The following is a 44256-nucleotide window of genomic DNA, read 5'->3' as shown; positions in this document are numbered from 1 at the left end:
CGCCAGTATCGAAAGCGCCGTGCGCCAAGACGCCCCCCAGCACAATCTACGACTGAAGGACGCCGCGGTCACCGCCACCGTCCAGCTCTTCCCCAAGGAGGGCGGCGGATTTCGCCTCGGCGTGGCGCTGGCCGCCGAGATCGAGGGCCTTGAGGAGGCGGCTGCGCGCGAACTGGTGGAGACAGCCCACCAGGTTTGCCCCTATTCCAATGCGGTGCGCGGCAATATCGACGTGCAGTTGACCACGACGGCGCGGTGACCAGAAACCAGACCCGATCCGAACAGAGTGCGACCGGCGAAGGGGTTGATCCCCTTCGCCTCGACCTGCAGCTCTGCTTCGCCCTCTATGGCGCCAGCAATCGGGTGACCCGGCTTTACCGCCCCCTGCTGGAGCCGCTTGGCCTCACCTATCCGCAGTATCTGGTCATGCTGGCCCTGTGGGAGAAGGCGCCCCGCAGCGTCGGCGACCTGGGTCAGGCCCTCGATCTGGATTCCGGCACCCTGACCCCTCTGCTCAAACGCCTGGAGACCCAGGGCCTGGTGAACCGCGCCCGCGACCCGCGCGACGAGCGCCGGGTGGTCATCTCCCTCACCGACAAGGGCGCCGACCTGCGGGGGCCGGCCGCCGCGGTGCCAGGCCAGCTGGTCTGCCGCCTGGGGGGCGAGCTGGGGGACCTTGCGGCCCTCCGCACCGCGCTCCAGGCCCTCAACAGGCGCCTGGACGACGCCGAAGACGCAGCGCCCTAGGGACGCGCTCGCCTGCCCGGTCCCATGGCGCCGTGCGCCTTTCTGTCCCCAGTCCGGGTGGCCTTTATCTCACAGACAGAATTTGCCACTAGGATGCCACATCGCCCGGGCAGGTCAGCGCCGTAGCGATGGAGACCCCGACATGGAAGCGATGCTCGAACCAGTGGCGGAGTTCATCCGCAACAACAGCGCCTGGGCTGGCCTGGTCCTGGGGCTGTTCATCATGCTGGAGTCCCTGGTCATCGTTGGAGCCCTGGTGCCGGCCACGCCGCTGCTGGTGCTGACCGGCGGGCTGCTGGCCACCGGCGTGCTGGACCCCGTGTCGGTGCTGATCGGCTGCATCGTCGGCGCCATCGTCGGCGACGCCATCTCCTTTTTCATCGGCCGCAAGCTCGGCATGCAAGTGCTGCGGCACCGCTGGCTGCGGCGCTATAGGCGGCAGTTCGCCCTGACGCGGCTCTATTGCCGGCGTTATGGGGTCATTTCGATCTATGCCGGCCGTTTTATCGGCCCCATGCGCGCCTTCGTGCCCGCCGTAGTGGGGATGCTGCGCATGCCGGTGCGCGACTTTCAGATCGCCAATGTCATTTCGGCGGTGGTCTGGGTGTTCGCGGCGCTGGCGCCTGGCTACCTGACCGCCAAGGGGCTGGAACAACTGGACATCTTCGACCAGTTCGACCCCCTGACGCTCGGCCTCATCGCCCTGGTGGTGGCCGGCGGGGTGGGAACGATCGGCTGGCGGCTCCTGCGCAAGCGGGCCAAGCGCCGGGCGCCGATCCTGGATGTGCCTGGCCTCTGAGGGATCGAGCCCCGCGGACCTGGCCAAGGCCACGCCCGCGGGATCTGGCTCTAGCGGTCCATCAGTTCGTCGAGCAGACCGGTCAGGCCATAGACCTTCTCCAGGGCCTCGGTCGCCGCGGAGGTTGCGGCGACCACCGTACGATTGACGCTCCCGTCATAGCCATAGTCGCCACCCAGCGAGTGGATGTTGCCGTCAAAGGCCGCGCCCAGCACCTCGCCCTTGGCGTTGACCACCGGCGAGCCGGAATTTCCGCCGATGATGTCGTTGGTGGTGACGAAGTTGTAAACCGTGTCCGGGTTCAGCTTGTCCTTCGCGGCGATCCAGCGGGGCGCCAGGGCGTAGGGATCGGCGCCCGTGGCCCGCTGATAGAGGCCGGCGAAGGTCGTCGTGGCGGGAATGGTCTGGCCCCGATGCGTCCAGCCCTGAACCTGGCCATAGGACAGACGCAGAGTGAAGGTGGCGTCCGGATAGACCGCGTCTCCATAGGCGGCGAACCGGGCCGCAGCGACCCGCTCAGCGGCCCTGGCGGTGGGCGCCTCGACCTCGGTCTCCCAGGCTTCGCGAACCTCCCGGGCCAGGGGATCCATCCGCAGGGCGAGCTGAATCATCGGGTCCTGGGACGCCTGGACCGCCGACAGGCCGCCCTCCCACAGGGCCTTGCGGACCGCCGGGTCATCAAGGCGCGAAGCCGCCAGGGCCTGCGCCAGCCCTTCGGGGCTCTGCTTGCCGAGCAGCTGCTGCACCGCCGGATGGTCGGTGGTCAGGTATTCCCGGGTCTTGGACAACCAGAAGCGGAGATAGAGCGCCTCCAGGTCTTTATCCACCGGCCGGGCGTCCAGCAGGCGCTTCTCCAGCAGGGAGAGGCGGGCCTCGGAGTATTCCGGCAGACGCTCGGTGCTGGGCTTGGCCCGTTCCTGGGCGGCCCGGACCAGGGTTCGGGCATAGCCGAACAGGTTCGACCCGCCGCCGGCGGCCGCCTCCATCTGGCGGTAGGGGAGGTATTGCTCGGCATAGGCGGTCTGGGCGGCTTCGATCTCGCCCCAGGGATCGCCGATCTCGCGGGCCAGGGCCGGATCGGCGGCGATCTTACCCTTCAGCTCGGCTTCCGCCGCCCGCTTGGCGTCCATGAAGGATGCATCGTTCAGGGCGAACTGACGGCCGAAGAAGACCTTGAAGCTGTTCTCGACGCCAAACAGCGGATCGGTGGCGATCCGCTTGTTCTCGGCGCTGACCTCGGAAAACGCGATCAGACGGCCGCGCAGCTCGGAGCGCTGCAGCTGGCTGACCGGGATGGACAGGTCCCGCTGGGTCTCCAGCTGGGCCAAGGTCAGAAGGCGGCCGGTGGAGCCGGGATTGCCCGACACGAAGGTGGCTTCCCCGACCTCAGGCGCCCGGGCGACCCAGGTCAGATGCTGCGGGGTCTCGACCACCTTGTCGTCCTCATAGAGGCGCAGGAAGGCCATATCGAGGTTGAAGCGGGGGAAGTTGAAATTGTCCGGGTCGCCGCCGAAGAAGGCCGTGGCGATTTCGGGTGCAAACACCAGGCGCACATCGGCGTAGCGGCGGTACTTGTAGAGCTTGTACTGGCCGCCCCGATAGAGGCTCACCACCTGGCAGCGATAGCGCTCGTCGCCGAGGCAGCCCTCCTCCTCCAGCCGGGCCACGGCGGCGTCGCGGGCCCGGTTGAAGGCCTGACCGGTCAGGCCGGCGCCGGCGGCGCGGATGGTGTCGGTGACATCGGTGATCTCGGTGAGGATCTCGGCCTGCTGGCCGGGGCACTGGCGTTCCTGTTCCCGGGCGGTCGTCAGAAACCCGTCCTGCACATAGTCGGTCTCCGCGCTCGACAGGTCCTGGACGCAGTCGACCACGCAGTGATGGTTGGTGAGCACGAGACCCTGGCCTGAGACCACCGAGGCCGAGCAGCCATTGGTCAGTCGCACCGAGGCGGCGCGCACCTTGTCCAGCCAGGGCTGATCGATCTTCACCCCATAGGCGTCCTCGACCTTGGCGGCGGGAAAGTTGTCAAAAGTCCACATGCCTTCATCGGCCCGGGCCGTCCCGGCCGAGAGACCAAACAGAAAAACGCCCGTGGCGGAGGCGGCGAGCAGGGCTGATTTCATCGATCAACACTCATGAGAAATGGGACCTGGGCCCTAAAGGGCCCAACTGTCACAGGGCGTAACAGCCGACACGACGGCTGGCTACGGCGAGGCCCTCGCCTTACCTCGAATTAACTTGGGTTGCAGCCCCGCTCCGGCCACTCCTGATGGCAGGAGGACCGGGGATGTCACTGGCTTTGGCCACACTGATCTATGAATGGCGGCGCTATCTGGCGGCGGTGATCGCCCTGGCCTTTTCAGGCCTGCTGATCCTCGCCCAGGTGGGGATGTTCACCGGCATCGTCCAGGCGGCCACGGCCACCATCGACCGCTCGCGGGCCGAGCTTATGGTCCTGCCGGCCAAGTCCGAGAGTCTGATCAATTCCGGCTCCAACGGCCTGCCCCGTCGCCTGGCGCCGGAAATGTACCTGCATCCCGAAGTGGTTCAGGTCGCCAGCCTGGATGGGTCCGGCGGCCGCTGGATGAACACGCCTGAGGCCGGCGAAAAGCAGGTCACCCAGTGGATTCAGCTCGACGTCGTCGATCCCATTCCCGGCGCCGTCACCCTGCCGGTGGACTATCCGGAGGAGGTGCGCATCGCCCTGCTGGAGCCCTTCGCCGCGGTGATCGACCGCAGCAGCCAGGCGCGCATGGGCGTGACCCTCAACGACAAGGCGACCATCAACGGCAAGACCGTCACGGTTCGCGCCTTTCTCGACGGCTATCCCTCGATCAACCAGCCTTCCGTGGTGGTGTCGCGCGACACCCTTCGCCTACTGGGCATGGCCGACGACGGCGAGAAGGTCGGCCCCCTGATGGTCCAGATCAAGGACCCGGCCCGGGCGGTCCAGGTGCGCGACGACCTGAACGCCGTGGCCGAAGGCCGCTACCGGGCCTGGACCCGCCAGGAGCTTGCCCAGGCCAATGAAGGCGCCCTGATGAAGGAGCAGATCATCGGCATCATGCTCGGCTTCTCGGTTTTCCTGGGCTTCCTGATCGGGGTCGGCATCACCTCCCAGACCCTGCGCGGGGCGATCATGGCCAATATCAAGGAGTTCGCCAGCCTGCGGGCCCTGGGCGTCTCCATGGGCGCCCTTCGCCTGATCGTCCTGGAGCTCTCCTTCTGGGTCGGCATCGTAGGCCTGGCGGCCACGGCGGTCTTCACCTTCCTCGTTTCCCTGCTGGCCAGGAGCGCGGGCCTGCCCATGGGCTTCCCCGCAGGCTGGGTCATCGGGGTGGCCATCCTGCTTCTCCTCATCTCGCTGGCCTCGGGGCTGATGTCCCTGGGCGTCCTGAAGAAGAGCCAACCGGCGGACCTGCTGCGATGACCTCTGCCCCGCACCGCGACGACGCCATCCGGGCCACCGGCCTGTCCAAGCGCTTCAAGACCGGCCGAACCTATATCGAGGTGCTGAAGTCGGTGGACTTCGACGCTCGCCACGGGGACCTGACCATGGTCATGGGGCCTTCCGGCTCGGGCAAGTCGACCCTCGTCGCCTGTCTGTCGGGGCTACTACGCCCCGACGAGGGGGAGGTGCAGGCGCTGAACCAGGACCTCTGGGGCCTGCGCACCGGACGGATCGACCGCTTCCGCCTGGACCACTGCGGCTTCATCTTCCAGGGGTTCAATCTGTTCTCGGCCCTTACCGCCCTGGAGCAGGTCACCACCGTCCTCAAACATACCGGCCTAACCAAGCGCGAGGCGCGAGACCGGGCGGTCGTCTCCCTGGAGGAGGTCGGCCTCGGCCACCGGCTCAACCAGCGACCCGCCGAGCTGTCGGGCGGCGAAAAGCAGCGGGTGGCCATCGCCCGGGCGCTGGCCAAGGACCCGAAACTGCTGTTCGCCGACGAGCCCACCTCGGCGCTCGACGGCGAGAACGGCCAGATCGTCATCAAGCTCCTGCAGCGGGCCGCCAAGGACCATGGGGCCGCGGTGATCTGCGTGACCCACGACCCGCGGCTCGAAGCCTATGCCGACCGCATCATCCACATCGAGGACGGCGCCATCCTCGACGACCGGCGCGTCACCTCCGGCGCGCACGCCGCGCCCCACTCCCATCTGATCGAGGCCTGACCCATGCAAGCCCTCCTGCGCCGCCCCGTCTTCTGGATCATCATCGTCGTCCTCGTGGCGCTGGCCGGCGGCGGCCTGGTCCTCAAAAGTCAGGCTGACGACCGCAAGGCCGAAGCGGCCAAGGCCGCCGAAAAGGGCTCCCCGGTCAGCCCCTATGTGGCCATCGCCAACGGCAAGGCCGATGTGGAAGGCGGCCTGATCCAGGTGGCCGCCCGCAGCGCCGGCATCGTCCGGGAGGTCCTGGTCCAGGAGGGCGACAGCGTGACTGAGGGCCAGATCCTCGCCCGCCTGGAGGATGATGAGCCTCGCCTGTCGGCCGCCCGCGCCAGGGCGGAGGTCGAGCAGGCCCGCGCCCAGATCGCCCTGACAGAGGTGGAGATCTCCACCGCCAGCCGTGAGTTCGACCGGCTCGACAGTCTGTCGGCCTCCAACTTCGTGGCCGGTCAGCGCCTCGACCAGGCCCGCGACGGTATCCGTCAGGCCCAGGCCCGTCTGCGCGCCCAGCGGGCGGCGGTCGCCACGGCCGAGGCCCGGCTGGCCGAGGCCAACTACAATCTGGAGCTGACCATGATCCGCGCTCCGGCCGATGGGGTGATCGTCCGCCGCTACGCCAATCCAGGCTCCGGCGCCTCGACCCTGAACGTCTCCAACATGTTCGACCTGGAGCCGGCCGGCCAGCGGATTGTCCGGGCCGAGATCGCCGAGGGCGCCCTGCCCCATGTGAGTCTCGGCCAGATCGTCGAGATCGCCTCGGAGGCCGATCCGACCCAGACCTTCAAGGGTCAGGTCCTGCGCCGCGCCGCCGTCTTCGGCGCCCGCAAGCTGGTGTCCGATGATCCCACCCAGCGAGCCGACGAGCGGGTGGTCGAGGTGGTGGTGAGCGCCGACGGCGCCCCCTTCCTGGTCGGCCAGCGGGTGCTGGTGAAGTTCCTGCGCCCTGCCCAGACCGCCTCAGCCGGAGCCATCCCGGCGACGTGAGACCCCTAGCAACGCCTTGACGGAGAAGGGGTCGGCCGCGCACAACGCCGCCAATTCCTTCACCTGACTTCGGGAGACTTCCATGGCGGACATCCGCTTCGACGGCAAAGTGGCCATTGTGACGGGCGCGGGCGGCGGGCTTGGCCGTCAGCATGCTCTGGAGCTGGCCCGGCGCGGCGCCAAGGTCGTGGTCAACGACCTGGGCGGATCGGTGGACGGCTCGGGCGGCTCCTCGGCCGCGGCCGATGCGGTGGTCGATGAGATCAAGGCCGCCGGCGGCGAAGCCATCTCCAACGGCTCGTCGGTCACCGACGACGCGGGCGTGGCCCTGATGATCAAGCAGGCCATGGACCAGTGGGGCCGGATCGACATCCTGGTCGCCAATGCCGGCATCCTGCGCGACAAGTCCTTCGCCAAGATGGAGATCGCCGACTTCGAGCTGGTGCTCAACGTCCACCTGATGGGCACGGTCAAGCCGGCCAAGGCCGTCTGGGACATCATGCGCGAGCAGAACTACGGCCGGATCGTGGTGACCACCTCGTCCTCGGGCCTCTATGGCAACTTCGGCCAGTCGAACTATGGCGCGGCCAAGCTCGGCATCATCGGCTTCATGAACACCCTGCGTCTCGAAGGCGCCAAGAACAACATCCACGTCAACGCCATCGCGCCGGTCGCCGCCACGCGGATGACCGAGAACCTGATGCCGCCCGCCGTGCTGGAGCGTCTGAAGCCGGAATATGTCACGCCGGGCGTGGTCTATCTCTGCTCCGAAGAGGCGCCCACCGGCGCCATCCTCACCGCCGGCGCGGGCGCCTTCGCCCTGTCGCGCATCTATGAAACCGAGGGCGTCTACCTCGGCGAAGGCGGTCTCTCGGTCGAGGAAGTCCGGGACAACTGGTCCAAGATCGCCGACCCCGAAGGCCAGGCGGCCTACGCCGCCGGCGGCGAGCAGAGCCAGAAGTTCTTCCGCAAGCTGTCGGGCGGCTAAACCCCGTTCTGCACCTGATCTGACGACGGGCGGCTCCCCCTGGGGGCCGCCCGTTTTCTTTTGGCCCTCAACCCCAATTGGGCCTTGCCTTGACGCAGGTGATCGCGCGTAACCTATCGATCAAGGATAACGCCCGTCAGAGGCGTCACCATAGATCTGGGGAGACGCCCGAGTGGCCACAACCGACGCAGCCGCGCCTGCACAACCGTCACAGCTCAAGCTGTCGACCATCCTCGCCTTCGCCTGCACCAGCCTGCCGCTGTCGGCGCTGACCATCGCCATGTCGGTCTATCTGCCCCGGCATTTCGCCAGCGAGATCGGCATCAGCCTGCTGGCCGTGGGCTCGGCCTTCGCCCTGGTGCGGATGATCGACATTCCCCTCGATCCCCTGCTCGGCCTGGCCATGGACCGGACCCGGACGCGGTTCGGCCGTTACCGCCTCTGGACCGTGATCGGCGCGCCCGTGCTGATGCTGGCCATCTTCATGCTGTTCATCTCGCCCACAGGCGGGGTTGGCGGCCTGATCTTCTGGCTGCTGATCCTCTATATCGGCACCTCGATCCTGCACCTGTCCCACGCGGCCTGGGCGGCGACCTTGGCGCCCAGGTACAATGACCGGTCCCGGGTCTTCGCCATCATGACCGCCGTGGGCGTTCTCGGCGCCCTGCTGGTGCTGATGATGCCCTTCATCGTCGCGGCCCTGGACATGCCGGAGTCCGAGGGCGTGCCGGCCATGGGCTGGTTCGTCCTGATCCTGACCCCCCTGGCCGTCTGGCTGGTGGTGGCGCTCACGCCAGAGAAGATCTCGCCCGACGTGCCCGGCCAGCAGAAGTTCCAGCTGAAGGAATACTGGCGCCTGATCGCCCGGCCCTCCATGGGCCGGATCGTCCTGGCCGACCTTTGCCTGTCGCTCGGCCCCGGCTGGATGAGCGCGCTTTACCTGTTCTATTTCACCGACAGCCGGGGCTTCACCACCGGCCAGGCCAGCGGCCTGCTGGCGGTCTATATCGTCGCCGGTTTCGCCGGCGCGCCCCTGCTTGGCCGTCTGGCCATGCGGATCGGCAAGCACCGGGCGGTGATGGTCGCCACCACCGGCTATGCGGCCGCCCTGGTGGCCCTGCCCTTCCTGCCCAAGGCCGACCTCATGGTCGGCGCCTTCCAGATGTTCACCGCGGGCTTCCTGGCGGCGGGCTTCCAGGTGCTGACCCGGGCCATGACCGCCGATGTCGCCGACGAGGTGCGCCTGGAACAGGGCAAGGAGCGTTCCGGTCTGCTCTACGCCATCACCACCCTGACCTCGAAGATTTCCGGGGCCTTCGCGGTCTTCCTGACCTTCACCGTCCTCGACCGGGTGGGCTACAACGCCACCGATGGCGCGGCCAATTCCGCCGAGGCGGTGCGGGGCCTGGAGCAGGCCTTCCTGATCGGCCCGATCTTCTTCGTGGCGCTCGGGGGCCTCTGCTTCATCGGCTACAAGCTAGGCGAAGAACGCCACAGCGAGATCCGCCGCGAACTGGACGAGCGGGACGCCCTCTACGACACCGCTCCGGTGCTGGAGACCCTGGCCAGCGAGCCCTCGATCCCCACCCCGCTGGTCGAGCCCCGCAAGGGCTGAAAACGACCAAGGTTATATCTTCCCCGCCCGCTTGCGCCCCGCCGCAAGCGGGCGTTTTGTCGTCTCCATAATCGCGTGGTGAAGCTGCGCCAAAAACATAGATTTGGAGACGTTCCGTGAGTGCTTTACCCCAGGGCGCGGTTGCGCCCCGCGGGGGCGGCCTGCCCCTGACCACTGTCCTGGCCTTTTCCAGCACCGCAGTGCCCCTGGCCGTCCTGGGCCTGGCCCTGGGCGTCTTCCTGCCGCGGTATTTCGCGGGTCATATCGGCATCAGCTTGGTGGCCGTGGGCGCCGCCTTCACCATCGTGCGGCTGATCGACATCGCCTTCGACCCCATGATCGGGGCTCTGATGGACCGCACGCGCACCCCTATCGGCCGCTACCGGCCCTGGGTCATCGCCGGCGCGCCGGTGATGATGCTGGGCGCCTACAAGCTGTTCAATCCGCCGGCCGGCGCCGGCGAAGGCTATCTGATCCTCTGGCTGCTGGTGATCTATGCGGCCCTGTCCATCGTCAGCCTCGCCCATGCGGCCTGGGCCTCGTCCATCGCCACCAGCTATGACGAGCGCTCCAGGGTCTATGGCTGGATGCACGCGGTGGGCGTGGCCGGCGCGGTGGGCCTGCTTCTGTTGCCGGCCCTGACCGGCGGGCGGATCGAGCCGGGCTCGGGAAGCAGCATGCCGGCCGTGGGCTGGATCGTGATCATCGGCATTCCGCTGGCCACCGCCCTTTGCGCGCTGCTGGCCCCGGAGAAGGTGGCGCCGCGCAGTGCGGCTGAGACCTTCGACCTGCGGGAATACTGGCAGGCCCTGAAGCGGCCGGAAATGATCCGCCTGATCCTCGCCGACCTCGCCCTGGCGCTGGGCCCCGGCACCACGGCGGCGATCTATGTGTTCTTCTTCCACGACGCCAAGGCGTTCAACTACGCCCAGGTGTCGATCCTGCTGGTGCCCTTCATCGGCGCGGGCCTGCTGGGGGCGCCGGTCTGGGCCAAGCTCGCCCAGCGCTTCGGCAAGCACCAGACCCTGATGGGTGCGACCGTGGCCTATGCGGTGTTCCAGACCATCCTGATGGCCATCCCCAAGGGGCTCTTCCTGCCGACGGCCATCGGCATGTTCGCCGTCGGCTTCACCGCCAGCGCCTTTGTCGTGCTGGTCCGGGCCATGGTCGCCGATGTGGGCGACGCCATCCGTCTGGAACAGGGCAAGGAACAGACGGGCCTGCTCTACGCCATGGTCACCAGCACCCAGAAGGTGGGGGCGGCGATCTCGGTGGGGATCATCTTCCCGGTGCTCTCGCTGGTGGGCTACAACGCCGCCGACAACGTCACCAACACGCCCACAGCCATCTTCGGCCTGGAGATGTGCTACCTGTTCGCCCCGATCATCTTCGTCCTGATCGGCGGGGCCTGCTTCCTCGGCTACGGCATGAACGCCGAAAAGCATGCGGCCATCCGCGCCGCCCTGGACGCCCGGGACGCCCGCGATCAAGCCGCCACGGCCTGACGCGTCATCCGAGACTCAGCCGCGGGCCAGGCCAAGCCTGGTCCGCAGCATCTCCGCGGCCTGCCGGAAGGCCTTCGCCGGACCGCTGTCGGGCGCCGTAGCCACCAGCGGCCGGCCGTCGTCGCAGCCCTGCCGCAGGGCGACATCGATGGGGATCTGGGCCAGGACCGGGGTCTCCAGCCGCTCAGCCTCCGCAAGCCCACCCCCCTGGCCGAAGATCGGGATCGGGGTCCCGGTGGCCGGGTCGGCGAAATAGGCCATGTTCTCGATCAGGCCGAGGATCGGTGTGGCCGTCTTCTGGAACATGGACGCCGCGCGCCGCGCATCGATGAGCGCGATTTCCTGCGGCGTGGTGACGATGACCACGCCGTCCAGCCGCATCTTCTGGATCAGGGTCAGCTGGATGTCGCCGGTGCCCGGCGGCATGTCCACCACCAGCACGTCCAGCGGCGCCTCCTCCGAGCCCCAGGCCACCTCATGCATCATCTGGCGCACGGCCGAGGACGCCATCGGTCCGCGCCAGATCATCGGCGCCCCCTCATCGACCATGAAGCCGATGGACATGACCTTGATCCCCCAGGCCTCCAGGGGGATCAGCTTCTTTTCCGGGTGATATTCCGGATCGCCGTCCGCCCCGAGCATCCGCGGCGCAGACGGCCCATAGACGTCGGAGTCCAGCAGACCGACGCTGAGGCCGAGCGCCGCCAGGCTTACGGCCAGACTGACCGAGACGGTGGACTTGCCCACTCCGCCCTTGCCGCTGGCCACCGCGATCACCCGGCGCACATGGGGCGGACGCACGGCGCCCTCGGGCGGCGAGGGTGTCGCCTGCGGATCAGCGGCGAGCTTCACCCCCTTGCGTACCCGGGTCACACCTTCGGCTGGCGGCGGGGGCGGGCCGTCGCCGGGGATATTGGTCAGCACCACCTGGGCGCGCTCGACTCCCGGCGCGCTACTCAAGACAGCCTCGGCCCGGGCCCGGACCGGCTCATAAAGCTCGAGCATGCCGGCCGGCGCCTCCATCATGAAGCCAGCGCGGCCGTTGCGCACCGACAGCCCCTGGACCAGCCCCGCGCTCACCAACCCCTTCCCGGTGCTGGGGTCCAGCACCTCATCCAGGAGGGCGAGCAGGGCGTCGCGGTCAGGCAGGCGTGATGTGTTCATGTCGTCTTCGGCTTGCGTTGGCGGCTTGGCCGTCACATATCCGGCTGTAAGCGCCGGTTTACAAGTCCGCCCCCGCGGACCGAAATCGCGGCCGCGCCGAGATACGCCGATCCACGACGTCCCCGACGACGCGACCCAGAAAGACGACGCAAAAAAAGAATGCCCTGGAATGACAACGTAAACCCCGGACCCTGGGGAACCCCGCCACAGCAAGGCGGCGGTTCAGGCGGATCGGGTGGCCCTGGCGGCCCCAAGCGCCCGGGTCTCGGCGGCGGCGGTCCTCGCGGCCCCGGCGGTCCGGGCGGCCCCCGCGGCCCTCAGCCCGACCTCAACCAGCTGCTGGAGCGCCTGATCGCGCGCCTGCGGAAATTCTTCAGCGGGCCTGGGGGCGACCAGATCCGCCCCGGCGCCATCGCCGCCGTGGCGGCCGTGGCCTTCGCCCTGTGGGCCATGTCGGGCCTCTATCTGGTCCAGCCCAACGAGCAGGCCGTGGTGACCACCTTCGGCGCCTATTCCCGGTCGTCGGGTCCTGGCCTGAATTACGCCCTGCCCGCCCCAATCGAGCGGGTCGAGAAGGTGCCGGTCACCTCCCTGAACCGCATCGACATCGGCGGCACCTCTGAGGCCGCTAACCCCCAGGAAAGCCTGATGCTGACCGGCGATGAGAACATCATCGACCTGAAGTTCAGCGTCACTTGGCGCGTGGCCGACGCCTCGCGCTTCATCTTCACCATCCGCGACCCCGAGGAATCGGTGAAGGCGGTGGCCGAAAGCGCCATGCGCGAGGTTGTCGGCCGTTCGCAACTGGACTTCATCCTGACCCGCGGCCGTGGCCCGGTGCAGGCCCAGGCCGCCGAACTGATGCAGCAGACCCTGGATTCCTGGGGCGCCGGCGTCAGCGTGGTCGAGGTCCAGATCCGCAACGCCGACCCGCCGGCCGAGGTCATCGCGGCCTTCCGCGACGTGTTCAACGCCAGCCAGGACGCAGAATCCGCCCGCAACGAGTCCGAGGCCTACTTCAACCGGGTGGTCAACGAAGCCAAGGGTGACGCCGCGCGCATCACCCAGGCGGGCGAGGCCTATCGCGAACAGGCCGTCAGGGAGGCCACCGGTGAGGCCTCACGCTTCGACCAGATCTATGCCGAGTATCGTTCGGCTCCGGCGGTGACTCGCGAGCGCCTCTATATCGAGACCATGCAGCGCGTGCTGCAGAACTCGAACAAGGTGATCGTCGACTCCAACGGCGCCAGCGCCCCGATCATCCTGCCGCCGGACGTCTTCCGGCCGCGCACCGGCGCCCCTGCCGCCACCGCCACGCCGGCCGAAACCGGCTCGGCCGCGCCCGGCGCGAGGAGCAGCCAATGATGGACCGTCGCTACATCCCCTACGCCATCGCCGCGGTGGTGGCCCTGATCGTCCTGGCCAACACCTTCTTCGTGGTGGATCAGCGCGAACAGGCCATCGTCGTCCGGCTGGGCGACCCCGTCAGGGTGGTCAATGCCGGACCTGAGGCCACCGCGGGCCTGAAGGTCAAGGTGCCCTTCATGGAACAGGTGCTGCGCTTCGATAAGCGCAACATCGCGCTCGAGACCGAAGAGGAAGAGGTCATCGCCGCCGACCAGGAGCGCCTGGTGGTCGACGCCTTCATCCGCTACCGGATCAGCGAGCCCCTGCAGTATTACCGCACCCTGCGTGACGACCGGACGGCCAACGACCGCATCCAGCGGCTGGTGAATTCGTCTCTCCGTCAGGTCCTGGGCTCGGCCACCTCCAGCGACATCATCTCCGGCGCCCGCTCGGGCGTCATGGCCAACACCCTGGCCGATGTCCGCGCCAGGGCGGCGTCCTCGCGGCTGGGCATCGAGGTGATCGATGTCCGCATCCGCCGCGCCGACCTGCCGCAGGAAAACATGGCGGCCACCTATCGCCGGATGGAGACGGCCCGCCAGCAGCAGGCCGCCCAGATCCGCGCGGTCGGCGAACAGCAGAAGCGCGAACGGATCGCCGAGGCCGACAAGGAGGTGACCATTACGCTGGCCACCGCCCAGGAAACCGCCGACCAGACCCGAGGCGAAGGCGATGCGCAGCGCACGCGCATCTATGCCCAGAGCTTCGGCCGCGACGCGGGCTTCGCCTCCTTCTATCGCTCGATGCAGGCCTATGAGGCCTCCATCGGCCAGGGGGATGCGACCATGATCCTGTCGCCCGACAGCGCCTTCTTCCGCTACTTCGAGCGGGGTCCGGGCGGGGCGCGGTAAGCGCCCGTCCCTGCCGAACCGATCAGCCCTCGATCCTTAAGCCGGATCGGGGGCTTTTCATTTGCGGACCATCACCGCCAGCAGATCGCGGACCTCGTGAAGGTCCTGGGCGATGCGCACGCACAGGTCGCGCATCTCGTCATTGGGCTCCAGCATGTCAGGCACCATGATGGTCATCATGCCGGCCGCGGCCGCCGCGCGGACGCCGTTGTGGCTGTCTTCCAGGGCGATGCAGTCGCGGGGGTCCATGCCCAGCGCCGCGGCCGCCTTCAGATAGGGTTCGGGATGCGGCTTGCCGTTCGTTACGCTCTCGGCGGTGATGAAGGCGTCGAACCGCGAGAGCAGGCCCGCATGGCCCAGATGGGTCTCCACCGACCGCATGCGCGAGGACGTGGCCACCGCCCGGGGCGCGCCGACCGCGTCCAGATGATCGAGCATCTCGAGGACACCCGCCTTCAGGGCGACCCCGGCGCTATGCGCCTCAACGAACCGCGCCCGCACGTCGGCGACATAGTCGTCCAAGACAAAGCCCTCGCCGAAGTGGCGGATCAGAATGCCGTCGCTGGCGGCGTGGGTCAGACCGACCATGCTCTGGAATACCGGAAAGGGCATGTCCCGACCCATGGCCAGGGCGGCGCCCTGCATCGCGTGGAGCATCAGGCGCTCGGAGTCGATCAAGAGGCCGTCCATGTCGAAGACGACGGCGGAGACGGGGCGCGGCAGGGTCATGGGCAGGCTCTTAGCCCAGGCTGCCCCAGGCGTGAAATCAAGGCCTGCTTCAGTCGGTGACAAAATCCGTCGCCGCATAGCCCTGGAAGTAGAGCAGCGCCGTCAGGTCGGCGTGATCCACCTTGGCGTGGGCCTGGGCGGCGACCACCGGCTTGGCCCGGTAGGCGACGCCTAAGCCCGCAGCCTCGATCATGGCCAGATCATTGGCCCCGTCGCCGACGGCCAGGGTTGCGGTCAGCTCGGCGCCGATGGCGGCGGCCTCTTCGCGCAGGGCGGCCAGCTTGGCCTCTCGCCCAAGGATGGGCGAGCCCACCTCGCCGGCCAGGACCTCGCCCGCCTCGATCAGGGTGTTGGCCCGCTGGGCGTGGAAGCCCGCAGCCTGCGCCACCCGGCTGGTGAAGAAGGTGAAGCCGCCGGAGACCAGCACGCAGCGCGCCCCGCCCGCCGCCATGGTCCGCACCAGGGTCCGGGCGCCGGGATTGAGGACCACCCGCTCATCATAGGCCCGCTGCAGGTCCGAGAGCGGCAGCCCCTTCAGCATGGCCACCCGCTCGCGCAGGGCCGCCTCGAAATCCAGCTCGCCGCGCATGGCCCGCTCGGTGATCTCGGAGACCTTGGCCTTGACGCCGGCGAAGTCGGCCAGCTCGTCGATGCACTCGCAGCCGATGATGGTGGAATCCATGTCGGCGATCAGCAGCCGCTTGCGCCGGCCAGCCCATGGCTGGACGCAGGCGTCCACCGGAAGGTCCGACAGGGTCGCCGCGACGGCGGCGCGCACCGGCGCGAGCGCCTCGGCCTCCACCGACAGGTCCACCGCGCCAGGTCCTAAGGGCCGGGGTTCCTTGACGCGGGCGTGTGCGCCTGCGAGCGCTTGGGTGAGTTGGACGGCGGCCGCGGCGACGGCGGCCTCCTGCGGACTGACAAGGGTGAGCGCGATTTCCATGGAGCCCCGCATCTGGCTGATCGGCGGGCCGACGGCAAGCGGCAAGACGGCGATCTCCCTGCGTCTGGCGCGGGAAATCGACGGCGAGATCGTCAACGCCGACTCCATCCAGCTCTATCGCGACCTGGCGATCCTCAGCGCCCGGCCGACGCCGGAAGAACTGGATCAGGCGCCGCACTACCTGTTCGGCGTGGCGGACGGGGCGGAGGCCTGGTCGGTGGGCCGCTGGCAGCGCGCGGCCCTGCCGATCATTGCTGACATCCGCAGCCGAGGGAAAAGCCCCATCCTCGTCGGCGGAACCGGCCTCTATTTCCGCAGCCTGACTCACGGTCTGGCCGAGATTCCCACGGCCGCCCCAGAGACCCGCGCCGCAGCGGCGGCAGAGTTCGAGGCCCTCGGCGAGATCGCGTTCCGGGACCGTCTGGCCAAGGTCGACCCGGCAGCCGCCGCCCGCATCGCGCCGGGCGACCGCCAGCGGCTGGTGCGCGCCTGGGAGGTTCACCTCACTGCCGGCCAGTCGCTCTCGGCGCTTCAGGCGCAGACGACGGCGCCTCTGGCCGTGGACGCCTGGTGGGGCCTGGCCATCGATCCCCCGCGGGAGGCGCTCTATGCCCGCTGCGACGCCCGACTGGCGGCCATGATCGAGGCCGGGGCGGCCGACGAGGTTTCGGCTCTGCTGGCCCGAAGCCTGGCCCCGGACCTTCCGGTGATGAAGGCCCTGGGGCTGGCGGAGATCGCCGCCTGGCAGGCGGGTGAGATGAACCTGGAGGAGGCCCTGGCCGCCGCCCGGCAGGCCACCCGTCGCTACGCCAAGCGCCAGGCGACCTGGTTCCGCAACCAGACCCCGGACTGGCCGCGGGTCTCGGCGAGCGACCCAGAGGCCCAGTGGGGGCAGTTTCTTGCTCTGGGCGCGCCTTGACGCCCCGGCGCGCGCATGCGATGAGCGGGAAACACTCTATCTGGAGAACGCGCGTGCGCGTCAGCATCGTACTTAAGTGGCGACCTTAGACGGGCCGATTTCGATCGGCGCGAACGAGGTCGCTTGCACCAGGCCCCCCAGCGGGCCTTTTTTATTGCCCTGAAGGCCAGCCTAAGAAGGCCACTGCCATGACCGCCCACCAGACCATCACCGCCCCCGAAGCCGCCGACACCGAAATGATGAGCGGCGCCGAGATCGTCGTCCGCTCGCTCATCGACCAGGGCGTAGAGGTCCTGTTCGGCTATCCGGGCGGGGCGGTGCTGCCGATCTATGATGCGCTGTTCGCCGAGCCGCGGCTGCGGCACATCCTGGTCCGCCATGAACAGGGCGCGACCCATGCGGCCGAGGGCTATGCCCGCTCCACCGGCAAGCCGGGCGTCGTCCTGGTCACCTCAGGCCCCGGGGCGACCAATGCGGTCACCGGCATCGTCGACGCTCTGATGGACTCCATTCCCCTGGTGGTCATCACCGGCCAGGTCGCCACCCACCTGATCGGCACCGACGCCTTCCAGGAGTGCGACACGATCGGCATCACCCGCTCGATCACCAAGCACAACTATCTGGTCAAGAATGTCGACGACCTGCCGCGCATCATGCACGAGGCCTTCCACATCGCCACCTCGGGCCGGCCTGGCCCGGTGGTCATCGACATCCCCAAGGACGTGCAGTTCGGCAAGGCGGCCTACCAGGGCCCACAGGCCGTCACCCACGCCCATGACTACCGCCCCCAGGTCAAGGGCGACGCCGGCCGCATCGCCGAGGCCGTCACCCTGATCGCCCAGTCGCGCCGGCCGATCCTCTATACCGGCGGCGGCGTCATCAACGCCGGCCCCAGGGCGTCGGAACTTCTGCGGGAGTTCGCCGAACTGACTGGCGCGCCGGTGACCTCGACCCTGATGGGCCTGGGCGCCTTCCCGGCCGCAGACCCCAAGTGGCTGGGCATGCTGGGCATGCACGGCAGCTTCGAAGCCAACCACGCCATGCACGACTGCGACGTGATGGTGGCGCTGGGCGCCCGGTTCGATGACCGGGTCACTGGTCGGCTGGACGCGTTCGCGCCCACCTCGCGCAAGATCCACGTGGACATCGACGCCTCGTCCATCGGCAAGAATGTCCGTTGCGATGTCGGCATCGTCGGCGACGCCGCCAGCGTGCTGGAGGACATGATCGCCGCCTGGAAGGCCATGCGCCTGTCGGTGGACAAGACCGCGCTGGACGAATGGTGGAAGCAGATCGAGGTCTGGCGGGCGCGGGACTGCTTCGCCTACACGCCGGACTCCAAGCTCATCAAGCCGCAGCAGGCGGTCGAGCGGCTGTATCACCACGCCAAGGACAAGGACGTCTACATCACCACCGAGGTCGGCCAGCACCAGATGTGGGCCGCCCAGTATTTCCGCTTCGAGGACCCCAACCGCTGGATGACCTCCGGCGGCCTGGGCACCATGGGCTATGGCCTGCCGGCCGCCGTCGGCGTGCAGATCGCCCATCCGGACTCACTCGTCATCGACATCGCCGGCGACGCCAGCGTGCAGATGACCATGCAGGAGATGGCCACCGCCATTCAGTACGATCTGCCGATCAAGATCTTCATCCTGAACAACGAATGGATGGGCATGGTCCGCCAGTGGCAGCAGCTGCTGCATGGGGAGCGCTACTCCCACTCCTATTCAGAAAGCCTGCCCGACTTCGTGAAGATGGCCGAGGCCTTCGGCGCGGTCGGCCTGCGGGCCGAGCATCCGGGCGAACTGGACGACAAGATCGCCGAGATGATCTCGGTTCGTCGTCCGGTGCTGTTCGACTGCCGGGTGACCAAGGAAGAGAACTGCTTCCCAATGATCCCGTCAGGCAAGGCGCACAACGAGATGATCCTGGCCCAGGAAGCCCGCGACCTCGGCTCCATCATCGACGACGCCGGCAAGCGGCTGGTGTGAGCGGGCAAGGACGAGCTGGCCGGGGGCGTTGCCCTCGGCCACCGCCTGTGACACCTGAACGGCCGAGCCTAGAGAAGAGACCTTGATGCCCGATCCCCAGCCCGCCTCCGTCTATGACCTCGACCACAAGGCCGAGGTGGAGAACCTCGCCACCTTCGCCGTGCTCGTGGACAATGAGCCCGGCGTCCTGCACCGGCTGGTCGGGCTGTTCGCCGCACGCGGCTACAATATCGAGAGCCTGACGGTCGCCGAGACTGACCGGAACGCCCACACCAGCCGGGTGACCATCGTCACCCGCGGCACGCCCCATGTGCTGGGCCAGATCGAGGCCCAGCTGGAGAAGATGGTCTCCACCCGCCATGTCCAGGACGTGACCCGCGATCCCAACGGCCTGGAGCGGGAGCTGGCCCTGGTCAAGGTCAAGAGCCTGGGCGCCGAGCGGGTCGAGGCCCTGCGTGTGGCCGACATCTTCCGCGCCCGGGTGATCGACACCACCCACGAGAGCTTCGTCTTCGAGATCACCGGCGCGCCCAACAAGATCGACAAGTTCGCCGAACTGATGCGGCCGCTCGGCCTTGTGGAACTGTCGCGCACCGGCGTGCTTTCCATCACGCGGGGGGCCGACGCCCTCTAGGAGCACTAAATGGCGAACAGGATGCAGCGGGCGGCCCTCGGACTGGCCCTCAGCCTCATGGCCGCCGCCCCGGGTCTCGCCCAGCAGACCTATGTGACCCCGCCTGGCGCCGGTTCGCCCTATCCGCCGCCGGACCCGCAGGACTGGTGGAGCGCCGAGCGCCCGCCGCCCCCGGACGCGGCCGATCCCATGGCCAGGCGCCGGCTGCCCCGCGCAGGCCCGCCGCCCGTGGTCACGCCTGTCGAACCCACCCTCTATCGCCTGTGGGGCCTGCCGCCCCTGCAGACCCAGGTGGTCTATGGCGGCGAGGCGATGATCGAGATCTGGCGCAGGCCCTCCAACAGCGTCGACCAGATAGTCATCCGGCTGACCGCCCGGCGGGATGGCAAGGCCTTCGCCCAGGTCCGCGCGGGCCGCGCCTGCTGCGAGCCCGAGATCGCCCGGCGGGTGGGCTTCGATGTTGAACTGCCCACCGGCTATCGCAGCCGCATTCTGGAGCTGGCCCAGGCCCCGGTCTGGAGCACCCCCCGGGACGCCGTGGCCCAGGAAGGGAACGCCAGCGTCGGCTCCATCTGTCTGGATGGCGTTGCCTATGATCTGATCCGCCTGACTGAGAGCGCCGGCGGGATCCTGCGCCGCGATTGCGAGGACGCCGAGGTGGGGGAAGTGGCAGACCTGCTGGAAACCGCGATCGGCGCGGCCATGGGTCACGAGCCTCGGATTGACGTCCTCTTGCCCAATGGCGCGGATTTCTCGCGGGAGCGGGCGGCCTATGAGGCCCTGATCGCCGGCGGCGGGCGCATCAAGCCCGAGGATCGCCCCCGGGCGCCCTGACGCACCCAACGCGAAGGCTCTTCAAATTCCAGGCGCCGCGCCCTATATTCAACCTGTCCGGTTCGCCGGACTATGGAGATAAACGCGCACGTCATAAGCGGACTGGACCCGGGTGCGATTCCCGGCGGCTCCACCAAATCCTTCCCCGGGTATCGCCGGGAAGTCTGGGGCCGATCAGCATCGACAGACGTCTAAAGGTGTTGCTTTCTCTCGGCTTGGCCCACCGTTTCGGGCCTTTATCTAAATGCGAACGATAACTTCGCTGAAGAAGTCCGTCTGGCTGCGTAAGCGGTCCGATAGATTTCGACATAAACTCCTAGCGTCTTAGCAGCGTTAGGCGGGGCCGGGAGGGGGCCTTGCAACAGAACCCCTCCACCTTTCCCATACCGAAAAGCTACGCCGCCCCGTGTCATGGACGCGTCAGATCGCCGGGATCGTACGCGCCTGGCGCGCGCGCGCTTGCGCGCCGCGCGGCACACGCTACCTTCTGCCCTTTGAAGCGCCCACCACCGGAGACCCCATGGCTCAGGAGCCGCCGGCCCAAGACCAGATGCACTACGAGGCAATGGCCCAGGAGGCTCTGCGCGGGGTGGTGAAGGCCGCCCTGAAGCGCGCGGCCTCGCCTGAAGGCCTGCCAGGGGCGCACCACTTCTACGTCACGTTCAAGACCGACGCGCCGGGCGTGTCCGGGCCTGTGGACCTATTGTCCAAATACCCCGACGAGATGACCATCGTCCTGCAGCATCAGTACTGGGACCTGGCGCCGGGCGAGACCTTCTTCTCGGTCACCCTGAAATTCGGCGGCCAGCCCAAGCGGGTCTCGGTGCCCTATGCCGCGGTTTCCCGTTTCTATGATCCCAGCGTGCAGTTCCTGCTGCAGTTCGAGGCCGCCACCGACGGCGCGGCCGCCGCGGCCGACGAAACGGGCGACGCCGCCCCAGCCGCCGCCCCGGAAACCCCCGCCGATCCGGCCGAAAAGGTCGTCTCCCTCGACCAGTTCCGCAAGAAATAGGCCCCATGACCGACGTCGCCGCCACCGAGCCCGAAGCGCTGACGGACGAGGCCATCCTGGCCCGCTTCCTGCGCACCAAGAACCAGCCCACCGGCTCCCAGACCCTCGGCTTCCGGATGGTCGCGGTCAGCCAGGCTGAAAAGATGGTCGAGGTGGCCTTCGACGCCAAGGCCGAGCTGCTGCTCAATCCCATGAAGCAGATCCAGGGCGGCTATCTCTGCGCCATGCTGGACGAGGCCATGTCGGTGGCCTGCATGGTCGCTTCGGGCATGACCCATGTTGCCCCGACCCTGGAGATGAAGACCAGCTTCCTGCGGCCGGCCATGCCCGGCCAGATCAAGGGGATCGGCCGCGTCGTCAAATGGGGCCGCAGCATCGCCTTCACCGAGGGCGAGCTTTACGATCCCGAAGGCCGACTGCTGGCCAAGGCGACGGGGACGGCCCTGCCCACCCCCTTCAAATCCTACAAGAGCTGACGTGATCCGCCAGCGCGCCGGTCTGAGGTTTCGGATCTGCGCCCTGGCGTTTGGCCTCGCCTGCGGCCTGCTCATCGCCCGACCAAGCCTGGCCGCCCCGTTCGAATCCTGGGCCGCCGTGGTGGTGGCCGGTGACTCCAAGGGCTCGCTTGGCGGGCCAACCGAAGCCTTCGACAACGCCCGCCGCGACATCGCCAAGGCCTTCTCTGGCCTCGGCCTCGCCCCGGGCCAGATCGTCCAGTTCTCCGTCCGGCCCGAAGCCGAACGCGCCCAGAAGCCCCAGAAATCCTCGGTCCGCGGGATCTATGACAGCCTGGGCGCCATGGCGCCCGGCGCGGCAGGCTGCCTCGTCTATTTCACCTCCCACGGAGATCCCCGTGGGGCGCTGGTGGACGACCAGATCCTGCCGCCGTCCATTCTCGGGGCGATGCTCGATCGCAGCTGCGGGACCAAGCCCACGGTCGTGGTGATCTCGGCCTGCTTCTCCGGCGTCTTTGTGCCAGCGCTCGCCAAGCCCAACCGCATGATCCTGACGGCCGCCCGTCCCGACCGCACCTCGTTCGGCTGCGGGGAGGCCGACACCTATCCCTATTTCGACGCCTGCTTCCTGTCCGCCCTGAGCCAAGTGGGGGACTTCATCGCCCTGGGGCGAGCCGTCGGGGTCTGTGTGCGGGACCGGGAGCGGGAGGCGGGTCTGAGCCCGCCCTCGGAGCCGCAGGTCTGGATCGGTCCACAGCTTCGGCCGCTTCTGCCCCTGCTGTCCTTCCCTGCGCCCCCATCCCGGTAACCGGACGCCTTGGACGCCCCGTCGCGGCGCCCTAGAAGAGGGACTCGTGGGGAAATTCCAGACAGAGCGAGTTCCGGTGATGCGCTTCTTGCCTAAGCTTGCCGTAGCGATGCTGGCGGCGGCCCTGTGCCCCCCTGGCGTGGCGCTGGCCCAGCCCGCCCTGCCGGATGCGCCCATTCCTTATGAAGCCTTGCCCACCCCTGCGTCCCGTCCGGCGGCGCGCCCCAGAACCGCCGCGCCCGCCCCGGTCGCGCAGGCGGTCCAGCCTGGCGCCGAGGCCGGGAGCGACGCGCTGACCCCCACAGGCGCGGCCGCAATCGATCCGGCGCGGCTGGAGGCCTATCTCGACGGGGTGATCGGTTCGGCCATGCTGCGAGACCGCATAGCCGGCGTCACCGTCTCGGTGGTGCAGAACGATCAGGTGATCCTCAAGAAGGGCTATGGCCACGCCAGCCTCGCCCCCCTTCGGCCGGTGGATCCCGACCGGACCCTGTTCCGCATCGGCTCGATCTCCAAGACCTTCACCTGGATCCTGCTGATGAACGAGATTCAGGCCGGACGTATCCGCATCGACGCCCCGATCAACCTCTACCTGCCCGAGGCCCTGCAGATCCGCGACCAGGGTTTTACCCAGCCCATCCAGGTGGCCCACCTGCTGGACCATTCTCCGGGCTTCGAAGACCGAATCCTTGGCCAGTTGATGGAGCGGAATTTCGATCGTGAACGCCCCATGGCCCAATATCTGCGCCAGGAACGCCCCCGCCGGGTGCGCGAGCCCGGGCAGTTTCCAACCTATTCCAACTATGGCGTCGGCCTGGCCGGCCAGGCCCTGGTCTATGTCACGGGTCGCCCCTTCGAGGAGTTGGTGGAGGAGAAGATCACCGGCCCGCTGGGCATGTCCCGCACCACCTTCCGCGAACCCCATCCGCCGCGGCAGGGCATTCCGGCGCCCATGGCCCCCAGCCTCGCCCGGGACCTGTCGGACGGCTTCCGCTGGTCGCCGGCCAAAGGCTTTGAAGCGCGCCCGTTCGAATATCTGGGCCATCTCGCCCCGGCGGGGTCGGCCTCGTCCACCGCCGCCGACATGGCGCGCTACATGATCGTGCTGCTGAATGACGGGGTCTACGGCCAGGCGTCCGCGGCAGAGGCGACCGCCGGTGGAGCCGCCCAGCCCCAGGCGATCTTCGGCCCGACCACGGCGCGCGCCTTCCGCACGGCCCTGCGGCCCAATGAGGCCGGGATCAATGACTGGCCCCACGGCTTCATCACCTATCCGCTGCCCGGCGGCCGAAAGGGTTATGGCCACGCTGGCGGCACCCTGTCGTTCAGCTCCAACATGGTCGTGGCCCCTGATCTCGACCTGGGGGTCTTCGTCAGCGTCAACACCGAGAACGGCGCCGAGCTGGCCGCCCGGCTGCCTGCCCAGGTGGTCGCCCAGTTCTACGGGCCGGCGAGCGCACCGCCGCAGGAAGGCGATCCTGAGCTGCGGCGCTCGGCCCGCCTCTATGAAGGTCACTATCTCGGCACACGCCGGGCCTATGTGGGCCTGGAGCGGTTCGTCGGCTTTGTCCTGTCCGGCGTCAGCGTCCAGGTCAGCCGGGATGGGCGTCTCGTCACCAGCGGCCTGAACGGCGCCCGGACCTGGGTCCCCGAAGGGGACGCCACCGCCGGCCGCTTTGTCTCCACCACCGGACCCGAGCGCCTGGTGTTCGACCTGGGCGGCGGCCGGGCTTCGGCCTTCCAGGGGACCTATAATGACATCCGCTACCAGCGGGTCGGACTGTGGAGCCGTCCGGTCGTCCTGGCCTGGCTGGCGGGCCTCAGCGCCCTGGCGGCGGTCGCCACCTTTGTCGGTCTCGCCCTGCGCAATCGCCGCGATCTGCGTCAGACCCAGATCCAGAGCCAAGCCAGCCTGGTCCAGACCATCCAGGCCGTGCTCTGGCTGCTCGCCATGGGGCTGTTCGCCGCCTGGCTGATGGGCGCCTCGGACACCGCCCAGGTGGTCTATACTTGGCCAGGCGCAGGGCTGATCCTGGCCTCGGCCTGCGCCCTTGTGGCGTCGGTGCTGACCCTGGTCACCTTGGCTTCCCTGCTCAGCATCTGGCGGGGCGGACGGCGGCTGGACAGCTGGCCGGTGACGCGCAAGCTCGCCTTCACAGCCACCACCCTGATCTATGCGGCCTTCGCCGTCGTTCTGTTCCATTGGGGCGCCCTGACCCCTTGGAGCAGCTGAGGCGCTCGCCCCTCGGGGCGCCGGGTGCGACATCTCGCCCCGGCGCCAATCGCCCCCACAATCGCGCCCACGGCCAAGTCTTAAACGCGGCGTTTACCATCGACTGGGTAAATCCTGCCTAGCGGTCGGCCCAAAGTGGGCGCCGGTCGCAGGGCTTTGGGGTGGGACGCGCCTTGAATCAGTTTGTTGCCGCCTTGCAGAGGTTCGGGATTGGCCGGCTGGCCGCCATTCTCGGCATCGGCGCCGGCGTGGCTGCAGCCCTGATCGCCCTGACCATGAATCTCGGCCAGCCCAAGGCCCTGCTCTATTCCAGCCTGGACATGCGCGAGGCCGGCTCCATCACCGCGGCCCTCGACCAGGCCGGGGTAAAATATGAGGTCAAGGGCGACGGCTCGACCATCATGGTCAACCGTGACGAGGTCGCCTCCACCCGCCTGCTGTTGTCGGCCAAGGGGCTGCCCACCGCCGGTTCGGTGGGCTACGAGATTTTCGACGACTCCAATGCGCTCGGCCAGACCGACTTTGTTCAGCAATTGAACCGCCAGCGCGCCCTGGAAGGCGAGCTGGCCCGCACCATCCGCAGCCTCGACGGGGTGACCTTCGCCCGCGTCCATCTGGTCCTGCCCAAGCGCCAGCTGTTCGAAGAGGCCGCCGAGGAGCCCTCGGCCTCCATCACCATGGGCGTCGGCGGCCGGGCGCCCAATCCTGACCAGGTGCGCGCCGTCCAGAACCTGGTGGCTGGCGCGGTGCCGCGGATGACCCCGGACCGGGTCACCATTGTCGATCAGCACGGCAAGACGCTGTCGGCCGGGGGCGAGGGCTTCGCCGGCGAGGCCGCCGAGGGTCGCAAGAACGAGGTCGAGCAGCGCATCGCCAAGACCGTCAAGGCCCTGGTGGAAAGCGTCGTGGGACCTGGCAAGGCGCGGGTCAACGTCACCGCCGAGCTCGATCTGGCGCGGGTGACCGTGCAGCAGGAGACCTACGATCCCGATGGTCAGGTGGTCCGATCCGAGCAGACTGTCGAGGAAAACGCCAACGAGAACGAGCCCAACAACAATGGGGCGGTGACCGCCGACGCCAACATCCCGGGCGGGATCGGCGGCGGCGCAGCCGGGGCACTGGCCTCGGCCAGCGGGCGCACCGAATCCACCACCAATTACGAAATCTCCAAGACCGTCCGCACCGAGGTCAACGAGCCCGGCAAGATTCAACGACTGTCGGTCGCCGTGGCCGTCGACGGGGTTCGCCCTGTTGGCGAGGACGGCGCGCCGGGCGAGTACGCCGCGCGCAGCGAAGAAGAGATGGCCCGGATTGAGCAGCTCGTCCGCACGGCGGTCGGCTTCAATGAAGAGCGCGGCGATCAGGTGACGGTCGTCAACATGCCCTTCGATGCGCCGGCCGCCATGGGCGGGGTGGAATCCTCAAATCCGCTGGCGGACTTCGACAAGAACGACATCATGCGCGCGGTGGAGCTGGCGATCCTGGCCATTGTCGCCCTGCTCATCGTCTTCTTCGTGGTCCGCCCCCTGCTCAAGAGCGCCAGCGGCGGCGGCGGCGAGCTGACGGGACAGACCCAGACCATCACCCGCCTGGTGACCACCACCGCGGACGGCCAACCGGTGCAGATCGCCATTGATCCCGCCACCGGCCAGCCCCTGGCCCTGCCCGGCCCCGACGCCCTGGAGCAGAAGATCGACATCGCCCGCATTGAGGGCCAGGTGAAGGCGTCTTCGGTCAAGCGCGTCGCCGACTTCGTCGAAACCCATCCGGAACAGTCGGTCGCGATCCTGCGCAGCTGGCTGCATGAATCCGCATGACCGGTAGCGTGCGCGGCGGCGGCCGCAACAAGACCATCAACGACATCACCCAGCTGAGCGGGCCGGAGAAGGCCGCCGTGGTCCTGCTGGCGCTGGGCGAAGACCATGGGGTGATCTGGCAGAGCCTGGACGAGGAGGAGATCAAGGAGGTCTCCCAGGCCATGGCCAGCCTCGGCACGGTGGCGGCCAATGTCGTTGAAGCCTTGCTGGTCGAGTTCGTCGCCGGCATGTCGGGCGCTGGCACCATCATGGGCTCCTTCGAACAGACCCAGAAGCTGCTGCAGGCCTTCCTGCCCCCCGACAAGGTCGACGCCCTGATGGAGGAGATCCGCGGTCCGGCGGGTCGCACCATGTGGGACAAGCTCGGCAATGTGAACGAGGCCGTCCTCGCCAACTATCTGAAGAACGAATACCCCCAGACCGTCGCCGTCATTCTGTCGAAGGTGAAGTCGGAGCACGCGGCCCGGGTCCTGGGCGCCCTGCCCGAGGACTTCGCCCTGGAATGCGTCACCCGCATGCTGCGCATGGAGCCGGTGCAGCGGGAGATCCTCGACAAGATCGAGCAGACCCTGCGGACCGAATTCATGTCCAACCTGGCGCGCACCTCCAAGCGCGACAGCCATGAGATGATGGCCGACATCTTCAACTCCTTCGACCGCCAGACCGAGTCCCGGTTCATGGCCGCCCTGGAGGAGCGCAACCGCGAGGCCGCCGAGCGCATCCGCGCCCTGATGTTCGTCTTCGAAGACCTGTCCAAGCTCGATCCCGGCGGGGTCCAGACCCTGCTGCGCGGCGTCGAGAAGGATCAGCTGGGCCTGGCGCTCAAGGGGGCCTCGGACGCTCTGCGCGAGATGTTCTTCTCCAACATGTCGGAACGCGCGGCCAAGATCATGCGCGAGGACATGGAGGGCATGGGTCCCGTCCGCCTGAAGGACGTCGACCAGGCGCAGATGAAGATGGTCCAGGTGGCCAAGGACCTGGCGGCCAAGGGCGAGATCATGCTCGCCGGCGCCGGCGGCGACGATGAGCTGATCTACTGATGTCCGAGCCCATCCTCAAAAGATTTGATTTCGACACCGTCTTCGACGACGCGGGCGCCGTGGCGCAGGTCTCGGCCCGGCCCAAGCGCATCTATCCCCTGGAGGAAGTCGAGGTCATCCGCGCCCAGGCCTATGCCGAGGGCGAACGCGCGGCCATGGCCCGGGTGGAAGCTCAGCTGGCCGACGCGCTCTCGACCATCGCCCAGGCCTGCCAGGCCGCCCTGCCCCGTCTGGCGGAGGTGGCGCACGCCCACCGGATCGGTTCGGCCGAGCTCGCCCTGGCCTGCGGCCAGGCGATCGCCGACGCCGCCCTGGACGCCTTCCCCCGCGCACCCCTGAAGGCGGCGCTGGATTCCCTTGCGCGGGAAATCGAGAGCGCCCCGCGCCTGCTGGTCACCGTCTCCCCGACCCTCGCCGAGGGTCTCGAGCCCATGCTGGCGGAAGCGGCCCAGGCCATTGGCTTCGCCGGTCAGATCCAGGTGCGCCCAGACTCCGGCATGGCGCCGGCCGCCTTCGCCCTGGATTTTGGCGACGGGGCGGCGCGCTTCGATCCCGCCGCGGCCGCCCAACGGGTGGCCGAGGCCCTGCAGGCGGCCCTGGCTTCGGAAGGCCTGCACGCTGAACCCCTCATTCCCGGCGGCGACGCCTGACGGGTGAAAGGACCATGTCATGTCTGACGAACTGAAACTCCAGGAGCTGGGGCCGGGTGATCTTCCCGCCATCGACTTCGGCCACGAGGGCGAGGAGAAGGCGGCCAGCGATCTGGCGCCGGTCTTCGATGTGCCGGTCAGCATCTCGGCCGTGCTCGGCCGGGCCCAGATGTCCGTCGCCCAGCTGTTGCAGCTGTCCTCGGGCAGCATCCTGGAGCTGGACCGCAAGGTCGGCGAGGCCATCGACATCTATGTGAACAATCGCCTGGTGGCCCGCGGGGAGGTCGTCATCGTCGACGAACGCCTCGGGGTGACGATGACTGAAATCATCAAGGACGGCGACACGGCGGCCTGAATTGGCGGCGCGTAAGGAGATTTGAAGATGCGGCTTCTGGTCGTCGGAAAACTGGACGGACAGCTCTCTGCGGCGGTGAAGATGGCGATGACCGCCGGCGCCAAGGTGAGCCATGTGGAGACGGTCGCAGCCGCCACCCACGCCCTGCGCGCGGGCCAGGGGGCCGACCTCCTCCTGGTGGATTATGACCTCGACATCGCCGCCCTCATCGCGGCCAACGAGGCCGAGCGCATCCGGGTTCCGGTGGTGGCCTGCGGCGTCGGGGCCGACCCGGCCCGGGCGGCGGCGGCGATCCGGGCGGGCGCCAAGGAGTTCATCCCCCTTCCCCCGGAGGCGGCCCTGATCGCCGCCGTGCTGGCGGCTGTCTCCGACGACAACCGACCCATGGTGGTCCACGACCCCAACATGCAGGCGGTGCTGAAACTGGCCGACCAGGTGGCGGCGTCTGAGGCCTCGATCCTGATCACCGGCGAGAGCGGCTCGGGCAAGGAGGTGGTGGCCCGCTACGTTCACCAGAAGTCGCGACGGGCGGCCAAGCCGTTCATCTCGGTCAACTGCGCGGCCATTCCGGAAAACCTGCTGGAGAGCGAGCTGTTCGGTCACGAGAAGGGCGCCTTCACCGGCGCGCTGGCCCGGCGGATCGGCAAGTTCGAGGAGGCCACTGGCGGCACCCTGCTGCTGGACGAAATCTCGGAGATGGACGCCCGCCTGCAGGCCAAGCTGCTGCGGGCCATCCAGGAGCGGGAGATCGACCGGGTTGGCGGCGCCAAGCCGGTGAAGGTCGACATCCGCATCCTCGCCACCTCGAACCGCGACCTGGCCCAGGCGGTCAAGGATGGGACCTTCCGCGAGGACCTGCTCTACCGCCTGAACGTGGTGAACCTGCGCCTGCCGCCCCTGCGCGACCGTCCGGGCGATATCGTCGCCCTGGCCGAGTTCTTCGTGAAGAAGTACGCCGCCGCCAACGGCGTGCCCGAAAAGCCCCTGTCGACGGAGGCCCGCCGCCGCCTGGCCGCCCATCGCTGGCCCGGCAATGTGCGCGAGCTGGAAAACGCCATGCACCGGGCGGTGCTGCTGTCGGTGGGCGAGGAGATCACCGAGGAGGCTGTGCGTCTTCCCGACGGTCAGCCCCTGTCGCCGGCTGACGCCGGCGCCCGGGCGGCCCAGGCCGCCAGCTTCGCCGCCGAGGCCGTTCAGCGCAGTTTCGTCGGCCAGACCGTAGCCGAGATGGAGCAGCAGCTGATCATCGACACCCTGGAGCACTGCGCCGGCAACCGCACCCACGCGGCCAACATCCTGGGCATCTCGATCCGCACCCTGCGCAACAAGCTCAAGGAGTACACCGAGGCTGGCGTCGCCGTGCCCGCGCCTCAGGGCGCCGGCGCCCACGCCGCCTGAGCCCGAGCCTTAAGCAGGAGTACGAGTAAAGCTGATGGCCCAGAGCAACGCCGCCCCCGCGCCCACCGCCCGCGAAATGCTGGGCTGGCTGACCCGTGGGGAAGTCGCGCTCGCCATCGGGGCGGTGAGCATCATCGTCCTGCTCATCCTGCCGATCCCGGCCTTCCTGCTGGATACCCTGCTGGTTCTGTCGATCACCAGCTCGGTCCTGATCCTGATGACCTCGCTGCTCATCAAGAAGCCGCTGGAGTTCAGCGCCTTCCCCACCGTGCTGCTGGTCACCACGCTGTTCCGGCTCGGCCTGAACATCGGCTCCACCCGACTGATCCTGACCCACGGCCACGAGGGCACGGACGGCGCCGGCAAGATCATCGAGGGCTTCGGCAATCTGATGATGGGCGGCAATTTCGTCATCGGGGTGATCGTCTTCGCCATCCTGGTGGTCGTGAACTTCGTCGTCATCAGCAAGGGTTCGGGACGGATCGCCGAGGTGGCCGCCCGCTTCACCCTCGACGCCATGCCGGGCAAGCAGATGGCCATCGACGCCGACCTGTCGGCGGGCCTGATCGACGACGACGAAGCCAAGCGCCGCCGCAAGGAGCTGGAGCAGGAGTCCACCTTCTTCGGCGCCATGGACGGCGCCTCGAAGTTCGTCCGCGGCGACGCCATCGCCGGCCTGATCATCGTCGCCATTAACATCCTGGGCGGCATCCTCATTGGCGTGATGCAGCATGGCATGCCCGTGGGCGCCGCGGCGGCCGGCTATACGATCATGACCATCGGCGATGGTCTGGTCAGCCAAATCCCGGCCCTGATCATCTCCATCGCGGCGGGCTTCCTGGTCTCGAAGGCCGGGGTGGAGGGCTCGGCCGACAAGGCGCTGGTCGCCCAGCTGGCCATGAATCCCGTAGGCCTGGGCATGGTGGCCGCCTCATCCGGCGTGCTGGCCCTGGTGCCGGGCATGCCGGTCCTGCCGTTTGCCGCGGTGTCCATCGCCGCCGGCGCCCTGGCCTATTACCGGGGCCGCAAGTCCCTGGAGCCGGAGCCCCTCCCCGTCATGGAGCAGGCGACCGAGCCCCAGGAGGAGCCGATCAGCGACACGCTGGCCATTGATGAGATCAAGATCGAGCTGGGTTACGGCTTGCTGCCCCTGATCAACGACCTGGAGGGCCGGCGGCTCACCGACCAGATCCGCGCCCTGCGCCGGACGCTGGCGGCCGAGTACGGCTTCGTCATGCCCTCGGTGCGGATCCTCGACAATATGCGCCTGCCCTCTCAGGGCTACTGCATCCGGATCAAGGAGCTGGAGGCCGGCGAGGGCGAGGTGCGCCTGGGCGCCCTGATGGCCATGGATCCCCGCGGCGGCCAGGTGGAAATTCCCGGCGAGCATATGCGCGAGCCCGCCTTCGGCCTGCCGGCCACATGGATCGACGAAGCCCTGCGGGAGGAAGCGACCTTCCGCGGCTATACCATCGTCGATCCGGCCACGGTGCTGACCACCCACCTGACCGAGATTCTCAAGGACAACATGGCCGAGCTGCTGTCCTACGCCGAGGTTCAGAAGCTCCTGAAGGACCTGCCGGGCGAGCAGAAGAAGCTGGTGGACGACCTCATCCCCTCCATCGTCACCGCCACCACGGTCCAGCGTGTGCTGCAGGCCCTGCTGCGGGAGCGGGTCTCTATTCGCGACCTGCCCGCCATCCTCGAAGGCGTTGGCGAGGCGGCGCCGCATACCGCGTCGGTGGCGATGCTGGTGGAGCAGGTGCGCGGCCGGCTGGCCCGCCAGCTGTCCTACGCCTATCGCGGCGACGACGGCGCCCTGCCCATCGTCACCCTGTCGGCCGAGTGGGAGAACGCCTTCAGCGAGGCCCTGATCGGGCCTGGCGAGGAAAAGCAGCTGGCCCTGGCCCCCTCGCGCCTGCAGGACTTCATCCGCGGGGTGCGCGAAGTGTTCGAGCGCGCCGCCCTGTCGGGGGAAACCCCCGTCCTGCTGACCAGCCCGGCCATCCGGCCCTATGTCCGATCGATCATCGAGCGGTTCCGCGGCCAGACCCCGGTGATGAGCCAAAACGAGGTTCATCCCCGCGCCCGGCTCAAGACCCTGGGCACGATCTAGTCGACGGCGGGAGAAGCTGCGCTTTTCCAAAGTTGCCGGGAACGCTTGCGGCTGATAGCGGTTTGGCGCGCGGGACGCCCTTTGGTCCCCCAAGCGTTGGATGACGAATGGCCAGCAGATCGAAACCCAAGCGCGGCGCCGGAGCCTCCCTGTTCTGGGACCTCCTGACGTTCGACCGGCTCATGACCAACTCGGTGATCCACCTGATCTACTGGGCGGGCCTGGGGGTCATCGCGCTGGGCGCCTTCGGCACGATCGGCGCCGCCGTGGGCGTGGCTCTGCGCGAGGAAAGCCTGATGGGCCTGATGCTGGCCATCCCCGTCCTGGTGGCGGGCCTGCTGGTGGTTGGCGCGCTCATCCTGCTGTGGCGCTCATTCTGCGAATTCTATGTGGCGATCTTCCGGCTCAGCGATGACCTGCATGTGCTGCGCCAGCAGGCCGACGCCGAGCGGCTGGCCCCGCCTCGCCCGGCCGCTCCGCGTCCGGCTCCGCCGCAGACCTGATTTCGCAGACCTGACTTTTCAAGCGCAGTCGTCGCTCAGCCGACCTGGGCGGCCCAGGCGGCCGCGGCGGCCTTGGGCCGGCCCTGATCATCGAACGGCAGGGGCGTGTCGCGCCCGTCTTCGCGCTTGAGCCAGGACTCGCTGTCGCGCAGCCCCCAGAAGCTGAAGGCGAACCGCTGCCTTGGCGGCAGCGCCATGAAGGCCTCGGCGGCCTCCGCATAGAGGGCCGCCTGCTGGCGCTCCAGCTCCGCCCGGTTGAGCCTGAGGCCCTGGGCCCGGCTCAGGGAGACGTCGAATTCCGAGACATGCACCTGCAGGCCGAACTGGCCGAGCTCGGCGATGGTGCGGGCGATCTCGCCCGGCGCCTGGTCGGCCGCCACATGGGTCTGGGTGCCCACCCCGTCGATCGGCGCCCCGGCCGCCAGCAGCCGCTCCACCAGACGCAGGAAGGTCGCGCGCTTCTTCGGAATCCATTCGAGATTGTAGTCGTTGAGGAACAGCCTGGCGGAAGGGTCGGCTTCCCGGGCGTTCTGGAAGGCCAGCACCATATGCTCGAAGGCCCCGAGCCGCTGGCTCCACAGGCTGTCGCGCCAGCCCTCGCCGTCCTCGGCCACCGCCTCATTGACCACGTCCCAGCCCACCGCCTGACCGCGATAGCGACCGACCACGGCGTGGATGTAGTTGCGATAGGCCTGGGCGAAGCTGACCCGGCCCTCGTCCAGCCGCTCGAAGGCCGGCGAGGTCTGGGCGTACCAGACCAGTGTATGGCCAAACAGACCCAGGCCGTTGGCGCGGGCGAAGGCGGCGATGGCGTCCGGCGCCTCGAAGCGGAAGGTCCCATCGTCGCGGACGATGTACTCCATCTTCATCTCCCACTCCGGCGTGAGCTGGGAGGCCTGGGCGACGATCAGGCGCGCCAGGGACGGGTCGGTGAGATGAACGGCCTGGACCGCCGTCCCGACGGGGAACGGGGCGATGGACTTCAGGGGCGGCAGGCTGACCGTGGGGGTCTGCGACTGAGCCGCAGGCTGGCAGGCGCCGAGCGCCAGGGCAGAGCCCAGCAGGCTGCGGCGGCTGAGGCCGTAGAGCGAGCCGGGCAGGCTCACCGGCGGCCCGCGGCGGCCCGGCGGAGGCCCATCTCGTCCATGGCCGCGGAATCCCGGCGGGCCAATTCGCGCACCTGTTTCAGCCGGATCTCCTCGGCCACCTGTTCGTACTTCTTCTGCTCTTCGAAGGCGCCATTCAGGGCGTCGCGGGCGCCTTGCTCTTCAAGATCGATCGCCTTCAGCTGGTCGAACAGGGCCGCCCGCCGGGCCCGCAAGCCGTCCAGGAAGCCAATGTGGTACCAACCGGCCTCGGCATTGGACCGGGCGTTCTGCGCCTCGGCCTCGCCCTCAGCCTCCAGCATCAGCAGGCGCATCTCGACGTCGGACCGGCGCTGATTGATCTCGGCCATGCGCTTTTGCAGCACCTCCACCTCATAGGTGGACAGTTTCACGAGGGACTTGGCCCAGCTCATGCGGCGACGCCTTCAAGAATGTGGGACAGGGCGCCGAACGAGTCCTCGAGGCTGGTGGCCTCGTCCTGGTCCTGGCTGAGAAACCCTTCGAGGGCCGGGTTGAGGGCGATCGCCAGGTCCACCTGCGGATCAGAGCCTGGCCGGTAGGCGCCGATGCGGATCAGCTCCTCCATATTGGCGTAGGCCGAAAGCGCCTGACGGGCGGCTGTGACGATCTGGCGTTCGTGAGGCTGGTGACAGCCGGGCATGGTCCGGCTGATGGATTTCAGCACATTGATGGCCGGGAAGCGGCCGCGTTCGGCGATGGCCCGCTCCATGACGATGTGGCCGTCGAGAATCCCGCGCACGGCGTCAGCGATGGGTTCGTTGTGGTCGTCCCCGTCCACCAGCACGGTGAAGAGCCCAGTGATGGGCCCGGCCCGCGTGCCGTCCGGACGGATGGGACCGGGACCGGCGCGCTCCAACAACTTGGGCAGTTCGGTGAAGACGGTAGGCGTATAGCCCTTGGTGGTCGGCGGCTCGCCGGCGGCCAGGCCGATCTCGCGCTGGGCCATGGCGAAGCGGGTGACAGAGTCCATCAGGCACAGGACCTCCATGTCCTGGTCACGCATGAACTCAGCGATAGCCAGCGTCATATAGGCCGCCTGCCGGCGCTTCAGGGCCGGTTCGTCAGAGGTGGCGACCACGACGATGGCGCGGCGCAGGCCCTCCTCGCCCAGGGTCTCTTCGATGAACTCGCGGACCTCCCGGCCCCGCTCGCCGATCAGACCCACGACCACGGCGTCGCAGTCGGCGTTGCGCGCCAGCATGGAGAGCAGCACGGACTTGCCGACGCCCGAACCGGCGAAGACGCCCAGGCGCTGACCCCGGCAGCAAGTGGTGAAGACGTTCATGGCCCGGACCCCCAGGTCCAGGCGGGCGCCCACCCGGTCGCGGGCGTGGGCCGGCGGGGGCGGCGCGCGAAGGGGATAGGCCGCCAGGCCCTGGGGCAGCGGCCCCTTGCCGTCGATAGGCTCGCCAAAGGCGTCAATGATGCGGCCAAGCCAGGCCTTGGTGGGGCGCACCGCCGAGCCGCCGGGCTCGATGCGGATTTCAGCGCCGGGCGCGACGCCCTCGACGGCGCCGAAGGGCATCAAAAGGGCGCGGGCGTCGCGGAAGCCGACCACCTCGGCCGGCAGCGGCGGGGCGCCCAACCGCTCGATTTCAGCCCGGGCGCCGACGGCCAGCCGCGTCACCCCGCCCCGGGCTTCAATGAGCAGCCCGTTGACGGCGGCCACACGGCCAGAGACGGAAAGTGGATCGATACGCTCGACGGCGGCGACGAGACTGCGCAAAGGCCGGGCCCCCGGAAATCACTGATCTCCAGGGTCGCTCGGCAGGCTTAATCCCAGGTGAAGATTCGTAAACGAACCCGGGGACGCGCCCCCTCAGCGCAGGACCCTGGCCAGCCCCAACGCCTCCCGCGGGTGGCGGGCGGCCAGTCTGGCCGCAGCCAAAGGCCGCTGCAGGGCGGCCCGTGCGACCATGGGCCGCGCCAGCTTCGCCGCCAGGGGCCGGGCGTTGCGGGCGATCGGACCGCGGCCGAGATAGGCCACAGCCGCCACAAGGGCGAGGGCGCCGACGCCCAGCGTCACGCCAGGATGTTGCTGAGCCTTGGTGTAGACGCTGAACCGGCGGCCGCCATAGGCGTCGGTGCGGACGTGGCCATCCTTGCCGGCGGCGTAGAGGTTGTCCCCGGGGACCCTCGCTCCCTTGCGCTTGGCCAGCTTTGGCATGACGACGGCGAACAGGGCGTCGGCCAGCCCCGGGGCGCCGCCGCCCAGTAGCGCCATCTGCCGACCGCCTGAGCCGACCGTCACGTGGCGGGTGGGATGCTGGGCGACATGCAGGATGGCATCGGCCACCACCTCAGGCGCATAGACCGGCGGCGGCACGCGGGGCGCCTTGTCCATGTAGTTGCGGGCATGGTCCGGGAAGGGGGTCGAGATGCTGCTGGGCTTGATCAGGGTGACGCTGATCGGCGCCTTCTCCCGGGCGAGCTCCATGCGCAGGGCGTCGGTGAAGCCCTTCACCGCATGCTTGGACGCCGAATAGGCGCCCAGCAGGGGCACGGCGACATCGGACAGGACCGAGCCCAGGTTGATGATCGCGCCGCCGGACTTGCGGCCCTTGAGGTGCTTGACCGCCTCCAGCGAGCCGTTGACCACGCCGAAATAATTGGTGCGGAACAGGCGCTCGTGATCCTCCAGCGGGATGGACTCCAGGTCGCCATAGAGGCCGACGCCGGCGTCGTTGATCCAGGTGTCGAAGCCGCCGAAGCGCGCAATGGCGGCCCTGGCGATGGCCTCGACCTGAGCGGGATCGCCCACATCGCCAGCCACCGCGTGGGCCCGGCCGCCAGCCGCGTTGATCTCGTCGGCGACCGCCTTGAGGGCCTCCTCATTGCGCGACGCCAGGACGACCGCGGCGCCGGCCTTTGCGGCGCGCCGCGCCGTGGCCAGTCCGATGCCAGAGGAGGCGCCCGTAATCACAATGACCTGTTCAGACAGGGGCTTCAGCTTGACGGGCATGGGTCGTCCTTTTGGCGGCGAGGGGTCAGCGGGCTAGCCGTGCAAACGGTCTCACAGCCTGGCCGTTCCCCGAATTCCCGCGCCGGCGCCCGACCCCCGCTTCGGCGCCCACGTCCAATCACAAAAGATTCAACTGGACTGCGACTCGCCGCCGCGCGCCGCCCCTTGCCGCTGATTCTCAAATCGGATTAACGAATTGCTCAGAGGCCCTTCAATATTAACCGGTCTTAAATTAACTCACCGGCAAGATTACCGGGAGGGGCTTGGACGGTTTCCGAACCGGAGACATCCAAGCTGCGCTGTCGTTCGAGGAGGGACTGATGCGCGTTCTGTTGATTGAGGATGACAGCGCCACGGCGCAGAGCATCGAATTGATGCTGAAGTCAGAAGGCTTCAACGTCTATACGACCGACCTGGGTGAGGAAGGCGTCGATCTGGGCAAGATCTACGACTATGACCTTATCCTGCTCGACCTGAACCTGCCCGATATGAGCGGCATGGATGTGCTGCGGACCCTGCGGGTGGGCAAGATCAACACCCCGGTCATGATCCTGTCCGGCTCCGCCGAGATCGACACCAAGGTTAAGACCTTCGGGGCCGGCGGCGACGACTACATGACCAAGCCTTTCCATAAGGACGAGCTGATCGCCCGCATCCATGCGGTGGTCCGGCGCTCCAAGGGCCACGCCCAGTCGGTCATCCGCACCGGCGACATCGTGGTGAACCTGGACGCCAAGACCGTCGAGGTGAACGGCGCTCGGGTCCACCTGACCGGCAAGGAATACCAGATGCTCGAGCTGCTCTCCCTGCGCAAAGGGACGACGCTCACCAAGGAAATGTTCCTGAACCACCTCTATGGCGGCATGGACGAGCCTGAGCTGAAGATCATCGACGTCTTCATCTGCAAGCTGCGCAAGAAGCTGGCCGCGGCCGCCGAGGGCAAGCACCACATCGAAACCGTCTGGGGCCGCGGCTACGTGCTGCGCGACCCGCAGGAGTCCGCCGTCGCCGCCTGACGACGTCGCCCTTCCAGACTCGATCAAGACAGAACGCCCGCCGCTCCTTCCGGCGGGCGTTTCTGTGTCCGCGGCCGCCTGTCAGGCGAGCGGCGATGGCCAGTCACACAAAACAGGCTAGGTTCCCCCGCAAGAACAAGACGGGGAGGACAAGCCATGGAACGGACGATCGCGCTGGTGGTCTGCCTGATCCTCGGGGCCGTGATCGGCTGGCTCGGGGAGCAGGCCCCCCGCCCCCTTAGCCCTGAGGCGCCGCCGGAAGTCTTCTCCGCCGGCCGGGCCCTCGCCGACATCGAGATCATCGCCCGCGAACCCCATCCCACGGGCAGTCGCGCCAACTTCGCTGTCCGCGAGCATCTGGTCGAACGGATGACGGCGCTTGGCCTCTCCCCCCAGGTGACGGTCGCCCGCCCGGTCTGGACGCGGGAGACCGCGGGGAAAACCCATGTCACGGGCGCCCGTATCGAGAACCTGACCGGGGTGCTGCCGGGCCGGGATCGCACGGCGCCGGCCCTGGCCCTGATGGCCCACTATGACAGCGTGCCGCGCTCGCCGGGCGCTGGGGATGACGCCACCGGCGTGGCCGCCATACTGGAGATCATCGGCGTCCTGCGGGCTCGAGGTCAGCCCGAGCGGGACGTGATCGTGATCTTTACCGATGGGGAAGAGATCGGTCTGCTAGGGGCCAGGGCCTATTTCGAACAGCCTGGCGCTGCCGAACGGATCGGCTTCCTGATCAATCTGGAGGCCCGCGGCTCGGCCGGACGGGTCAACATGTTCCAGACCGGCGTCAATGGCGGCCCGACCATCGACCTCTACGCCCGGGTGTCTCCGAGATCGCCGTCCAACTCCCTGGCGAGCTTCGCCTATGAGCAGATGCCCAACGACACGGACTTCACGGTCCCGAGGGATCTGGGGGTAGCCGGGCTCAACTACGCCTTCGCCGGGCGGCAGTTCGACTATCACAGCCCCACCGCGGGCGTAGACACCCTGTCCCCTGGCTCTGTCCAGGACATCGGCGACCACGCCCTGGCCGCCGCCATCGCCGCGGCCTATTCCGACACCCTGCCCGGCCAGGGGCCAGACCTCGTTTATGCGCCCCTGCCAGGCGGCAAGATCGTCGCCTACCCGCCATCCCTGGGATGGGGCCTGCTGGCGGCCGCGGCCCTGTTGCTGATGCTGGGCGCCGTCCGGGCCCGCAGGGCCGGCCAGGAGATCAAGATCCTGGATGTCGCTCAGGGCGCGCTGGCTGGCCTCTATGTCCTGCTGGCCGGCGCCGTGATCCTGCGCTTCGCCCGACAGGCGACCGGGGTCGGATTCGGTTACCTGGAGCAACGGGAGCTGCTGGCCCAGGCGGCGCGGTTCGAGGTGGTGGTCATTCTCCTGGCGCTGGGCGTCGTCCTGCTGGCGGCCGCGGCGCTCGCCAAGGGCGGCATGCGGTTGACCACCGCGCTGCTGGCCATCGGCGCCGGGCTCGGCTGTCAGATCGGCGGGTGGGACCTGCCGGCGCTCGCCCTCGGGCTGGTGGCCAGTCTCGTCGCCCTGATCACCTTCGGCCGCCCCGCCCAGCGCAGCGCGAGCTGGATCGGCCTGCTGGCCATGGGCCTGGCCGGCGGCCTCGCCCTACAGGCGACCGTCCCGACCACCGCCTTCCTGATCAGCTGGCCGCTACTCCTGGCCTGCCTGGGGGCTGCACTCACCAGCCTGGGCGCCGCCCGGGCCCTGCCGTTGCGGGTCTCCCTGATTGTGCTCGGCGGCGCCGGCCTGGGCTGGCTCGGCTTCGCCATCCATGCCGTCTATGTGAACCTCGACATGGTCGAGCTCCTGGCGATCCTGGCCTGGCTGACGGCCTTCCTGCTCTGGCCCTTCGCTCACCCGAAGATGGGCGGCGCCGGACGCATCACCGCCCTGCTCGTCCTGGGGGCGGGCTTCGTCCTGCTGGCGGTGGTCAGGTTCGATCCGCCATGGTCGGCGCGATACCCGCAGGCGACCATGCCGCAATACCTGGTGGATCAGACGTCGGGCCAGGCGCACCGGCTGGAGGCCGCCCCCCACCTGACCGACTGGAGCCGCCGCCTTCTGTCGCCCGATGGGGAGGCTATCGGTCCGGTTGACGCCAGCCCGGTCTGGCGACGGCCGGTCCAGGGGGCGCCTGCGCCGATGCTCGACCTGCCCGCCCCGCGCTTCGATCTGGACGCTGGCGGCGGCCGACGCGTCCTGTCGGCGACTCCCCCGGCCGGCGCCGTCACCCTGACCCTGGAGCTTCGCAGCAATGTTCCCGTGGAGGATGTCCGCCTGAACGGTCGGCCGGTCGCCCTGCTGGCGACGCCAGGCCAGTGGTCCCAACTGCGCTGGAGCGCCGATCCTCAGCCCGTCCAGGTCAGCTTCAGCACCCAAGCGGCCTCTGGAACTGTGGAGATCAGATATGGGGCGATTACGCCGGCCTGGCCGGTCGGGGCGAGGCCCCCGCCGCCGCGCCCAGATGATGTGATGGCGTTCGATGCCGGCGATTCCACGATCGTGAAGGGGGAGACATCACTGAACTGGTAAGGCTTCGCTTGGCTCGAAGGCCGGCCTCGGCTATCCCAGGGCCATGAGCAGACCCGACGTGGTGATCTATCACAACCCCGCCTGCGGAACCTCGCGCAACACCCTTGCCCTGCTGCGGGAGAAGGGGGTCGAACCGACCGTCGTCGAATATCTGAAAGTCGGCTGGACGAAGGAACAACTTCAGGAGCTTGTGGATCGTTCCGGCGCCAGCGCCCGTGAACTGCTTCGCGAGCGTGGCACCCAGGCCGCCGAGCTTGGTCTGACGGACCCTGCGACCTCTGACGAGGCCATACTGGCGGCGATGATCCTCGACCCTATCCTGGTCAACCGGCCGATCGTCGTGACCGAAAAGGGGGTCGCCCTGTGCCGCCCGCCCGAACGCGCGCTGAATCTGCTGTGAAAAGACTCATCCCTGAGGCGACCGGGTTCCCCCGTAGCGCGCCAGGGGGCGACAAATCGACCTTTCTCCCTAAAGTTACCAACGGTTAACCGCATGACCCGACTCTGGCATGGCCTACCACTTGCTGTATCTCGTCGTGTCAGGTCATGGGTGACCCAGACTGTGGCGTCGTTGGAATCCGGGGGCACGATGCAAGAGTTCGATCCCAGACGGCCGACCCTTCGTTACGCGCCCCGCCTGATGGTGGGCGTGGGCGGCATCTGCGCTTTGGCCCTGGGCTGGAAGCTCACCGCCGCCGAGGCCACCGCGCCGACCCCGCCCCTGCTGGACTCCGCGGCCATCAGCGCCCTGCAGCACGAAGCCTTCGCCCAGGCTGAGGCCCTTCCCGGCTTCGCCCGTCCCGAGAGCGTGGCCGTCAAGGTCCTGCCCGGCGACACCCTGGAAGCCGCCGTGGCCCGGACCGGGGTCTCCGCCGAGGAGGCCCGCCAGGCGGTCCGCACCCTGGGCGAGGCCATGGACACCGTCCACATCAAGGCCGGCATGACCTTCGACGCCGCCATCGCCCGTCCCGATGATGAGACCGGCCAGGCCCGTCTGATCGGCCTGTCCCTGCGCACCGGCCCCGCCACCGCCGTGACCCTCTCGCGCACCTTCGACGGCGCCCTGCGTCTGCGGGAGATGGAAGAGGCGATCCGCAACGAGACCACGGTCGCCCAGGGCGAAATCCACGGCTCGCTCTATGAAAGCGCCGCCAAGCTGGGCGCCACCTCGTCGGTGACCTCCAAGGTGGTCAAGCTGTTCGCCCACAAGCTGGACTTCCAGCGGGACATCAAGGCCGGCGACGAGTTCAAGCTGGTCTTCGAACGCCGGGTCACCGAAAGCGGCCGCGTGGTCGAGACCGGCGAGCTGGAATACGCCGAGGTCAAGGGCGTCAAATTCTATCGCTTTGAACGCAATAACGGCGACGTCGACTATTTCGACGAGACCGGGAAGAACATCCGCGGCTTCCTGCTGCGCACCCCCGTGGACGGGGCCCGCATCACCTCAAACTTCGGCCCCCGCCGCCATCCGGTGCTGGGCTTCCGCCGCAGCCACCAGGGCGTTGATTTCGGCGCCGGCACCGGCACGCCGATCCTGTCGGCCGGCGACGGGGTGATCGTCGAGGCCCGCCGCTGGGGCGGCTATGGCAACTGGGTGCGCGTGCGCCATGCCGATGGCTGGGAGACCGGCTACGCCCACGCCTCCCGCTTCGCCAAGGGCGTCCGCCCCGGCATGCGGGTCAAGCAGGGGCAGGTGATCGCCTATGTGGGCTCCACCGGCATGTCCACCGGCCCGCACCTGCACTACGAAGTCTGGAAGAACGGTCAGCGGGTCAACCCGATCGGCGCCAAGGTGCCCCAGGGCACGATCCTGACCGGCGGCGAGCTGGCGGCCTTCAAGGCCAAGAAGAGCCGGATCGACACCCTTCTGGCCAGCTCCGGCCCGGCCAAGGGCGATGCAGCGGTCAAGCTGGCGGCCGCGGAGATCGACACCGTGGCCCTGGCGGACCTGCGCCGCTGATCGACCGGCCAGACTGACCTTGCGTCAGGGTTTCGCTGGAGCCGCCTGGGGCCTAAGCTGAAGTGACGAGCGAACGTCACCACTCGGAGGCCCCGTGACCGTCGCGACCAGTCCCCCACCGCGCGCCCGCTACGCCGCCCGGCGCGACGCCATCCTGGCCGCCGCCTGCAAGGTCTTCATCGACCAGGGCGTCAGCGGATTCACCCTGGCGGCCGTGGCCAAGCGGATGGATCTGCATCCGGTCAGCCTGACTTACTATTTCAAGCGCAAGGAAGACCTGGCCGCCGAGTGCATGCGGCTGACCTTGTCGCGCTTCAACGCCATGCTGGAGAGCGCCGAGCGCGAGGAGACCGCCCAGGCGCGGCTGCGCGCCTTTGTCGGCGCCTACTTCGAGACCCGGCGGGGCATCGTGCTGGGCGAAGCGCCGCGGCTGCTGCCCTTTGGCGAAATCACCCAGATCGGCGCCCCTGGCGACGAAGAACTGGTCGAGGCCTATCGGGCGCTGCGCCAGCGGCTGGCCCGTCTGCTGCGCCCGGCCGACGCCCCCTGGCTGACCGGCCCGCGACGTTACATGCTGGCCCACCTGATCATCGACCAGCTCTGCTGGTCCGACACCTGGATCGCTGGCTACGAGATCGCCGACTTCGGACGGGTCGCCGAGAAGATCTCAGATGTCATGATCAACGGCCTGGCGGCGCCTGGCCAGACCCGGCCGGACAAGCCGTTGCTTGATCTCGGCGCGCCGCCGGCTCTGAACGACGAAGTCACCCGGGAGCGGTTCCTGGTAGCGGCCACCGAGATCATCAACCGCGAAGGCTATCGCGGCGCCTCCGTGGACAAGATCTCGGCCTATCTGAACGTCACCAAGGGCTCCTTCTATCACCACAACACCGACAAGGATGAACTGGCCCGCGCCTGTTTCGAGCGCACCTTCGACCTGATCGATGAGGCCAAGAGCCGGGGCCGGTCGGAGCCCAGCGGGTGGGAACGGCTGTGGCTGATCTCAGCCTCCCTGACGGCTCACCAGACGAGCGGCGAGCGCGGCCGGATGCTGCGCCATTTCGCCCTCTCGGCCATGCCGGGCGAACTCCGCCGGTCCATTTCCGGGCGCTTCCAGCAGATCGCCAACGCCTTCTCCGGCATTATCGCCGACGGCATCGCCGATGGCTCGCTCCGCCCGGTCGACCCGCTGCTGTCGGCGCATCTGGTGATGGCGATGTTCAATTCCGTGCTGCTGCTGGAGCACTGGGGCGAGGACGCCACCGTCGAGACGGTGATCAGCGCCTATGTCCGCCCCGCCCTGATGGGCTTCTTCACCCCCGAATAGGGGCGCGCAAGTCCATAGAAAAAGGGGCGGCCGCCGCCGCCCCTTTTGGACGCCCCCAGAATCGTCGCGGACCAATGCCGCCGCGCCCGATCTCCCCCCTAGGAACGTCGTTGACCGAACCCCAGTAGGTGAAGCTTGCCCGGGGTCTCCCCCGACGACAAGCCCGCACGCCTATTAGGAGAAAGGCGGATCACCTTGTGACCCGCCTGCCCCGACATCAGGCGCTCAGGCGTCGAAGACGATGACGGAGCGGGCGATTTCCCCGCGCTTCATCTCGTCGAACGCCTCGTTGACCTGCTCGAGCTTCAGCCGGCGGGACACCAGGTCGTCCAGCTTCAGCCGTCCCGACATGTAGAAGTCCACCAGCCGGGGCATGTCGACGGGGAAGCGGTTGGACCCCATCATCGAGCCCTGGATGCGCTTTTCTCCCAGGAAGGCCGCGCCCATCAGGCTGATGGTCTGGCCCACGGGGATCATGCCGATGATGTTGGCCGTGCCGCCCCGGCGCAGCATGTTGAAGGCCTGCTCGGCGGTCTTGGCCAGGCCAATGGCTTCGAAGGCGTGATGCACGCCGCCCTTGGTCATCTCCATCACCGCCTTCACCGCATCGGTGTCAGCCGCGCAGATGAAGTCCGTCGCCCCGAACG

40 protein-coding genes and 1 other RNA gene are annotated in these 44256 nt (G+C 68.3%); 32 read left to right on the top strand and 9 right to left on the bottom strand.

Annotation, left to right across the window (positions count from 1 at the left end):
• From Q8N19_RS05435 to Q8N19_RS05425, 3 genes are all read left to right on the top strand, one after another.
• Positions 1-259, top strand: a 259-nt coding sequence (locus tag Q8N19_RS05435) for an OsmC family protein (RefSeq protein ID WP_305588579.1), incomplete at its 5' end; no start/stop codon positions are given.
• Positions 256-747, top strand: coding sequence for a MarR family winged helix-turn-helix transcriptional regulator (locus Q8N19_RS05430; RefSeq protein ID WP_305588578.1), 492 nt, complete (start codon positions 256-258; stop codon positions 745-747). The genes Q8N19_RS05435 and Q8N19_RS05430, both read left to right, overlap by 4 nt.
• A gap of 142 nt (positions 748-889) precedes the next feature.
• Entirely contained in the window at positions 890-1546 is a 657-nt protein-coding gene (locus tag Q8N19_RS05425; RefSeq protein ID WP_305588577.1) for a DedA family protein, read from the top strand.
• Between the two features lie 50 nt (positions 1547-1596).
• On the opposite strand, the gene Q8N19_RS05420 is transcribed toward Q8N19_RS05425, so the two are convergent.
• Positions 1597-3669 carry a S46 family peptidase gene (locus Q8N19_RS05420; protein ID WP_305588576.1) on the bottom strand — a complete coding sequence of 691 codons (2073 nt, stop codon included), beginning with the start codon at positions 3667-3669 and terminating at the stop codon, positions 1597-1599.
• Between the two features lie 164 nt (positions 3670-3833).
• Here Q8N19_RS05420 and Q8N19_RS05415 point away from each other — a divergent pair, with 164 nt between their 5' ends.
• From Q8N19_RS05415 to Q8N19_RS05390, 6 genes are all read left to right on the top strand, one after another.
• Positions 3834-4976 carry an ABC transporter permease gene (locus tag Q8N19_RS05415; RefSeq protein ID WP_305588575.1) on the top strand — a complete coding sequence of 381 codons (1143 nt, stop codon included), beginning with the start codon at positions 3834-3836 and terminating at the stop codon, positions 4974-4976.
• The gene (locus tag Q8N19_RS05410; protein WP_305588574.1) at positions 4973-5722 is read left to right on the top strand and encodes an ABC transporter ATP-binding protein; all 750 of its coding nucleotides are present in this window, start codon (positions 4973-4975) and stop codon (positions 5720-5722) included. Before Q8N19_RS05415 ends, Q8N19_RS05410 begins: the two co-directional genes overlap by 4 nt.
• A 3-nt stretch (positions 5723-5725) precedes the next feature.
• Positions 5726-6700, top strand: coding sequence for an HlyD family secretion protein (locus tag Q8N19_RS05405; RefSeq protein ID WP_305588573.1), 975 nt, complete (start codon positions 5726-5728; stop codon positions 6698-6700).
• 82 nt (positions 6701-6782) lie between these two features.
• Positions 6783-7688 (top strand): SDR family oxidoreductase, encoded by a 906-nt coding sequence (locus tag Q8N19_RS05400; RefSeq protein ID WP_305588572.1) that lies wholly within the window; start codon positions 6783-6785, stop codon positions 7686-7688.
• Between the two features lie 172 nt (positions 7689-7860).
• Entirely contained in the window at positions 7861-9303 is a 1443-nt protein-coding gene (locus Q8N19_RS05395; protein WP_305588571.1) for an MFS transporter, read from the top strand.
• A 116-nt stretch (positions 9304-9419) separates the two neighbouring features.
• Positions 9420-10808, top strand: a complete 1389-nt coding sequence (locus Q8N19_RS05390) for an MFS transporter (protein ID WP_305588570.1) — start codon at positions 9420-9422, stop codon at positions 10806-10808.
• Between the two features lie 15 nt (positions 10809-10823).
• Here Q8N19_RS05390 and Q8N19_RS05385 read toward each other — a convergent pair whose 3' ends face one another.
• On the bottom strand, positions 10824-11972 hold the full coding sequence (locus tag Q8N19_RS05385; protein WP_305588569.1) for an Mrp/NBP35 family ATP-binding protein: 1149 nt from the start codon (positions 11970-11972) through the stop codon (positions 10824-10826).
• Between the two features lie 159 nt (positions 11973-12131).
• Here Q8N19_RS05385 and hflK point away from each other — a divergent pair, with 159 nt between their 5' ends.
• Both hflK and hflC read left to right on the top strand, forming a co-directional pair.
• Positions 12132-13337 (top strand): FtsH protease activity modulator HflK, encoded by a 1206-nt coding sequence (gene hflK / locus Q8N19_RS05380; protein ID WP_305588568.1) that lies wholly within the window; start codon positions 12132-12134, stop codon positions 13335-13337.
• Complete coding sequence (gene hflC / locus Q8N19_RS05375) at positions 13334-14230, top strand: protease modulator HflC (RefSeq protein ID WP_305588567.1); 897 nt, start codon at positions 13334-13336, stop codon at positions 14228-14230. Before hflK ends, hflC begins: the two co-directional genes overlap by 4 nt.
• Before the next feature lie 57 nt (positions 14231-14287).
• On the opposite strand, the gene Q8N19_RS05370 is transcribed toward hflC, so the two are convergent.
• Together Q8N19_RS05370 and serB are read right to left on the bottom strand one after the other, a co-directional pair.
• Entirely contained in the window at positions 14288-14959 is a 672-nt protein-coding gene (locus tag Q8N19_RS05370; RefSeq protein ID WP_305588566.1) for an HAD family phosphatase, read from the bottom strand.
• 49 nt (positions 14960-15008) lie between these two features.
• Positions 15009-15902, bottom strand: coding sequence for a phosphoserine phosphatase SerB (serB, locus tag Q8N19_RS05365; protein ID WP_305588565.1), 894 nt, complete (start codon positions 15900-15902; stop codon positions 15009-15011).
• Between serB and miaA the strand changes: the two genes are divergently transcribed.
• From miaA to Q8N19_RS05285, 16 genes are all read left to right on the top strand, one after another.
• On the top strand, positions 15901-16821 hold the full coding sequence (miaA, locus tag Q8N19_RS05360; RefSeq protein ID WP_305588580.1) for a tRNA (adenosine(37)-N6)-dimethylallyltransferase MiaA: 921 nt from the start codon (positions 15901-15903) through the stop codon (positions 16819-16821). The two genes, serB and miaA, sit on opposite strands and share 2 nt — an antisense overlap.
• A gap of 188 nt (positions 16822-17009) precedes the next feature.
• Positions 17010-18812 (top strand): acetolactate synthase 3 large subunit, encoded by a 1803-nt coding sequence (locus Q8N19_RS05355; protein ID WP_304756096.1) that lies wholly within the window; start codon positions 17010-17012, stop codon positions 18810-18812.
• A gap of 85 nt (positions 18813-18897) precedes the next feature.
• Positions 18898-19446, top strand: coding sequence for an acetolactate synthase small subunit (gene ilvN, locus Q8N19_RS05350; RefSeq protein WP_293316491.1), 549 nt, complete (start codon positions 18898-18900; stop codon positions 19444-19446).
• Positions 19447-19455: 9 nt separating this feature from the next.
• A complete protein-coding gene (locus Q8N19_RS05345) occupies positions 19456-20280 on the top strand; it encodes a hypothetical protein (RefSeq protein ID WP_305588564.1) in 825 nt (274 codons plus the stop codon).
• A gap of 16 nt (positions 20281-20296) precedes the next feature.
• Positions 20297-20657: a transfer-messenger RNA gene (gene ssrA, locus Q8N19_RS05340) on the top strand.
• Positions 20658-20800: 143 nt separating this feature from the next.
• On the top strand, positions 20801-21292 hold the full coding sequence (locus Q8N19_RS05335) for an SspB family protein (protein WP_305588563.1): 492 nt from the start codon (positions 20801-20803) through the stop codon (positions 21290-21292).
• 5 nt (positions 21293-21297) lie between these two features.
• The gene (locus tag Q8N19_RS05330) at positions 21298-21768 is read left to right on the top strand and encodes a PaaI family thioesterase (protein WP_305588562.1); all 471 of its coding nucleotides are present in this window, start codon (positions 21298-21300) and stop codon (positions 21766-21768) included.
• A 1-nt stretch (position 21769) separates the two neighbouring features.
• On the top strand, positions 21770-22555 hold the full coding sequence (locus Q8N19_RS05325; protein WP_305588561.1) for a C13 family peptidase: 786 nt from the start codon (positions 21770-21772) through the stop codon (positions 22553-22555).
• Positions 22556-22643: 88 nt separating this feature from the next.
• Positions 22644-24788, top strand: a complete 2145-nt coding sequence (locus Q8N19_RS05320; protein WP_305588560.1) for a serine hydrolase — start codon at positions 22644-22646, stop codon at positions 24786-24788.
• Between the two features lie 173 nt (positions 24789-24961).
• Positions 24962-26605 (top strand): flagellar basal-body MS-ring/collar protein FliF, encoded by a 1644-nt coding sequence (gene fliF, locus Q8N19_RS05315; protein ID WP_305588559.1) that lies wholly within the window; start codon positions 24962-24964, stop codon positions 26603-26605.
• A complete protein-coding gene (gene fliG / locus Q8N19_RS05310) occupies positions 26602-27645 on the top strand; it encodes a flagellar motor switch protein FliG (protein ID WP_305588558.1) in 1044 nt (347 codons plus the stop codon). The genes fliF and fliG overlap by 4 nt, the downstream gene beginning before the upstream one ends.
• Positions 27645-28295 carry a flagellar assembly protein FliH gene (locus Q8N19_RS05305; RefSeq protein WP_305588557.1) on the top strand — a complete coding sequence of 217 codons (651 nt, stop codon included), beginning with the start codon at positions 27645-27647 and terminating at the stop codon, positions 28293-28295. Before fliG ends, Q8N19_RS05305 begins: the two co-directional genes overlap by 1 nt.
• Before the next feature lie 19 nt (positions 28296-28314).
• Positions 28315-28650 (top strand): flagellar motor switch protein FliN, encoded by a 336-nt coding sequence (gene fliN / locus Q8N19_RS05300; protein ID WP_305588556.1) that lies wholly within the window; start codon positions 28315-28317, stop codon positions 28648-28650.
• 27 nt (positions 28651-28677) lie between these two features.
• On the top strand, positions 28678-30048 hold the full coding sequence (locus tag Q8N19_RS05295; RefSeq protein ID WP_305588555.1) for a sigma-54-dependent Fis family transcriptional regulator: 1371 nt from the start codon (positions 28678-28680) through the stop codon (positions 30046-30048).
• Between the two features lie 34 nt (positions 30049-30082).
• The gene (gene flhA, locus Q8N19_RS05290) at positions 30083-32164 is read left to right on the top strand and encodes a flagellar biosynthesis protein FlhA (protein WP_305588554.1); all 2082 of its coding nucleotides are present in this window, start codon (positions 30083-30085) and stop codon (positions 32162-32164) included.
• Between the two features lie 107 nt (positions 32165-32271).
• Entirely contained in the window at positions 32272-32667 is a 396-nt protein-coding gene (locus Q8N19_RS05285) for a DUF4282 domain-containing protein (RefSeq protein WP_305588553.1), read from the top strand.
• Between the two features lie 35 nt (positions 32668-32702).
• Here Q8N19_RS05285 and Q8N19_RS05280 read toward each other — a convergent pair whose 3' ends face one another.
• The 4 genes from Q8N19_RS05280 to Q8N19_RS05265 all read right to left on the bottom strand — a co-directional run bounded on the left by Q8N19_RS05280 (position 32703) and on the right by Q8N19_RS05265 (position 36756).
• Complete coding sequence (locus Q8N19_RS05280) at positions 32703-33773, bottom strand: endo-1,4-beta-xylanase (RefSeq protein ID WP_305588552.1); 1071 nt, start codon at positions 33771-33773, stop codon at positions 32703-32705.
• Complete coding sequence (locus tag Q8N19_RS05275) at positions 33770-34186, bottom strand: flagellar FliJ family protein (protein ID WP_305588551.1); 417 nt, start codon at positions 34184-34186, stop codon at positions 33770-33772. Before Q8N19_RS05275 ends, Q8N19_RS05280 begins: the two co-directional genes overlap by 4 nt.
• The gene (gene fliI / locus Q8N19_RS05270; protein WP_305588550.1) at positions 34183-35520 is read right to left on the bottom strand and encodes a flagellar protein export ATPase FliI; all 1338 of its coding nucleotides are present in this window, start codon (positions 35518-35520) and stop codon (positions 34183-34185) included. The genes Q8N19_RS05275 and fliI overlap by 4 nt, the downstream gene beginning before the upstream one ends.
• A 93-nt stretch (positions 35521-35613) precedes the next feature.
• Positions 35614-36756, bottom strand: a complete 1143-nt coding sequence (locus Q8N19_RS05265) for an SDR family oxidoreductase (protein WP_305588549.1) — start codon at positions 36754-36756, stop codon at positions 35614-35616.
• A 320-nt stretch (positions 36757-37076) separates the two neighbouring features.
• On the opposite strand from Q8N19_RS05265, the gene ctrA reads away from it, so the two are divergent.
• The 5 genes from ctrA to Q8N19_RS05240 all read left to right on the top strand — a co-directional run bounded on the left by ctrA (position 37077) and on the right by Q8N19_RS05240 (position 43609).
• The gene (ctrA, locus tag Q8N19_RS05260) at positions 37077-37772 is read left to right on the top strand and encodes a response regulator transcription factor CtrA (protein WP_296568098.1); all 696 of its coding nucleotides are present in this window, start codon (positions 37077-37079) and stop codon (positions 37770-37772) included.
• Positions 37773-37928: 156 nt separating this feature from the next.
• Positions 37929-40322 carry a M20/M25/M40 family metallo-hydrolase gene (locus Q8N19_RS05255; RefSeq protein ID WP_305588548.1) on the top strand — a complete coding sequence of 798 codons (2394 nt, stop codon included), beginning with the start codon at positions 37929-37931 and terminating at the stop codon, positions 40320-40322.
• Between the two features lie 43 nt (positions 40323-40365).
• On the top strand, positions 40366-40722 hold the full coding sequence (gene arsC / locus Q8N19_RS05250) for an arsenate reductase (glutaredoxin) (protein WP_305588547.1): 357 nt from the start codon (positions 40366-40368) through the stop codon (positions 40720-40722).
• Between the two features lie 189 nt (positions 40723-40911).
• On the top strand, positions 40912-42282 hold the full coding sequence (locus tag Q8N19_RS05245; RefSeq protein ID WP_305588546.1) for a peptidoglycan DD-metalloendopeptidase family protein: 1371 nt from the start codon (positions 40912-40914) through the stop codon (positions 42280-42282).
• 94 nt (positions 42283-42376) lie between these two features.
• Positions 42377-43609 carry a TetR/AcrR family transcriptional regulator gene (locus Q8N19_RS05240; protein ID WP_305588545.1) on the top strand — a complete coding sequence of 411 codons (1233 nt, stop codon included), beginning with the start codon at positions 42377-42379 and terminating at the stop codon, positions 43607-43609.
• A 225-nt stretch (positions 43610-43834) separates the two neighbouring features.
• Here Q8N19_RS05240 and Q8N19_RS05235 read toward each other — a convergent pair.
• A partial coding sequence (locus tag Q8N19_RS05235; RefSeq protein WP_305588544.1) for a zinc-binding dehydrogenase occupies positions 43835-44256 on the bottom strand: 422 nt, incomplete at its 5' end.

The sequence above is a fragment of the Phenylobacterium sp. genome, assembly GCF_030693405.1.
Taxonomy (GTDB): domain Bacteria; phylum Pseudomonadota; class Alphaproteobacteria; order Caulobacterales; family Caulobacteraceae; genus Phenylobacterium.
Note: the sequence above shows the minus strand (reverse complement) of the source record. Positions and strands in the feature narration are given on the sequence as shown.

What these genes read in the sequence shown, in the direction of transcription:
- Q8N19_RS05425 (WP_305588577.1), top strand. Translation starts at nt 890, where the DNA reads ATGGAAGCGATGCTCGAACCAGTGGCGGAGTTCATCCGCAACAACAGC.
- Q8N19_RS05420 (WP_305588576.1), bottom strand. Translation starts at nt 3,669, where the DNA reads ATGAAATCAGCCCTGCTCGCCGCCTCCGCCACGGGCGTTTTTCTGTTT.
- Q8N19_RS05415 (WP_305588575.1), top strand. Translation starts at nt 3,834, where the DNA reads ATGTCACTGGCTTTGGCCACACTGATCTATGAATGGCGGCGCTATCTG.
- Q8N19_RS05410 (WP_305588574.1), top strand. Translation starts at nt 4,973, where the DNA reads ATGACCTCTGCCCCGCACCGCGACGACGCCATCCGGGCCACCGGCCTG.
- Q8N19_RS05405 (WP_305588573.1), top strand. Translation starts at nt 5,726, where the DNA reads ATGCAAGCCCTCCTGCGCCGCCCCGTCTTCTGGATCATCATCGTCGTC.
- Q8N19_RS05400 (WP_305588572.1), top strand. Translation starts at nt 6,783, where the DNA reads ATGGCGGACATCCGCTTCGACGGCAAAGTGGCCATTGTGACGGGCGCG.
- Q8N19_RS05385 (WP_305588569.1), bottom strand. Translation starts at nt 11,972, where the DNA reads ATGAACACATCACGCCTGCCTGACCGCGACGCCCTGCTCGCCCTCCTG.
- hflK (WP_305588568.1), top strand. Translation starts at nt 12,132, where the DNA reads ATGCCCTGGAATGACAACGTAAACCCCGGACCCTGGGGAACCCCGCCA.
- hflC (WP_305588567.1), top strand. Translation starts at nt 13,334, where the DNA reads ATGATGGACCGTCGCTACATCCCCTACGCCATCGCCGCGGTGGTGGCC.
- Q8N19_RS05370 (WP_305588566.1), bottom strand. Translation starts at nt 14,959, where the DNA reads ATGACCCTGCCGCGCCCCGTCTCCGCCGTCGTCTTCGACATGGACGGC.
- miaA (WP_305588580.1), top strand. Translation starts at nt 15,901, where the DNA reads ATGGAGCCCCGCATCTGGCTGATCGGCGGGCCGACGGCAAGCGGCAAG.
- serB (WP_305588565.1), bottom strand. Translation starts at nt 15,902, where the DNA reads ATGGAAATCGCGCTCACCCTTGTCAGTCCGCAGGAGGCCGCCGTCGCC.
- Q8N19_RS05355 (WP_304756096.1), top strand. Translation starts at nt 17,010, where the DNA reads ATGACCGCCCACCAGACCATCACCGCCCCCGAAGCCGCCGACACCGAA.
- ilvN (WP_293316491.1), top strand. Translation starts at nt 18,898, where the DNA reads ATGCCCGATCCCCAGCCCGCCTCCGTCTATGACCTCGACCACAAGGCC.
- Q8N19_RS05345 (WP_305588564.1), top strand. Translation starts at nt 19,456, where the DNA reads ATGGCGAACAGGATGCAGCGGGCGGCCCTCGGACTGGCCCTCAGCCTC.
- Q8N19_RS05335 (WP_305588563.1), top strand. Translation starts at nt 20,801, where the DNA reads ATGGCTCAGGAGCCGCCGGCCCAAGACCAGATGCACTACGAGGCAATG.
- Q8N19_RS05330 (WP_305588562.1), top strand. Translation starts at nt 21,298, where the DNA reads ATGACCGACGTCGCCGCCACCGAGCCCGAAGCGCTGACGGACGAGGCC.
- fliG (WP_305588558.1), top strand. Translation starts at nt 26,602, where the DNA reads ATGACCGGTAGCGTGCGCGGCGGCGGCCGCAACAAGACCATCAACGAC.
- Q8N19_RS05305 (WP_305588557.1), top strand. Translation starts at nt 27,645, where the DNA reads ATGTCCGAGCCCATCCTCAAAAGATTTGATTTCGACACCGTCTTCGAC.
- fliN (WP_305588556.1), top strand. Translation starts at nt 28,315, where the DNA reads ATGTCTGACGAACTGAAACTCCAGGAGCTGGGGCCGGGTGATCTTCCC.
- Q8N19_RS05295 (WP_305588555.1), top strand. Translation starts at nt 28,678, where the DNA reads ATGCGGCTTCTGGTCGTCGGAAAACTGGACGGACAGCTCTCTGCGGCG.
- flhA (WP_305588554.1), top strand. Translation starts at nt 30,083, where the DNA reads ATGGCCCAGAGCAACGCCGCCCCCGCGCCCACCGCCCGCGAAATGCTG.
- Q8N19_RS05285 (WP_305588553.1), top strand. Translation starts at nt 32,272, where the DNA reads ATGGCCAGCAGATCGAAACCCAAGCGCGGCGCCGGAGCCTCCCTGTTC.
- Q8N19_RS05275 (WP_305588551.1), bottom strand. Translation starts at nt 34,186, where the DNA reads ATGAGCTGGGCCAAGTCCCTCGTGAAACTGTCCACCTATGAGGTGGAG.
- Q8N19_RS05265 (WP_305588549.1), bottom strand. Translation starts at nt 36,756, where the DNA reads ATGCCCGTCAAGCTGAAGCCCCTGTCTGAACAGGTCATTGTGATTACG.
- ctrA (WP_296568098.1), top strand. Translation starts at nt 37,077, where the DNA reads ATGCGCGTTCTGTTGATTGAGGATGACAGCGCCACGGCGCAGAGCATC.
- Q8N19_RS05255 (WP_305588548.1), top strand. Translation starts at nt 37,929, where the DNA reads ATGGAACGGACGATCGCGCTGGTGGTCTGCCTGATCCTCGGGGCCGTG.
- arsC (WP_305588547.1), top strand. Translation starts at nt 40,366, where the DNA reads ATGAGCAGACCCGACGTGGTGATCTATCACAACCCCGCCTGCGGAACC.
- Q8N19_RS05245 (WP_305588546.1), top strand. Translation starts at nt 40,912, where the DNA reads ATGCAAGAGTTCGATCCCAGACGGCCGACCCTTCGTTACGCGCCCCGC.